The following is a 57,671-nucleotide window of genomic DNA, read 5'->3' on the forward strand; positions in this document are numbered from 1 at the left end:
ATTTGAGTGTCTTTTCTTTATGCGTTAAAAAAGCCACCTATTTCCGTAGGTGGCCCGTATTATGCTTGTACAAACTAAAAACCATTCAAAGCTATTAATAATGATATTTATAACTATAGTTAATTTACCTTCTTTTATATTATCGGGTTGAGGTAGACTATTAGGGGGAAATGAAGATGCACTCTTACCTTGCAATCATTAGAATTACCGCTTTCAATCCCGGGATATCTGAAAACTCAGAGTGGCCCCTCATCCCTAGAATCGTTTCCGTACCCCACAAATATTAAATAAAGTTTCACTTTATTTAATGTTTGTCGAAAAATAGAGGAATTTGTTAAGTGGGTGTATAATCAATACCATATAGACTACGTATAAAGGAGATTATTATGGGAGTGTATTGGGGAACGAAAAGGCATTCTTGGCTTAGTTATGTCTCGTTTTGGTTAAGCGTTTTATTCTTTGTTGTTTTTTTAATTGAAGTGTTTGTATTTAAAACACTTTCAAATAGCTCATTACAAATCGTTAAATATTTTTATTTTGCATTTGTACCATTAAACATCATTCTTAGTTTAAGGCTATTATCTAAGAAGAATGAAAAGAAATTATTGCCAATTTTCAGTTTAATTGTATCGCTATTATTTGCAAGTTTAATTATAGTATTAGCATTAGCAGCCACAGGAAAATTCTTTTGAGGGAGAGTGATATGAATCACTCTTTTTTTTATAGATTCCTAAAGGTTTAGGGGGAATAGAAAAGAAATGAGGTAAGAAATAAGTTGCAAGTAAAGAGACATACTAGTAAGTAGAGAATGAATTGAAAATACTATATGTTTTGTATGTGCTTATGAAGCAAATGAATGCGGTAAGATTCGTGATATATGGTACAATAAACATGGATAGTGATAGAGATAAAGGGTATATAAAATACTCATCGTTTTTTAGTAAGAGAGGGGTTATCTTATGCTATACGAGGATTTGATGACATTATTCCAAGCTGCTCCGATAGAATTGGATAGAGGCGGCTGGAAATATATAATCCAGGAACAAAATGATAAATATGAAATTGTTGATGAAATGTTAAAAAAGCAAATGAATGTTGAATTGTATTTTAATGAGTATGATGAGGTGAAAATCACTTTATATAAAGATGGAAGCCCCATTACTACTATGCAAAGAATTGCTATTTCAAAAGTTGAGTTAGATGAAGAGGAAGACGGCATTCAATTCGTATTAGAACGCATGCCAAGCCGAATGATTCGTTTGCAATTAAAGCCATACCTTGCAGTAGAAATGGGGCCGTACTGGGAAGTATGTGAAGACTGTGAATGAACATGAAAAAACATCCGTATACACGGATGTTTTTTCATGTTTTTTGAAGTTGTTTAAAGGCAATAATCGGTAGTAAAATGATGCTCACCCAACCGATAATAGGATATAGAATATGAAGTAATTCACTATATCCGATGAAACTAAAGCAATAACTAATTAGTAATATGAAGTAAATAATGTTATTACTTTTCCATCCGGTAATGGATTGCATTTGTTTTGTCATTCCGAATATATTCCCAACTAATGTTGTGAATACTTCACCAAAAATGATAAGAACAAAGAAAAAATGGAAAGTTGCATTAAACCTTCTTACAACTTCAGCCATTGGGATGTTATATTGATAAAATTGTTCAACTGATAATATTGCTAAATGGCTACATAATAAAATAAAGCAAAGCCCCGCGCCTCCTAAAATACCACCCCATAAAATAGCTTTTCGATCTTTTACTTCACTGGCCAATGGGACGAGAACACTTTGGGCGAGAGAAAGATTTAATGCGACATATGTAATAGGGCTAGTAATCCATTTCATATTCCAACTTTCTGTAGGAACGGTGTCAATAATAGGAGTTGTATCATGAATAAAGGTTGTAATAGCAAGTCCGATAATAAAAATCATCATAATAGGTACGACAAGTGTATTCACTTCAAAAACACCTTGTAATCCCCGGCTCCCAATAATGAGGCAGGCGATGACTGTGATGAAAATGCCAAGTTGTCTCGGGAGACGGAGTTGTTCTTCAAATACTGCCCCGGCTCCTGATAACATAACGCTCGTTACGCCAAATAATACGAGTAATAATAAAGTATTTACGACATTTCCAAATACATCCCCAAATAAATATTTGTTAAATTCTTGCGCTGAGAATGCCCCGATTTGTGATGAAAGTAACATCATCTTTGTACCGAGCCAAATAAAAAAAAATCCACTTATACATATGCCAATGGTCCCGTACAATCCGTTAACTGTAAAAAATTCAACAATTTCTCGCCCAGTAGCAAATCCAGCTCCAACGACAGTTCCGATATAAGTAGCGGCGACTTTCTTTGCTACTTGCCATTGTTGATTGTCCATGTTATCCCTCTTTCTTCTATGATGAGCTTGACTTACTATTATGCATATGTGTGAGCTTGGACAATTAGACATAGGAAGTAACTGAATGAATACATGAATTATTTGATATTAGGGAAATATTAAGGGTGTTAAAACTTTGTTACATATAAGCTGTTCATTCGAAAGAGTAGGAAATGTATGGTAAAATGTAATTAGGTTATTAAAAGATAATAATTATAAAATGATAAGAGGAGTGGATTGTATGAGTACGAAAACAAATGTTGTTGAAGTATTAAACAAGCAGGTAGCAAACTGGAATGTATTATATGTGAAACTGCATAATTATCACTGGTATGTGACAGGGCCACACTTCTTTACATTACATGAGAAATTTGAAGAGTTTTATAATGAAGCAGGGACTTACATTGATGAGTTAGCAGAGCGTATTTTAGCGTTAGAAGGAAAACCGTTAGCGACAATGAAAGAGTATTTAGCAACTTCAACTGTAATCGAAGGGACAAGCAAAGAGTCTGCAGAAGAAATGGTCCAAACTTTAGTAAACGATTTTTCTGCACTTATTCAAGAATTAAAAGAAGGTATGGAAGTAGCTGGTGAAGCTGGTGATGAAACGTCAGCTGATATGTTATTAGCAATTCATACGACATTAGAACAACATGTATGGATGTTAAGTGCATTCTTAAAATAAACATAAATTGATTAAAGAAAAACTCTATCGAAAAATTCTTTCAATAGAGTTTTTTATAATTTTTCAGTTTTCTTTTATGCTATAATATAGTAAAAAGGAGGCGATACGATGTTTCGCTTTTTCAAAACTGGAAAAGAAGATAGGGAAATTACGAAAGACGAATTAGAACAAGCGATGGCTAAGTTTCTAGAAACGAATGCTAATATCGTTTATACAGTCTTAGTAAATGATGATTACACAGTAAATTATGATTTGTTAAAGCCCTATTTACCTGCATTTCCAACAAATTTTTTTCTGATAACGAAGGAAACGCTTGAGGTATTTGAACATACAGAAGAAAATTTAAACCTAGTTAAAGAAATTGATATCGTACAAAAGGCCGTAGATCAATATGTAACAGAAAAAGAAATGTTCCCAATTGTTGAAGGTAGTGAAGATCGCCTCATATGCGGAGTGAAATTAGGACCATATTTAAATCGTATATTAAAAAGAAACTTATATATTTCAGAAAAGCATTATTTAGTTTCAAGTAAACCAGACAAGAAAAAAAAGAATGGTGGATAAATGGGATGAAAACAACAATAATATATTGTTGTCTTTTTTTGTTATCAAAATATTGATTTTTCAGTCTATTTAACTTTATACTACAATTAGTGAATAGGAAGGAGTGGTGTATTATGCGTATACATACATTAATTATTAAATATCATTCTGAGAATCAGGTATTGTTAAGTTGAATTGTAGAATTCACCTACTTATACCGTGACCCTAGAATGATAGGAATATTGGAGAAACAATTATTATAAAAGGTTACGGGGGAATTTCAATATGAAAAATAGTATGACTTATATTAAGTTATTAAATGAAACGTTAGATTGTTATGCAAATAAAGGTAGTCTCGAAGCGTACTCTTACATAATGAAAAACGCTAAAGATGTAATGGGTAATGAAGCACAAATATATAATTTTAAATATGCATTAGCAAGTGCAGCAGGACTTGAAGAAGAAGCGTTGCATTTAATGAAGAAAGCAATTATAGAAAATGGATTCTGGTACGGAAGTGAGTATTTAATTTCCGATGATGATTTAAAACCACTACATAAATTTGAAGAGTTTCATAGAATGGTTCAATTATGTAAAGAAAGAGAAGATTTAGCAAAGAAATCGGAACAAGCAGATGTGAAATATACATACAGCAAACAAAATGAAAATCTACTAATAACACTGCATGGGGATCAAGAAAATGTACAAATAATAGAACCATATTGGAACTCTGTAATGGAACAAGGTTTTATGCTAGCATTGCCTCAATCTTCCCAAATTCAATTTTCAGATGGATATGTTTGGGATAATATAGAAAGAGGAAGAGAAGAGTTAAAAGGACATTACAATAAGATTATATTGAATAATACATTTGAAAATATTATTATTGGTGGCTTTTCTGCTGGGGCAAGAGTAGCGTTACATTCCATGTTACAAGGTGAAATAGAAGTGAACGGTTTTATTTTTGTGGCACCTTGGCTTCCAGAAATTGAAGAATGGGACAAACTATTAGATAGATTACAGGATAAAAGCATAAAGGGATATATATTATGCGGGGATCAAGATGAAGATTGCTTTGAAGGGACGGAGCAATTTGTAAAGTTATTAAAGGATAAAAATATAGAACATAAGTATAAAGTTGTACCTAACTTAAAACATGATTACCCTAATAATTTTGATGAGTTATTAAAAGAAGCTATTGAATATATAGGGAGAAAAAATAATATATAGTAAGAAAGGGAGATGCATCATATGTGATGTATCTCCCTTTCGCTATTATAAATTAAAAACGTCTGCCAATAGGCGATAAGAGTTTAATTTATCTTCAAATTGATGAGTGATTGTGACAATCATAAACTCTTCAGTATTGTAGGCTTTGCTTAAGTTTAATATTTTTTCTTTCACAGAAGACGGATCACCGACGATCATACGTTGACGATTTTCTTTTATGCGGAATAGATCATAAGCACTATACGAATAATTTTGAGCAGTTTCAATAGAAGGAGTACCAGTAGTCCGTTTTCCTTGTTCTAATAGTAAAATCGATAAATCAAGGCTTGATGCAATCTTCTCCGCTTCTTCATTTGTTTCTCCGCAAATAACAAAAATAGATACGATTGATTGTGGTTTGTCACCTAAAAAGGAAGGGTGGAATTGTTCTTGATAAGCCTTCATAACTTCAGGGCCACCGTATCCGTTAATGAACTGTGCAAATGCAAAAGAAGCGCCTTGCTTTGCGGCAATCATTGCACTTTCTCCGCTAGAACCGAGCATCCACATTTCAGGAGATGTTGTGATAACTGGAGTAGCCTTTAAGTTGGCATAATGATGGTTTTCTGGTACTTGATCATGTAAGTACATAGCAACATCTGCAATTTGTTCTGGATATTGATCAAGTGAGACCATTTTACCTTCTTGAAGTGCGCGAGTTGCTATCGGCATACCACCAGGTGCTCTCCCGACACCAAGGTCGATGCGGTTTGGATAAAGTGCTTCTAAAACGCGGAAATTCTCAGCCACTTTATATGGACTATAATGTGGCAACATAACACCACCGGAACCAACTCTAATACGATCAGTTTTCGCGGTAATATGTGAAATGAGTATTTCTGGACTTGAACCAGCTAAGCTAACTGAATTATGGTGCTCGGATACCCAAAAACGAGTAAATCCTAATTTTTCAACTTCTCGTGCAAGTGTTACTGTATGTGAAAAAGCTTCAACTGCTGTGCTACCATCTGAAATAGGTGATTGGTCTAATACACTTAATTTTATCATAGAATATACCTCTCAATCTTAATGTACATCCTATTATATATTTACTTATGAAAAATGAGTAATGAAATGCTCAAAAGGAAAAGTGGATAATTTTTTCTCCGCTTTTAATGAGAGAACCCTCGTTCATAATGATTCATTTCGACTAAGTTTAATATATAGTCATAGTTATCAATTTCTAAATATATTTGCTTGCGTTCTTCTTCAGTTAGTTTAACGCTAGTGAGTTTTTTACAAAGCTGTTCTTTCTTTAATTCTAAATGTTTTTTTGTAGCATGATAGTCGTAAGTACGTTTCATGTGTATCCATCCTTTCTCTACAGTTACTATATATATTTATTGTATGAAGCATGTAGAAGAGGGAGGGCTACACCATATGTATTTTTAATGAATCTTCAAATTGCTATGGTGTTATGTTTAAGGGGATTTATGAATAAAATGCACTAAACCACTAATTCGTATTTCATGAAGTAAGGGGTGGAATTGTGCAGAAAGATATAATGTTTGATACACAGATGGATGAAATACAAACAATAATAAAAAAAGGGCTGCCGAAGACGACACTCCCTAAACAAATTATTGTAGTTGGAGCTGGTATGGCTGGATTAGTTTCGGCATCTTTACTAAAGGATGCAGGACATCAAGTTAAAATTTTTGAAGCAAATAATCGTGTAGGTGGTCGCATAGAGACGGTTAGAATGGAAGATACGGGATTATACTTAGATGTTGGGGCGATGAGAATTCCGTATTCACATACGTTAACAATGGCATATATAAGAAAGTTTGGGCTACAGGTGAGCCCTTTTATTAATAGGAATGAGACTGATATTATATACGTAAATGGTCGGAAAACAACGTTGAAACAATATGAAAAGGACCCAAGTATTTTAAAGTATCCGGTGGAAATGAACGAAGAGGGGAAAACGTCGGAGGACCTATTATTATTAGCGGTACAGCCAATTATAAATTTTATTAAAAAAAATCCAGAGAAAAATTGGGATATTGTAGTAAAGGATTTTGGGAGATACTCTACAGGCCAATTTTTAAAGTATCATCCTTATCAATATAATACGTATTTTTCACCGGTAACGATCGAGATGATTGGTGTTCTATTAGATTTAGAAGGTTTTTTGGAAAGGTCATTTGTTGAGACGTTACGATTTTTATACATTATGCAAGAGGAAAGTGGATTTTGCGAAATAATAGGTGGGAATGATAGATTACCAAAGTCTTTTTTACCACAATTAGAAGAAAATATTATATATAATCAAAAATTAATGAGGTTACATCAACATGATAATGGTGTGACAGCTTACTATCGGAATGAGGAAACTTTTGAATATAGTAGTATTACAGGGGATTTAGTTATTGTTACGATTCCGTTTTCGACAATGCGTTTTGTGGAAGTAGAGCCATTTGATTCTATATCTCATGCGAAATGGAAGGCAATTCGTGAATTGCATTATATGCCGGCTACAAAAATAGGAATTCAATTTAAAAACCGATTTTGGGAAGAACAAGGGCAATTAGGCGGCAGAATTATAACTGATTTGCCAATTCGTTACGCCTATTATCCAAGTCATGGAATCGGTTCAAAAGGACCAGCTATTATGCTTGGGAGTTATACGTGGTCATCTGATGCGTTACTATGGGATGGTTTATCAAAAGGGGATCGTATCTATTACACACTACAAAATTTAGCAACAATATTAGGTGGTCAAGTATATGATGAATTCATGTCTGGAATATCAAAAAGTTGGACATTAGATCCATATGCACTTGGAGGATTTGCTCTTTTTCAAGCTGGTCAAGAATCTGAATTACAGCCAGTCATTGTAAAACCTGAGGGGAGAATATACTTTGCTGGTGATCATACAACGCTGTATCACGGATGGATTCAAGGTGCGATTGAATCCGGAGTGCGTGTGGCAGTAGAGGTGAATGATTCAAAAGTATAAAATTCAGAAAGTTCTTTACTGTATACCTTGAGATGGATATTATTAAATATAAAAGAATTATGGGGAGTGTTTACTTTGAATCCATTGTTATTCGATTTTCCTTCTGAATTTTATACTGAAAGGCTTTTAATTCGAATGCCAAAACCAGGTGATGGTAAAGTTGTATATGAAGCAATTCAAGCTTCGATGAAAGAATTAAAGCCTTGGATGGTCTTTGCACAAAAAGAGCAAACAAAGGAAGAAGTAGAAGAGAGTATTAGAAAATCGCATATTCAATTTTTGCAGCGTGAGGATTTGAGATTACTAGTTTTTTTGAAAGAAACAGGTGAATTTATTGCATCTGCCGGATTACATCGTATTAATTGGGATATACCTCAATTTGAAATCGGGTATTGGATTGATTCAAGGTTTAGTGGAAAGGGCTATATGGTAGAGGCTGCAAAAGGTATAACGGATTATGCTTTCACTGAACTGAAAGCAAACCGGGTAGAAATTCGTTGTGATTCTCTAAATAAGAAGAGTAGAGCGATACCTGAGAAATTAGGTTTTAAATTAGAGGGGATTTTAGAAAGTGCGAGTGTTGCGGTAGAAGGAAATGGTTTAAGAGATATGTGTATATTTGCAATGACGAGAAATACATATGAAAAAGAAGAGCTGTAAAAAAATAGCTCTTCTTTTTTATATTATGGTACAGGATGACCGTTAGAGCTCTCGAAAATTGTAAACCATTGTTGGCGGTCTAAATTAACGTTTGTTGCCATTGTAGCCGTTTTTACTCGATCTAATTTGCCAGAGCCGACAATTGGCATCATTTTAGCTGGATGAGCAAGTAACCATGCATACATAACAGTATCGATGCTATCAACGCCTAGCTCAGTAGCAATTTTTTGTAAAGTTTCACGTACACGTACGGCACGTTCTGATTGGCCAGTAAAGATTTCTCCACCAGCAAGAGGTGACCAAATCATTGGATTGATTCGTTTTTCTTGGCATAAATCAATCGTACCTTTTTCAAAATGTTCCAGCTGCATCGCAGATACTTCAATTTGATTTGTAATGAGCGGGAAATCTAAATATGAACTTAACATATTAAATTGAGAAGGTAAAAAGTTAGATACACCGAAGTGACGAACTTTTCCTTCGTTCTTTAAGCGTGAGAACGCTTTTGCTACTTCATTTGGATCCATAAATGGATCAGGGCGATGAATGAGCAATACATCAATATAATCTGTATGTAAGTTTTTTAGTGAATCCTCCGCGCTCTTTATGATATGTTCTGCACTCGTATTGTAGTGAGCAACATATCGCTCTGGAAATTTCGGTGATGGGGGAGCGATTCCACATTTTGTGACAATTTGCATGTTTTCGCGTAAGGAAGGCTTGAGTTGTAACGCTTCTCCAAACAATCCTTCACACGTATACCCGCCATAAATATCAGCATGATCGAAAGTAGTAATCCCCATATCCATACAGGATTCAATAAAAGAAAGTAACTCCTGCTTCGACATATTCCATTCTGCTAAACGCCAAAAACCTTGAATAATACGAGAAAATTCTAGTGTTTCGGCCATTTGAACTCGTTCCACTATAAGTACCCCCTTGATGAATGAATAATATTTTTGAAAAGGCTTTCTTGCTACATATTATTATATAGTTACAGGGTCGTACATACAATAAATATGTTTTGCTACAAAAACGATTTTCTCTATATGCTATAATGTAGAAACATAGAGCTATAAGGAGATGTACGAAATGATTCCAGTAACAATATTAACTGGTTTTCTTGGATCAGGGAAAACGACATTATTAAATCGAATTTTATCAGAAGATCACGGTAAGAAATTAGCAGTGATTGTAAATGAAATCGGGCAAATTGGTATTGATAATCAATTAATTATGAACGTTGAAGAAGAAATTATGGAAATGACAAACGGTTGTCTATGTTGTACTGTACGTGAAGATTTACTCGTTGCTTTAAAACAATTACTGGACGTGAAAGCAGAAGGGAAAATGGACTTTGATGGATTAGTAATTGAAACAACAGGTCTTGCAAATCCAGGTCCGATTATTCAAACGTTCTTTTTAGATCCAGTTATTCAATCTGCATACCAAATTAACGGTGTTGTAACAGTTGTAGATAGCTATCATATACATAAGCATTTTGAAAAGGGACTAGAAGCAAAAGAACAAATTGCATTTGCTGATGTCGTTTTAGTAAATAAATTAGATTTAATTGACGAAAGTAAAAAGGAAAATCTCTTACATGAACTGCAAGGAATTAATCCAACTGCAAAATTAATTGAGACGACTAACTGTGAAGTGGATATTCCATCATTACTACAAATACAAACATTTAAAACGAAAGATACGTTACAAATTTACCCTCATAAAGAACATAACCATCTAGAAGGTATAAAATCATTTGTATTACGCGAAGAGCGCCCGTTAGATTTACAAAAACTGAATGAGTGGATGTCAGCTGTCGTTCAAGAGCTAGGGGAGTATTTATATCGTTACAAAGGAATTTTATCTATTGATGGAGTAGATAAACGCATCGTTTTCCAAGGTGTACATACATTATTTGCTGCTTCATACGATAGAGAGTGGCAAGAAGGTGAAAAACGAGTAAGTGAAGTAGTTTTCATCGGAAAAGATATTAATAAAGAATGGTTTCAAGAACATTTTCAAGAGTGTGTGAAATAAGTCTGCGTAAATCGCAGGCTTATTTTTTTATTTACTAATTATTGGGATTTGCATTAAAATAGTTTAAAGATACTAAATTTTTAGTGTTTTAAAAGGGAGTGTGAGGAATCATGCGTCTAATGGTTCTTGGTCTACTTACTAAAAGCGATTCGCTATCTGGTTATGAAATACAACAGGCTCTAAATATGGTCCAAAGTAGTAAATGGGCAGAGGTTTTCCCAGCTTCTATATATCACGCACTGAAAAAAAAGGCAAATGAGGAATTAATACGAGTAAAAGCAATTGAAATGACTGGAAAATGGTCGGAAACGATATATTGTATTACAAGGAAAGGGGAGTCAAGAATTTAAAAGGTTACTAAAGGAGTCGCTTCAAAAAACTTCAGTTGTGTTTCCAAAACATCTATATACAGCGTTAACTTTCCTGTCAGAAGTTGAGAGCATGAGAGAAGAATTTTTAGAGGCTTTAGAAGAGCAGAAAAGTGAAATACAATCCACTTATAAAGAAATGAGAGAAGGAGAAAAATTAAAAGATAATGTGCCAGAGTATGTGAAACTTATTTTCGAAAATATGTATGAACAATGTGCGATGCAACTTCGATTAATCCATAGATTAGAAAAACTATTAAAAAACTAAAAATATGGTGGGAAGAATATGAAAATTGATCACCTTGTTGTAAATGTGAATAAAGAAATACAAGAAAATAAGGAAATGATTAAAAATGTACATTCTATCGGGCTACCATATGTTCCGAAATGGGGAAAGGGAACGAAAGGATTTAAAGTATCTAACATATGGATTGGAAAAGAATATTTAGAATTAGTAAGGGTAAAAACGGAAGATGGAGGTGGCTGGGTACAAGACTGGACTCGGAAATATCATGATGGGCATAGAGGACTAATCGGACTGGCAATTGATGTTGAAAATATAGATAATGTGTATGAAAAAATGATAAAGGATGGAATTAAAATTACAAAACCAAAACCATTACAATTTAGGTGGTTTTTTAATTTATTTAAGAAAACAATGCCATGGGAAAATGCATACATACAGCCAATGAAGGGGATGCCGTTTCAATTCTTTCTACAACAAATGAACGATCAAAAGAGTAGAGAATATATGGAGAAATATATGTACCCAAATAGTGTGGAAGAGGGCGTCGAGGGAATTATTGCGGTGAAATTATATGGAGAAGTAACAATTGAAGATCGGAACATTATTGGTTCTCTATTTTCAGATGTTACAAATGGAGAAAAAGAAATAATTATCCGTTTAAAAAATCAAGCGATTCATCTAATTCAATCGAACGAGCATTTCATTGAGATAATACTAGATTGTCAAAACGAAGCATATAGGGGAAAGAAACTAAAGATAGAAAACGTAACATTAATAAATGTATAATAAAAAGCCTGTTTTCACAGGCTTGTGTTTTCATCTAATAATAACTCCATTACAACACCTACAACTGGACCCTCGTCATCAATATCCCCATTTAAACGAAAACCAAATGATTCATATAGTCCCATTGCGAGTTTGTTGTCAGGATGTAAACTTAAATAAATTATTTTACATTCAAATTTTTCTTGTAAGAATTGAATGAGTAAGCGAAGGAAACGTTTTGCATATCCTTTTCCTTGATATTGTTGATCAATCATAAGGCGATCTAGCCATACGCTTTTATATTTTTTCGAATACCAGCCATACATTGCGTATCCAATAAGTGTTTCTCCATCATATAAACCTACTGACGTTCCGTTTTCTTCATATAATGATTCTGCTAAAGAAAACGCATTGCTTTCAATAAATTGCTGCTGGTCTTTTGCTACGTCTAAAGCAGCAACTGAACGCCAATTTTTTGCTGTTACTTCACAAATGTGAAGATTCATAATTCCAACTCACCTTCTAAATTATTATAGCTTAAAAGCTAATATGGATAATTTTACTTGGTATTTCGGTCAAGTCAAGGGTAATACATAAAAAGGCAGCTGAATGACATACTCAGCTGCCTAGAAAATATAGTTGATTAGTTTGTTGCTTCTTTTAAAGTATTTACGTTTTCTTCCATTAATGTGAAGTAATCTTTATTGTTCTTTGCATCATCCTCAGAAATAGTAGCAAGGTGATTTAAGCGTAAAATTTTTGTGCCTGTTTCTTTTTGAATAACTGATGCTACTTTTGGAGTAGAGAATGTCTCAAATAAAATATATTTTAAACCGTGTTCTTTTACTGTTTTTGTAATGTCAGCAAGCTGTTTTTGAGATGGTTCATCAGACGCTGAAATTCCAGCGATTGGAATTTGTTTTAGACCGTAGCGTTGTTCCCAGTAGCCATAAGCTGCATGTGAAACTAATATTTCTTTCGTTTTTGCATTTGCAACAACAGCTTTAAATTGATCGTCTAAATCAGTAAATTTTGTTTGTAGTGCTGCGAAGTTTTTTTCGAACTCTTTTTTATGTTCAGGCTGTAATTCTACAAGCGCATTTTTAATTTTTTCTGCTTGTTTCATCGCCAGAGTAGGATCTATCCAAACGTGTGGGTCTTTATCATGGTGATGTTCATCTTCTTTATGACCGTCTCCATGATCGTGCTGCTCTTCTTCAGATGAAGTACGAAGTTCGATATCTTTAGATGCATTTACAACTTTTACGTTTTCTTTTTTTAATGATTTTTCCATTTTTTCGGCAAATGGTTCTAATTCTGCGCCGTTATAAACGAATAAATCGGCTTTTGCGATTTTTACAGTCTGTTTTTGACTCGGTTCAAATGTATGAGAATCCGCACCAGGTGGGTAAATTGCTTCTACATTTACATAATCACCACCGATTTTTTTTGCGAAATCAGCAAGTGGGAAAATGGTTGTATAAACAGTTAGTTTTCCATCTTTCTTGGCAGTATCTTCTTTTTTATTTGAGCAGCCAGTAAAAATTAAAGTGAAAATAAGTAAGAATGAAAATATAGTCAATCTTTTAGGCATGAAGTTCTCCTCTTTTCTTTTTTTACGGATATATCTTCCCCAATTATAGAAGAAAAATATCATCTTAATTCAAAACGTAATAATTACGTTTTAGCTTGCGAACCTAGTATAATATATCTTTATGAAAGTTGCAATAAATAATAATCATTACGATTTGATTTTGTTATAAATCTGTCAAAAAGAAAGGTATTAATTTTTATGATTGGTGCATATGTGACAATGTTACTTTCATATATTGGGAGGGAGCAGAAAAAAGGGGATGAGCGCTTGGGTTACATTATGGAGGCTATCTTTTTAATACTTGCGGTTGTTTTGCCGTTATCTTTTGTTTTAATTTTTTTAAGAAAACTAATAAGTAATTTAGGGGATGCTACAACAATTACGAAATTACCAGTTGAAGAAAAAGAAAAGAAAAAAGAGTAAGTAAAGCACTATGCTTACGCATAGTACTTTACTTATGATAAAATGATAAAATGGAAACTCCTATTAGCGACTTTCAGCAAAAGGAGAGAAAAGTAAATAAAGAGGTATGTATATATATGAATGAACGAACAGCGTTAGTACTTGGTGCAAGTGGGTTAGTTGGACAAGAAATAACACGACTATTACTTGACTCAGATTACTACGATTCGGTTACTATTTTTGTAAGGGAACCATTACAATTACAGCATGAGAAATTGCAACAGAAACAGGTGGATTTTTCAGTATTAGAGGAATATAAAGAATTTTTTGCAGTAGATGATGTTTTTAGTTGCTTAGGAACAACGATAAAAAAAGCGAAGTCGAAGGCGAATTTTAAAAAAGTAGATTATGAATATACATTGCGAGCTGCCTGCTTAGCTGAAAAACAAGGCGTGCAAAATTTTCTTGTTATTTCATCAATGGGAGCAAAACCTAAATCATTTTTCTTTTACTCGCAAGTGAAGGGGAAAATGGAAGAGGAGTTGAAAAAGCTAGTCATTGGTGGTATACACATTTTCAGGCCGTCATTATTAGTAGGAAATCGACAAGAATTTCGTTTTGGGGAAAGAATGGCTGAGAAATTATCTCATATTCTTCCGTTTATATTTAAAGGGGCTTTTAAAAAGTACAAACCAATTTCGGCTAAAGATGTGGCGAAAGGAATGTATATAACAGCGCTGCGTGAAGAATCGGGTATCCATATTTATAATTCAAATGAAATTACAACGATAGAATAAATAAAACCGAGAAGAATGACTTCTCGGTTTTATTTATTAGTTTTAATTTTTCCGGGTGCTCGTCGGTACTGATATAGTTCTTGTAATTCAAAGCCGAGTTCATTGGCGGCTATTCTTGGGAAGTACGGATTGCGAAGTAACTCGCGTCCGATAAAAATTAAATCAGCTTCGTTATTATTTAAAATTTGCTCTGCTTGTGATCCGGTTGTAATTAATCCTACCGCACCAGTTGCAATGTTAACATGCTCCTTAATATGTTTAGCATATTGTACTTGGTAACCAGGATAAACATCAATATGTGCCGGAACAACTGCACCAGAACTACAGTCAATTAAATCTACGCCTTGCTCTTTCATCCACTTCGTATATTGGACGTAATCGTGAACAGTCAATCCTTCCGGGTGATAGTCATTTGCAGAAATACGAACAAATAACGGTCCATCCCAAACTTCATTTACAGCACCAATGATTTCACGTAAAAAACGATAGCGATTTTCTTGTGCACCCCCATACTCATCAGTTCGCTTATTGGAAAGTGAAGAAAGAAATTCATTAATAAGATAACCGTGGGCACCGTGTAATTCAATAACGTCAAAGCCAGCTTCTTTAGAGCGTAAAGCAGCTCTTTGAAAAGCTAAAACAGTTTCTTTAATTTGCTGTTTACTCATTTCTACTGGTATTTTCATTCTATCGTTAAACGGAATTGCTGAAGGAGCGAAAGCATCCGTTTCTAATTCAGCCTTTCTTCCGGCATGTGCGAGTTGAATGGCAGCTTGTGCACCGTTATCATGTATAAAAGTTGTCGTTTTATGTAAGCCTTCAATTAGGCTATCATCCCAAATGCCTAAGTCTTTGTTAGAAATTCGTCCTTCAGGTAATACAGCTGTTGCTTCAATCATAACTAAACCTACTTGACCGGCAGCCCTGGTTCCATAGTGGACGAGATGAAAATTAGTTACTTGGCCATCCTCATTCTCTGATGAATACATGCACATAGGCGACATAACGATACGGTTTTTTAGTGTAACGTCCTTAATTGTATAAGGTGAAAAAAGTTGAAACTCCATCAAATCCCCCCCTTGATTGAATTTTCTTACATTGTATCATTCTCTTTTTTGGTTCTCCAATAAAACGCTTATACGAAAAATTTCGTCTATTCGTGTTACAATAAATAATATGTAATGAATTGGAGGATGACATATGTACCAGGCTTATTATGATAGTGAATTAGGTTTGTTAGAAATTACAGCGAACGAAGAAGGAATTACGTCTGTTATATTTGTTGATGAAAGACAAGAAGAAAATACAAATGGAATGATAAATCAATGTATAAATGAGCTGGATGAATATTTTAAAGGAAAAAGAAAAGAGTTTACTGTACCACTGTCTGCTGAAGGAACAACATTTCAAAAGAATGTATGGGATGCACTTTACACTGTACCATATGGCGTAAGTGCTTCATATTTAGATATTGCGGAGAAGGTTGGGAATACGAAAGCTGTACGGGCGATAGGAGGGGCAAATAGCCGGAATCCAATTTCAATTATCGTTCCATGTCATCGTGTAATAGGAAAGAGTGGAAAACTTGTTGGGTATGCGGGTGGTTTATGGAGGAAAGAGTGGTTATTGAAGCATGAAGGCATTTTAAAATGAAGTATGGATGGAAAGAGGGATTGTTTTGAAATGTATAAATTGTGGGCGACCTTGTATTAATGATCAGCTGAATTGTGCGAATTGTCAACGAAACTTGCATAATGAACAAGGTGAAGAAAGCTCGCTAATAGACAAAGAATTAGAAGTATATGTAGGGAGACAATATCCGTATTACAAAAGAAAATGGGATATAGAGAATAAGCGAATTGCTAGGTGGAGCTGGAATGGTTTGGCTGCTATTTTTAATGTAGGTTGGCTTGGATATCGTAAGTATTATTTACCTGCTGCTTTATTTATACTGTTATTAGTAGCATGTGATGCATTTTCTTATTATATGGGGTTCAACGTAGCATTGCCAATCATTAATGTGGTACCTCTCACGTTTTTATTACTCGTTTTCATTCTATTTGGGATGGGGATTTTTGCAAATGGATTATTTTATCAATTTGCAGAAAGGCGTATATATCGAATAAAAGCACGGGGAATTAAAGATGAATCGGTTGAAAATTATCTCATCCGTGATAGTGGTGGAACGAGTAAAATGGGAGCAACAATCGTTACTATTTTAGCAGTTGCTAGTATTTTTTTCAGTCATTTCTTTTTCCCGACTGATCGAGATATTATACAAAAAGTACGTACAAGTTCGCTTTATGAATATCCGTTCTTTTCGATTGGTGAATCGTTTGAAAGCTATTTTCAAAATTCAGGGTGGATATATTATCGTGGTTCGGAAGGTATGGAATTAGTAGAATTTCAAGGATACAGCCCAGGGATGCCAAGACAAAAAGTTACAATTCAATTTATTGTTGATTATAAATTGAGTGAAATTGAGCCATACTCCCTTATGATTAATGGTGAATCTAAAAATGAAGAAGAGTTTTTGAAGATGATGGAAGAAATATTCAAGGTTCAAAATCCGTTTGAAATAGAGGATGGATTGCAAGTAAAAGTGATAGAAAAAGAAGCGGATGGAAAGAACTCTCTGTCTGCTTCTTTTTTTATGTGTAAAAAATAGTATTTGAAATAATCTGAATCTTTTGTATAATAATATGTATTATACTGGATTTCATTTATACATATAGATTGGGGGAAGGAAGAATGAAGAGAAAGATAACAACGATTGCTGCAGTTGCATTATCGACTAGTGTATTGGTTGCAGGTTGCGGAAATGGGGAGAAGGCATCTACAACGAAGAAAGAAGCAGGTAAGGGAGTAGCGGATAAGCAAGTATTAAATTTACTAGAAACAGCAGAAATTCCTTCAATGGATACATCAAAATCAACAGATTCTGTATCTTTCCGTGCCTTTGTAAATGCAATGGAAGGGTTATATCGTTTAGATAAGGATAATAAGCCAACGCCAGGTATGGCAAAAGACGTGAAGATTAGTGAAGATAAAAAGACATATACATTTGAATTACGTGATGCAAAGTGGTCAAATGGCGATCCAGTTCGAGCGCAAGATTTTGTATATGCATGGCAACGTACATTAGATAAAGCGATAGCTGCAGAATATGCATTCATTTTATTTGATGTGAAAAATGCACAGAAAGTAAATAAAGGGGAATTACCGTCAGATCAATTAGGTGTTAAAGCAAAGGATGATAAAACGTTGGTAGTAGAATTAGAGCAACCAGCACCTTATTTCCTTGAGCTTACGTCCTTCCCTACATTTTTCCCTTTAAATGAAAAATATGTGAAAGAACAAGGAGATAAATACGGATTAGAAGCAAATAAATTATTATACAATGGACCATTTACAATGAGTGAATGGAAACACGAACAAAGTTATCAGTTAAAGAAGAACCCAAATTATTGGGATAAAGATACTGTAAAGTTACAAGAAATTAATGTAAGTATAGTGAAAGAAACGGGTACTGGGGTAAATTTATATGACAGTGATCAAGCAGACCGTGTTATTTTAAGTTCTGAGTTTGTTGATAAATATAAAAAGAATAAACCAGATGAATTTAAAACGAAGCTTGATCCGCGTATGTATTTCCTGCGTTTTAATCAGAAAAATGCAACATTTAAGAACCAAAAAGTTCGTGAAGCAATTGACTTAGCATACGATAAAAAAGGAATTGCTGATGTTATTTTAAATGACGGTTCTCTGCCGGCATATTTCTTAGTCCCTGAGAAATTCACGACAGGACCAGATGGAAAAGATTTCCGTTCTGTAAATAAAAATTTCCGTGATAGTAAAGATAATGCAGAGAAAGCAAAAAAATTATGGGAAGAAGCGAAGAAAGAGCTTGGTCAAGATACAATTACAGTAGAATTCCTAAATGATGATAACGGTAGCCGTAAAAAAGTAGGCGACTTTATTAAAGAAGAGTTAGAGAAAAACTTACCAGGTATTAAAGTAAACTTGAAACAACAACCATATAAGCAGAAGCTAGATTTAGAAAAGAAATTTGAATATGAATTTTCATTATCTGCATGGAGCCCAGATTATCCAGATCCAATGACTTATATCGATATGTTTGTTACTGGAAGCTCATTTAACGAAATGGATTATTCTAATCCGAAGTATGATGATTTAGTAGCGAAATCAAAAGGAGAGCTACTAAAAGATGACGCAGCACGCTGGAAAGCACTTGCGGAAGCTGAAAAAATCTTAATTGGTCAAGATGCTGCAATTTCTCCTACGTACCAACAAAGTACAGCTTATTTAGAAAAGCCGTACGTAAAAGGTATTGCTAACCATACGTTTGGTGGGGACTTCAGTTATAAATGGGCGTATATTACAAAAAAATAGTACAATAAAAGATGAGTGAATTTTCGCTCATCTTTTATTGTATAAGGAGGAGCTATAGTTGTTAAGGGGAATCAATCATCTTTGTTTTTCAGTTTCAGATTTAGAAAAGTCTATTATGTTTTACGAAAAAGTACTAGAAGGAGAGTTATTAGTTAAAGGGAGAAAACTAGCGTATTTTAACATATGCAGAGTATGGATAGCGCTTAATGAAGAGGCACATATTCCGAGAAATGAGATTCATCAATCTTATACGCACATTGCATTTTCTGTTGAAAAAGAAGACTTTGAACGCCTACTGCAGCGATTAGAAGAAAATGAAGTTCATATTTTAAAGGGCAGAGAACGGGATGTGAGAGATTGTGAATCTATATATTTTCTAGATCCAGATGGTCATAAATTTGAGTTTCATTCAGGGATATTGCAAGATCGTCTAAATTATTATAGGGAAGAGAAACCTCATATGACATTTTACTAAGGGGGAAGAAGTTGCATGCACTTGTAATTGGTGGAACAGGAATGCTAAAGAAAGTTTCTATGTGGCTTTGTGATCAAGGGTTTCATGTTTCAATAGTCGGGCGAGATAGTGTGAAATTAGAAAAGGTTCAGCAAGTGTGTAGTATACCAGAAAAAATCACGTGCCTTTCTTTGGATTATCATAATGGTGAGAATCTAAAGAACGCTATTAAAGAGTCTATTGAGCATAGTGGCCCAATTACATTAGTTATTGCATGGATACATTCGACTGCTGAACGTGCACTCCCGATAATTTGTGAAGAGATTGAATTGTCATTTAAGAAATACAGGGTATTTCATATATTAGGTAGTAGTGCATCACGTACGAAGTTACAAAAAATAGGCGGGGCATTATGTAGTTATTATAGAGTTATATTAGGGTTTATTTTAGAAGATACATATGCAAGGTGGCTTACTCATGAAGAGATAGCTGACGGAGTTATAAAAGGAATTGAAAGTAAATGTACGGAATGGATTGTAGGGAGAGTAGAGCCGTGGGAATTGCGGCCAAAATGGTAAGGGGGAAATGGGAAATGAAGACAACGGTATATGTAACAAGGCACGGTGAGACGGAATGGAATGTAGCAAAGCGGATGCAAGGACGAAAAAACTCTGCTCTAACTGAAAATGGTATGCAACAAGCAAAACAATTAGGTGACCATATGAAGGATTTACCACTTCATGCTATCTATAGTAGTCCAAGTGAAAGAACGCTTCATACTGCTGAATTGATTAAAGGAGAACGAGATATACCAATTATAGCGGATGAACATTTCTATGAAATTAATATGGGGACATGGGAAGGACAAACAATTGCTGATTTGGAAATGCACTATCCAGAAGAAGTGCAATTATTTTGGTATGAACCACATTTATTTCAATCCACATCTGGTGAGGATTTTACTACTGTAAAGAAAAGAGTTATAGAGGGAATACACCTTTTATTAGAAAAGCATAAAGGAGAAAATATTTTAATTGTCTCCCATGCTGCGGCGGCCAAATTACTTGTAGGGCATTTTGCAGGAATTGAAATTGAAAATATATGGGATGATCCATTTATGCATAGCGCAAGTCTTAGTGTGATTGAATTTGATGAAGGTCAAGGTGAAGTAAAACAATTTGCAGATATAAGTCATTTTCAGTAAACGAAAAAAAGCCGCAAAAGCGGCCTTTTTTGTGGACATAAAAAACTAGCAATTACGTTTTTTATACCAGAAGTGATCGAATTTCTTATTTTTGCACGATGGGAATTTATGCCCACCATCGTGACAGTCCTTACCATGATCACATGAATCATCACATGAGTGACCGTGTCTGTTAGGGAAGAATTCGCATTTTTTACAGAAACTTCGTTTTGTCCAGAAAAATTTCTTTTCAAAGCGTATGCATTTTGTAACGAACGTACAATGTTTTCTGCGAGTACGTTTTGTAACTAAAACGCATTCTTTTCTACGCGTCACTTTCGTAACGAACGTCCATTTTTGAACGCGTACACGAGTACATTTTGTAACAAATGTCCATTTTTTTACATGTGTACATTTTGTAACGAACGTACAATGTTTCACGCGAGTACATCTTGTTCTTGGACATTTACCCCCAGTTGTACATTTACATCCAGTTGTACATTTATTATGAGAGAATTTATCATCATCGCATTCAAAAGTACTTGGATCTTGATGTAAGAAATCTTCCATCCCTGCACTTTTGATTTCCTCAACAGCTTTTCTAATATCACGTTTCATAGAAATCCTCCTTATCATGTATTAAAGTGAAAAGGTATTCTTTTTCCTTAACATGATATGAGAGATGAAGTCTTTCTGAACAGGACAAGAGTGTAATTTTATATAAATAGATGATAGCGGATGTATGGACAAGACAAGGCGCATACATTGAATGAAGAGAACTGAGAAGGGATGAGAAAACATGCTGCCTTCATATGATTTTTTTGTTCATCCAATGTACTTAGTGGAATTGAAAAAGGACATTTGGTCAGATAGTCCAGTGCCTGCAAAATTAACTTATGGAAAAAAGAAGTATGACATTGATATCGTATACCGAGGGGCTCATATTCGCGAATTTGAGAAAAAGTCTTATCATGTTATGTTTTATAAACCGAAAAAATTTCAAGGCGCAAAAGAGTTTCATTTGAATTCTGAGTTTATGGATCCGTCTCTCATCCGAAATAAATTATCTTTAGATTTTTTTCATGATATTGGTGTACTTTCGCCAAAATCACAACATGTATTTATAAAAATTAATGGTCAAATTCAAGGTGTGTATTTACAGTTAGAATCGGTTGATGAAAACTTTTTGAAAAATAGGGGATTACCGAGTGGATCTATTTATTATGCGATAGATGACGATGCGAATTTTTCTTTAATGAGCGAGAGGGATAAAGATGTTAAAACTGAGCTCTTTGCGGGGTATGAATTTAAATATGCGAACAAAAATAGCGAAGAACAATTGAGTGAATTTGTTTTTCAAGCGAATACACTATCGAGAGAAGTGTATGAAAAAGAAATTGGAAAATATCTTCATGTTGATAAATATTTACGATGGTTAGCTGGAGTTATTTTTACGCAAAACTTTGATGGTTTCGTTCATAACTATGCACTATATCATAACGATGAGACAAATTTATTTGAAGTTATACCGTGGGATTATGATGCAACTTGGGGGCGAGATGTACAAGGGAGACCGCTTAATCATGAGTATATTCGTATTCAAGGATACAATACGTTAAGTGCAAGATTGTTAGATATACCTGTTTTTAGAAAGCAATATCGTAATATTTTAGAAGAAATTTTAGAAGTGCAATTTACAGAATCCTTTATAAAACCAAAAGTAGAAGGAATGTGTGAATTAATTCGTCCATATTTACTTCAGGATCCATATATGAAAGAGAAAATAGAAGTTTTTAATCAAGAGGCTGAGATGATTTTTCAATATATAAATAAAAGAAGAAACTATATACAAGAACATCTTCATGAATTGGGATGATTTTGAAGGAGATTGAAACATTATCAATCTCTTTTTTTGTATACTAAAGATGGAGAAAGAAAAAAGCGAAATAATATTTAGTAGAATGAAATTGATTAAGAATGGAGTTGTGTAGATATGACGGTTAAATGGATTGATTGGGTAAAACAAATACAATCTATAGCCCAAGCGGGTTTAACGTATTCTAGGGATGTGTACGATATAGAGCGTTTCCAACAATTACGAGACATTTCAATTGCAATGATGTCAAATTACACAAAAACAGATTGGGAAGTAGTAGAGAATTTATTTGCAAGTGAGACAGGCTATCAAACACCTAAAGTTGATATACGGGCAGTTATTTTTCAAAATGAAAAATTATTATTTGTGAAAGAAAAAAGTGATGGGAAATGGGCGTTGCCAGGTGGATGGGCTGATGTTGGTTATACGCCAACAGAAGTAGCAGCAAAAGAGGTTTTCGAAGAGACAGGATATGAAGTAGATCATTTTAAGTTACTAGCTATATTTGATAAGGAAAAACATCAACCATCGCCTTCAGCAACGCATGTATATAAGATTTTTATTGGTTGTGAGATTGTTGGTGGAGAAAAGAAACTAAGTATTGAAACAGAAGATATAGATTTTTTTAGTGAAAATGAAATACCTGATTTATCAATCGCTAGAAATACAGAATGGCAGATTAAAGAAATGTTTGCGTTTATGAAGGATCGAAATAAGGAAAAGATACTTGATTAATTAAATTAATCAAGTATCTTTTTAGGGTATATTGATGAAGGGTTGTACATATTCTTGTAACAAAAAAGAGTATAGTGTACTCCTCTTCAAAATCTATCATTTAGGTGAAGAGGTTCACATGATTATATTGGCAGATGGCAATCTTTATGTGATAATGGGAGGGTATGTGAAGAAAAAAGGAGATAGAAACGAATATGTTAGCGAATATAATAGATCAGTTATTGCAATTCTTTGCAAGTCTAGGATACTTTGGAGTAGCACTAGGTTTAATGATTGAAATTATCCCGAGTGAAATTGTTCTTTCATATGCAGGATTTTTAGTTGCAGAAGAAAAAATTAGTTTTGTCGGAGCTGTTATCGCTGGAACAATCGGTGGTACTTTAGCACAAATCTTTTTATATTGGCTTGGATACTACGGAGGGCGTCCGGTTGTTGAGAAGTATGGAAAATATCTGCTTATTAATAAACATCATTTAGACATGGCAGAAAATTGGTTTAAGCGTTATGGGGCTGGAGTGATATTTTCTGCACGCTTTATCCCAGTTGTACGTCATGCTATCTCTATTCCTGCAGGACTAGCTAAGATGCCGTTAAAGCTCTTTACACTGTATACAGTAGTAGCGATTATTCCATGGTCAATTCTCTTTATATATTTAGGAGAAAAACTTGGTGGAAATTGGAAACATATTAAAGAGTATGCATCTGATTACACACATTACATAATTATAGGTGCCGTTTTCTTTATTGCTCTTTACTTCGGTTTAAAGCTTTTGAAAAAGAGAAAAACAACGCATTAAAGTCAATGATTCTTCATTGGCTTTTTCTAATTGTTTCGGTTCTAAAAAAAAGGAGTTGTCCATAATGTGTAATAATAAAGCGTAGCGGGGGAATGTGATGAAAGGATCACCGTTTTTACGTGGAACGATATTTTTAACGATGGCAACGATGATATCTAAAATGTTAGGGTTCATATATGTTATACCATTTACAGCAATGGTGGGTACGAGTGGGTACGTATTATATACGTATGCATACCGTCCTTATACAATTATGCTCAGTATTGCAACGATGGGGTTGCCACTTGCCGTGTCGAAAATGGTTTCGAAATATGATCAGCTTAATGATTATCATACTGTTAAAAGGGTGCTAAAGAGTGGTATCGTTTTTATGGTCATTATGGGCGTTATTTCTTGTTTAGCATTATATATGTTAGCGCCACATTTAGCTAAACTTGTAATCGATGGAAATGATCAGTCGGGGAATAGTGTGACAGCTGTCACGCATAATATTCAAATTGTAAGTTTTGCGTTAATACTTGTACCAGTAATGAGTTTATTGAGGGGATTCTTTCAAGGATTCCAATCGATGGGACCGTCGGCATTGAGTGTTGTTGTCGAACAGTTTTTTCGTGTTTTAACGATTTTGATAGGGAGCTTTGTTGTTTTATATGTTTTAAAAGAATCAGTGTCGTTAGCGGTTGGTATTTCGACTTTTGGAGCATTTATGGGTGCAGTAGGTGGATTAATTATTTTGAGTGCTTATTATATGAAAAGGCGAAAATACTTGAAACAAAAGGAGATAGCAAGTATACCGCAAACGACGAAATCTTTCTTCTCGTTGTATAAGGAGCTCTTTACATATTCTATTCCTTTTGTCGTGGTTGGTTTAGCTATCCCGTTGTATCAGACGATTGATACATTTACAATTAATAAGCTACTTATACAAGTAGGGTATATGCAAGGAGAAGCAGAAAAGATTAATGCGATAATTGGTCTCGTTCAGATGGTTGTGTTAATCCCCGTTTCTGTTGCTACTGCTTTTAGTATGTCTCTCGTACCAGAGATGACGAAAGCTTATACAGCGGGAAATGAGAAGCTACTGTATAAACATTTTACGAGGACGAATTTATTAGTGGTGGGGATTACGGTACCGGCGGCAATAGGAATGATGGTATTAGCAAAGCCAGCATATACTCTATTATTTGGTGCTGGAAATGATCCGGAGATGGGGAGTGTTATTTTACAATATTATGCTCCTGCTTGTATACTATTTTCACTATTTACGGTAACTGCTGCGATGTTACAAGGAATTAATCAACAACAGAAAACAGTGCTAGGATTAGTAATCGGAATTATTGTAAAGATAGTATTAAATATTGTATTGCTACCTTATTTTGATTATGTAAGTTTTATCATTTCAACATACGCTGGCTATACAATTTCAGTTGGCCTTAACTTGTGGATGCTCTCTAAATATGTTATAAAGGCAACATAAGCTTTTTAAGGCAGAGAATCCTCTGTCTTTTTCTACGTTTATAATATTTTTTACGTAAAAGCGTTTTCAAAATAATTTTTCTATTGAAATTTAAACGTATGTTTCATATGCTGAGAATGGCGGTTCAAAAACTGTTATTTAAGAGAGGTAGATTCCTACATGTAAAAAGAATCGGGGTGATAGTATGTTAAATATTTATTTAACAGACCGAAACGGAAAACTACAAGAGGTTGAGGAAATGCAAAAGGGTTGCTGGATTAATGTACTTCATCCAACGGAAGAAGAAATTCAGTATTTAGTACAAACTTTAAATGTAGACTTAGATTTCATTAAAGACCCTTTGGATGATGAAGAACGCTCTCGTATTGAAAAGGAAGACAATAATACCTTAATCATCGTGGATATTCCGACAGTTAGGCATGATGAAGAGGGGAATTCGATTTATGACACGATTCCAATAGGTATGATTGTAATGCCAGATTGTTTCGTTACAATTTGCTTAGAAGAGAATCCAATTTTTGAACGTTTTATCAATCAACGTATTAAAGAATTTTATACGTTTAAAAAGACGCGATTCGCACTGCAGCTCTTATACACGATTTCTACTTATTATTTAAGATACTTAAAGCAAATAAATCGAAAAACAATCGATTTAGAGCACCAATTAAATAAATCAATGAAAAACAAAGAAATTTTCACATTGTTAGGCCTTGAAAAAAGTTTAGTTTACTTTACAACATCATTAAAGGCTAATAAAATTGTAATTCAAAAATTAATGCGAAACAGTACATTTTTAAAAATGTATGAAGACGATCAAGATTTATTAGAAGATGTATTAATTGAAAATAAACAGGCTATTGAAATGGCGGAAATATATAGTCACATTTTAAGCGGAATGATGAATACATTTAGTTCGGTTATTTCTAACAATTTAAATAGTGTTATGAAACTGTTGACTTCTATTACAATCATTTTATCATTACCAACGATGGTTTCTAGTTTCTTTGGAATGAATGTAAAGGTTCCATTTGAAGGGGAAGCACATGGTTTTGTAATTGTACTTATAATATGTGTAACATTATCTTTCACTTTAGCATTTGTTTTTTGGAAGAAACGTTACTTTTAATAATAGGAAAGCTGGTCTAGCATAGTTATAAAACTGCGTTAGACCAGCTTTTTTTGCTATGAAATCTCAATTTTGGAACAGAATATAACTTGTGAAATGTAATGTGTATGAAGGTTATGAATTCCATATAACTCTTGTTCAAATAATAAAATAGAGTTAAAATTACATATTGTTAATGAAAAGTTGGAGGAAATACATCATGGAATTGTTTCAATTACCGAAAGCATTCCTGCAAATGAATACAATCTTTATCTCAATATTAATCGAAGCACTTCCGTTTGTGCTAATTGGTGTATTTATTTCAGGATTTATTCAAATGTTTGTGACAGAAGATATGGTGGCAAAGTGGATGCCTAAGAATCGATTTCTGTCTGTTCTATTAGCCACTTTTTTAGGAATGATGTTTCCTGGGTGTGAATGTGGAATTGTTCCGATTGTAAGAAGATTAATTGGAAAAGGCGTTCCACCATATGCTGGAATTGCATTTATGCTAACTGGACCAATTATTAATCCAGTTGTATTATTTGCAACATATGTTGCCTTTGGAAGTAGTATGCACATGGTATGGTATCGTTCTATTGTAGCGATTATCGTAGCCATTATCGTTGGTATTATATTATCATTTATGTTTAAAGAACATCAATTAAGAGATGATCACTTCCCAGAAGTGAATCATAAGCGTCCGTTACGTAAAAAAATGTGGGATGTATGTACACACGCTGTTGAGGAGTTCTTCTCAATGGGGAAATATTTAGTGTTAGGTGCGTTAATTGCTGCTGCAGTTCAAACGTTCGTACAAACTTCAACTCTTCTTGCTATTGGACAAGGACCGTTTTCTTCATCAGCTGTTATGATGGGACTTGCTTTTATTTTATCACTTTGTTCAGAAGCGGATGCATTTATTGCTTCTTCATTCCAAAGTACATTTTCAACAGCGTCACTTGTTGCGTTCCTCGTTTATGGACCGATGGTGGATATTAAAAATATGTTTATGATGCTTGCGACATTTAAAACAAGATTTGTAATTGTCGTGACGGTTACGGTTACACTTGTTGTTTATGCAAGCTCACTACTCATTTATGCGATGGGGTGGTAGGTTATGTTTCGAGCATATATATTACTAGGTTTCACAATTTTAATTGGACAGCTTCATATTTCCGGTAACATTACGAAGTATATAAATATGAAGTATGCCTATTTATCAAAAACGGCAGCTATTATTTTAGGTTTCTTAACGATTGTACAAATTATTATCGTTTTCCAGAAAGAGCATCAAAAGGAAAAAGAGAAACATGATTGTAGTTGTGATCATAGCCATTGCGGGCATGATCATTCGAAAGATGAAAATACATGGTGGAAACGAACGTTTTCTTATACATTGTTCTGTTTTCCAATTATTTCAGGATTATTTTTCCCGATTGCAACATTAGATTCGGACATTGTTAAGGCGAAGGGGTTCCACTTTCCTGTTGCACAAGCGGAAAGTAAAGATCCATTTATGACAAGACAATTTTTAAGACCGGATACGAGTATTTATTACGGGAAAGAAGGATATCGTGGTGTAATGGAAAAAGGGAAGAAAGAGTTTGTTACGAAAGACAATATCGCTTTAAGAGATGAAGATTTCTTAAAGGGTATGGAGACAATTTATAATTATCCTGGTGAATTTACTGGTAAAACCCTGTCTTATAAAGGATTTGTTTTCCGAGATGATTCTTCTAAAAAGGAACAATATTTCTTATTCCGTTTCGGCATTATACATTGTGTTGCGGATTCGGGTGTATATGGTATGTTAGTTAAAAAACCAGAAGGTGTAGAGTGGAAAAATGATGATTGGATTCAGGTAGAGGGAGAAATTTCAACTGAATTTTATCAGCCGTTTCATGCGAATATTCCAGTGTTAGAAGTAACGAAATGGAATAAAATTGAACAGCCGAAAGAACAATATGTATTTAGAGGAGCCGATTGATAAAGTCGGTTCTTTTTTGTGGACTAAAAGTTCTAAAAATTGTTAATATTAAACGTGTAGTTCATGAGGTGTAGTGTATATTGGGATATTAGGGATAAATAATTAAAGGGGTGATAACAATGACTGAAGTAAAGGGTAAAACAGCTAACGAATCAAGAGTGTTTAAAACGAGTCGAGTATTTCCAACAGATTTAAATGATCATAACACGCTATTTGGTGGAAAGATATTGGCGGAGATGGATATGGTTGCTTCAATTTCAGCAACGAGACACTCGAGAATGGAATGTGTCACAGCGTCTATGGATTGGGTAGATTTCTTACACCCAGTACGTTCTTCAGATTGTGTTAGTTATGAATCTTTCGTAATTTGGACGGGAAGAACTTCTATGGAGATATTTGTGAAAGTAGTAGCAGAAGATTTAATTTCAGGTGAAAAACGTGTAGCGGCAACTTCATTTGTTACTTTTGTTGCACTGAGTAAGGAGAATAATCCAGTTCCTGTACCGCGTGTTATCCCAGAAACAGAAGAGGAGAAAGAATTACATCGGATTGCTGTGTTACGTGCAGAACAGCGCCATATTCGTAAGGCAGAGAGTAAGAAAGTAGCTAAACTGCTAACTTTTTGATGATAAATACTTTTTCTTTGCGTTTAATATTTCAGCAATAGACGAAAAAAATTTTGAAATGAAAAGCGGACACCTAAAAATAGGTGTCCGCTTTTATAGTTTTTTCATCCGCATATCGTATTACAATAACTGCTTAGCAGAAGCAAGCAGCACCAACGATAATTAAGAGGATAAATAATACAACTAGTAGCGCAAATCCATTACCATGTGCGAAGCCCATTGTTATTTCCTCCTTTTATTTTAAGATACAACATACAATATGCAAATGAGCTCTTGTTTGATATGGACGTATATCATGTAGTGACATATTTTTTGTATGATAATGTTTTAAAAAAGGAAAGATATAGGAATAACAGTATGTGGAGAAAGGAACTTATCCATGAAGCACTTTTTTATTGTAATACTTTGCTTGATAGGTGTATTCATATGGATGAACATCGATATGGAAATGGGGAAAAAAATGGTTAGCGGTTATGAATTAGAAAAAATTCGATCAGGGGATGTTCAACTATATACGAACGGTGATGAGTTATATAGGAATTTATTTAATGATATAAATCGCGCAGAAAAGTACATATATATTCATTTTTATATTGTAGGTAAGGATGAAGTAAGCCGAGAGTTCTTACGGTTATTAGAGAAAAAAGCATCTAGTGGTGTAGATGTGAAATTGTCAGTAGACCGGATAGGTGGATATAAGCTTAAGAAAAAGATAATTAGTCAATTAAAAGAAAAAGGCGTGAAGTTTACATTCAGTAAAAAACCTAAATTTAAAAATTTATTTTTTTCTTTGCATCAACGCAATCACAGACGCATTGTTACTATAGATGGGAAAGTATCGTACATCGGTGGTTTTAATATCGGCAAGGAGTATCTTGGACAGGATCCTAAATTTGGTCCGTGGCGTGATTATCATGTACGCATCGAAGGGGATGGAGCTGCTGATATGGAACGGAAATTTGCGGAAGATTGGCAGGAAGATACGGGAGAAAAGTTTCCTATACATCATGGTTTACCTGTACAAGGAAATGTAAAATATCAATACGTATTTTCGAATGGAAAAGGTTTATGGCAGGAATATGGGGGACTATTAAAGAAGGCAAAACATTCCTTAATAATCGCTACACCATATTTTGTACCGAGTAAAGAAATGATGCAGGGGCTAAAAGATACATTAAATCGAGGTGTTCGTGTGAAAATTCTCGTCCCGTTTAAGAGTGATGCTGTAATGCTGAAACAAGCAGCTTATCCGCATTTAAAAGAAATGCTTATGGCAGGGGCAGAAATCTATCAATATCGAAATGGATTTTTTCACGGGAAAGTAACAATTATTGATGATGAAATTGTTGACGTTGGTACAGCAAACTTTGATAATAGAAGTTTTTATTTAAATACTGAATCTAACTGCTTTATTTATGATAAGAAAGTAGTAGCAGAAGTATGGAGCCGACTAGGGGAAGACTTTCATAAATCTAAACGATTTTCTGAAGCAGACTTTGAGAAAATTAGTATGTGGGATTGGTTTCTAGCAAGAATAGCGAATGTCATAGCATCATATTTATAGTAGAGAGATGAAAATAGGAAGGGAGGCTTTTTAATGGATTGTATGAAAGAATTGATGACATATAGTTACACTCTTATATATAAAGTTGGAGAGTATACGGGCATGGTTCGAGATGAAGAATTAAAGGATATATTACAGCACCATGTACCATATATGTTGCAGGCATATAATGAACAAGTGAATTTTCAAGAAGGCGAAAATATACAACATATAACTTGTGAACCAATGTGGCCTGATTTTATTGAAATAGATAGGGAAACAGATAATGAATATCCAGGGGATATCGGGATTGCTATTTGCTATATTTCACATTTGAAACGATTGGCATTAAAGTTTGCTCAAGTGGCAGTGGAAGTTGCGAACCCAGAGTTTCGTTCTTTTTTGGAAAATTGTTTTGTGAAAATGAATCGTTATGCTTATAGTGTTTGGCAATATGTTATGAAGAAGGAATATAAGATTAAACATGTATATGAAAATGAGAAATTCGCATGAAAAACTAAGGCGGAATGAAAGGCGCCTTAGTTTTTTTACGTCTAATGAAAGGGTTAGATAGAAGAATTGAGAAAAAACAGTTTTGTTATCGGTAAATTTACAAAGGTTTACCATATCTTTACTGTTTTTAAATCTTTCCTTTAAAAATAAAGAGTAATATAGGGTTGTACATATTCTATCAAAGGGAGGAAACGCAAATGAACAAATGGGTTAAGTCATTAACTGCTATGGCACTTGCAAGTTCTTTATTAATGGTAGGTTGTAGTAAAGGTGAGGATAAAAAGAAAGAGGATGACACAACTTCGCAGCAAGATGAAAAAAAAGATAAAGAAACAAGTGGAACAGAGAAGTCTTCTGATTCAAAAGAAAAGAAATAAATGGATAATAGAGCTTCCTCACATATATGAGGGAGCTTTTTTGTTGTATATTTGTAAGTTTTGCTGAAAAATAGAGAGAAAGAACTGAAAGGAGAAAGTAAATGAAAGTATGTATATTAGGAGCGACAGGTAGAGTAGGGTCACACATTATGAAATTGGCATTACATGATTCATATGAAGTGACGGTATTAGTTCGTGATTTGAGCAAAGTAAAAATAGAGCATGAAAGGTTACATATTATAGAGGGAAATGTGTTAAACGGAAATGATATAAAGGAAGCGTTGGAAGAATGTGATATTGTAATTAGTGCTCTTGGAACGGATCGGAATGGGACTTTAGCTAAGAGTTTGCCGAATATAATAAAGTGTATGGAAGAAGAGGGGATTAAGAAAATAGTTACAATAGGAACGGCTGGTATTTTACAAGCGCGAACAAACCCCAGTATATATCGTTTCCAATCAAAAGAATCGAAAAGAAAAATGACAACAGCTGCGGAAGATCACTTAGCTGCTTATGTAGCGCTGGAAAATAGTAAACTATGTTGGACTGTTGTGTGTCCAACGCATTTAATAGATGGTGATGTAACAGGTGTATATCGAACTGAAAAAGATATGTTGCCTACAGATGGATCGAAAATCACAGTTGGTGATACAGCTCATTTTACATGGAGTTTACGTGATAAAAGCTTATACGAGAAAAGTCGAGTAGGTATTTCATATTAAAAAACCATCCCGAAATAGGGATGGCTAAAAAATGATATAGCATACAAAGAAAATAATCATAATGATTTGGAGAATGGCTTTGGCTACTGTACTACTTAAAAAACCGACTACAGTTGCAATTCCGACTAAAAAGGCGTCTTTTGGCGCCTTTTTATGCATTAGTTCCGTAATAAATACAGATAAGAACGGTATGATAATAAGACCAAATGGCGGGAAGAAGAACGATCCGACAATGATAGAAATCATGCCGACACGTTCACCCGATTTTGTACTTCCGTATTTTTTTAGGAAGTATCCATTTGCTATAAAGTCAGCAACGAAAATAAAGAGTGTAAAAATGACTTGAATAATCCAAAAAGATGTCGTTAACTCTCCGCCATTTATTCCAAAGTGATAAATGAAATAGCCAGCCCATACGGCAAGGATGCCAGGGATAATGGGGTATATAAAGGCAAGAAATGAAACAATGAAACAAGCAATGATACAAATTGTTAGTAAAACAGTCACTTTATAACTCCTTTGTAGTATCTAATTTATGTACAGCAATTTTTTTTATTTGATGCCCATCAAGTTCTAATGCTTTAAATTGAAAACCAGCATATTCAACTGAATAGCCAGCCTCAATATTTAAATCAATTGATTGAGAGAGAAGCCAACCACCAATTGTATCTAAATCACTATCGTCGATATGTAGGCCGAACATATCATTTACTTCAGAAATGAGTACTTTCCCGTCTAAAACAGTAAGCTTAGGAGTACGTTTTTCAATCATTGGTGATTCGTCTGCGTCAAATTCATCTTGAATTTCTCCGATAATTTCTTCAAGAATATCCTCCATCGTTAAAAGGCCAGCAGTTCCACCGTATTCATCCATAACAATCGCCATTTGTACGCGGTTCTTTTGGAGGTGTATTAACGTTTTACGAATGGGAACTGTTTCAAATACAGTTAAAACAGGATGTATGTAGGCATCAAGTGGTTTGTAAATGCCTTTTGTTTGATTGTGAAAAATCTCTTTCGTATTTATCATTCCGATAATATCATCTTTATCCTTTTCAATAATAGGATAACGTGTATACTTTTCAGTTGCAACGATTTCCATATTTTCTTCTAACGTATTTTCAGTAGATAAACAAACTATTTCAGTTCTAGGTACCATAATTTCTTTAGCAACACGATCATCAAATTCAAAAATATTATTTACATATTTATATTCGGTTTGATTAATTTCGCCGCTTTTATAGCTTTCACCTAAAATGAGTCGTAGTTCTTCTTCGGAATGAGCAAGTTCATTTTCTTTCGCAGGTTCTAAACCGAATAATTTTGTGAAAAATACAGCTGAACTATTCAGTGACCAAATGAATGGATACATAATTTTATCAAACAAAATAAGCGGTTTTGCAAATTTTAATGTGATCGCCTCTGCTTTTTGGATTGCGAAAGACTTAGGAACCAATTCTCCTAATACAACATGGAAAAAAGTAATAATACTAAAAGCAATAATAAAGGATAACGTGTTAGCCATCGTTCCAGTAATATTGATTTTTTCAAATAGTGGTCGTAATAAATGCTCCACAGTTGGTTCACCAAGCCAACCAAGTCCTAAAGAGGTGATAGTAATGCCAAGCTGACAAGCGGATAAATAAACGTCTAAGTTAGATAAGACGCTTCTTGCAGCTAATGCCTGCTTATTACCTTCATTTGCAAGCTGGTCAATTCGACTTTTTCTTACTTTTACAACAGCGAATTCTGATGCAACGAAAAAGCCAGAAATAAGGATAAGTATAAAGATGAGAAAAATATTTAATATGTCCAAGTGTATTCTTTACTCCTAAGTTGGAATAAAGATGTCACCTCCTGCAATTATGTTATACTTTTATAATAAATCCAAATGAAAAGATTAGTCAAAGAAAATGGGTAAATATTGGTAGGTTTCTATAGTAGTTTTTTAATTTGCTGTTATTTTGTCCGCTATATAAAAGGAATAACCGTCTACTTTTAATTTAAAGTAGACGGTTATTCTACGTTATGGTTTTGAAATACTTCTTGTTAAAGTGTATGTTTGCTGTTTATTGTAGTTTGTTGTCCATAGTGTTTGGAGAAAAGATAAGACGCTATATGGGATGTAAAGAAGTAATAAACCAATTGCGACAACTATAGGTGCATTTCCACCAAATTGAACGATAAATTGTAAGAGTCCGTTTGCGTGAAAAACACATTCCATAAAAACGAATGAAAGAATAATGGAACTTAGAATAGATTTATGATTGAAAGTAAGCGCCATAAATAACGTATCAACAAGGAAAGCTGAATTTTTTATTTCGTATTCATTTGTATTATTTAAGAAAGGAAGCCATTTTTTTATTGCTTGCATAACGATTATCATGGAAGTACTACACACGATGATAAAAGATGAGAAAAAAGGAACCTTTATGAATTTCGCGATGTAGAGTAGTAGTAATAGTACTGAACATTGTAATATCACAGTACTAAAAGAATATGGTATCCAGCGTAATAAAGAAGTGCACTTTCTAACTGATCTCGGTGTTTTTAAAAATAGATGACCGATCCCTAAACTAATAAAGAAACCGATTACAAGAGTGAATGTGAAACGAACGATTGATAAAAAATATATTTCCCATATGTAGGGGAATAGTGGTGACGAATGGCTAGAAGTATGGATCATATTTTGTGTATGTATAATCTGATTTGCTGAGAAAAGGATAGGTTCATGCATCCAATCAATTCTTGGAATTGAAATGGAAGAAAGTTGTGCGAAGTTATGAAAAATGCTTATAAAACCAGTTAAGTAAGAGTTATTATGTGTAAGAAATAATGCTGGAATAGGGCTTATGACAAAAATAATAAAAACACCAACTATAAATTTACATATATGTGAGCGCAATAAGGACATACAATCACCTACTCTTAGAATATTCAGAAAATTCTTATTCTTATTTTAGCTTTTTTTGGAGGAAGTTACAATATATTTTTCTCGAAGTAAGTTAGAGAGAATATACTATACTGAGATTAAACAAGTGTATGATTAATGAATAAATTATGACGGAAAAATGAATAATTTTCAGAAAAATAAAATAATATATTTATTTTTTTCTGAAAATATAATATAGTTATGGCACAGAAAGTATTTTAGCATAAGGAGGCTTTTTTATGAGGATTAAAGGGAATTATGTGCCAAAGAGGGAAGTTTTGTTCTGCTCAAGTTCAATTACGATAGGGGAAGCGCTGGAGCATTTAAATAAAACGGGGTATCGTTGTGTACCAGTTTTAGATGAAAAAAAAGAGAAGTTTTTAGGGAATGTATACAAAGTAGATATTTTAGAATATAAAGGTTCACTTGAAGATAATGTATTACAATTATTGAACAATAAAAATGGGTACGTGAGAGAAGACTCTTCCTTCTTTAAAGTATTTTTTACAATTAAAAAACTACCGTATTTATCAGTAGTTGATGAAAAAGGGGTCTTCCTTGGTATTTTGACTCATAAAAAAGTTTTTGAACTATTAGAAGATGCATGGGGAGTCCATTCTAGTAAATATTCTGTCATGATTGGAACACAAGATTATAATGGGGCCATTCAAAAATTATCGACAGTGCTAAAGAAATACACTGGTATTCAAAGCTTAATGACTTTTGATAATGATGCTTTATTAGTACGTAGAATTATGTTTACATTGGGAGAAGAGTTTGAAGATAGTGAATTAGAAACATTGCTAAAGGATTTAGAAGATCATGGATTTAGAGTTGTGTATGTTGAAGAGATGAATAATCCACGTGAAGTTGAAACTATAGAGTAACATGTAAAAGCCATCTTATTTTTGGGATGGCTTTTACTTCGTTATATATAAAAATATCCCAATGTAATAAAGTGAACGAATCATAAATCTCTTAAAATATTTGTGTAATAGAATAAATATAGGAGATACATGTGGATAATTTTGATTTTCAAAAAATTCTATTTAAAAATATGTTTTTATTTTTCAATTAAATATGTTACTATATGTGTGATAAAAGCAAAGAGGTCTGACAACTAAACTCCGCGTTATAATACTCTAGTGATTTAAATTTTCTAAAAAATCAAAAATTTATTAATTAGAGTAATAAAAAGGGGAATGGAGAAATTATGGAGAAAGACATTGCTTTGTAAGGGGTATATTTTATCATCATGAGCAGAGAGGAGGATGCATAGCATATTGTGAAAATATAGATAAACAATGAAAAAGTGCTATGCAAATTAAAGAAATGAAGGGACGATTAAGGCCAGGTGATACTGTAGCAATTGGTTTAATGCTATTTGCATTATTTTTAGGAGCAGGAAATTTAATTTTCCCACCAGTTTTAGGTCAACAAGCAGGAGAGAATGTTTGGGTTGCTACAATTGGATTCCTTGTAACGGGAGTCGGATTACCCCTATTAGCTGTAACAGCTGTCGCGTTTGTAGAGGGGGACTTGAAAGCGCTATCTTCTAGAGTTCACCCTATATTCGCGTTTATTTTCCCACTGATTAGTTATTTAGCAATTGGACCATTCTTTGCGATCCCGCGTACTGGAGCTGTTTCATTTGAAATGGGAATGAAGCCGTTTTTATCAGAGGCAATGGTTTCAGAATGGTACATGCTATTTCTTTACACTATAGTCTTCTTCGGAATAACGTGGTATTTATCATTAAATCCATCTAAATTAGTCGATTGGTTTGGAAAGTTTCTAACACCATTGTTAGTATTAATTGTTGCTGTTATTGTCGGAAAGGCAATTATTGATCCGATTGGAGCACCGTCTGCGCCATTAGCTGCATATAAAGAGAATGCTTTCTTTGGTGGGTTTATTCAAGGGTATTTAACGATGGATGCAATTAGTGCTCTTGTATTTGGAATTGTTGTTGTACAAGTTATTCGCGCAAAAGGAATAAAAGAGAGCGGACAAATCGCAAAAATAACAATTGTATCAGGAATTATTGCTGTACTAGGTTTGACGTTAATTTACTTATCACTTGCTTATCTAGGTTCAACAAGTACATCACTTGGTGTTTCAGAGAACGGTGGTCTTATTTTAACGAATGTTGTAAATGAGTTATATGGAACGAGTGGGAAAATTTTATTAGGACTTGTTATTACACTTGCCTGTTTAACAACTTCGGTTGGATTAACATCTGCATGTGCAGGGTTCTTTACAAACTTATTCCCGAAATTTTCGCATAAAACGATTGTAACAATAGTATGTGTATTTAGTTTAATTGTAGCTAACTTAGGATTGACACAATTAATCGCAGTAACTTTACCAGTGTTAATGATCATTTATCCAGTTGCAATTGTATTAATCGTACTTTCGTATTTCCATAAATGGATTGGAAAGCGTAATACAATTTATATTGGTGCAATATTAGGTGCATTGTCGATTAGTTTATTTAATGGCTTAGAAAGTGCGAATATAAAAATTGACGCAATTTCAAATGTACTACAAATGTTACCATTATATAAAGAAGGAATAGGATGGTTAATCCCAGCATGTATTGGCGGGGTTCTCGGTTTCTTCTTCTATAAATCAAATGAATCAAGTGAGTTACAAAAGAAAGGTGCCTAGGCGCCTTTCTTTTTTTGAAGGGGATTTTTATGTTTTGTCTAAGTAGTAATTGGGAGGATTGATAAAATGGCTAGTTTTGAAGATTTTTTAACTTTTGATTTGCGTATTGGGACGGTAAGAAAGGCGGATGAATTTAAAGAAGCAAGGGTTCCTGCAATTAAGTTAGAGATTGATTTTGGAGAGTTAGGGGTTAAGCAATCAAGTGCTCAAATTACGAAAAGATACAATCCAGAAGATTTAATCGGTCAACAAGTGGTTGCTGTTGTGAATTTCCCACCGAAGCGTGTGGCAGGATTTAAATCGGAAGTGCTTGTACTTGGCGGTGTTCCTGAAACCGGGGATGTTGTTTTACTTCAACCGAATATGGAACTGCCAAATGGAACGAAAATTAGTTAGTGTGAAGGTAGGGGTTAATTTGGATATTGGACGAGAATATTTACAATGTACAATTTCGAATTTCAAAGCAACACAAAAACAAGGAGAACGAGTGCTTTCTCAATTATCTTATGAACAAATCATGTGGTCTTCTCATGAAGAGACGAATAGTATTGCGATTATTATTAAGCATTTACATGGTAATATGCGTTCAAGATGGACGGATTTTTTAACGTCTGATGGTGAAAAAGCAAATCGTAATCGAGATGTTGAATTTGAGGGAGGCTACAATTCAAAACAAGAAGCTCTTACTGCGTGGAAAGAAGGGTGGGAGTATGTTTTTAAAGCAATGGATACTTTAACGCCAGAGCAGATTTTACAGAAAGTATACATTCGCGGAGAAGCACACACTGTAATGCAGGCGATCGAAAGGCAAATTTCTCATTATGCTTTACATATTGGTCAAATTATCTACATTGGTAAAATGTTAAAAGAAAATGAATGGGAGTGTTTAAGCATTCCTAGAGGTCAGTCTACTAGTTATTTAGAGAAAAAACGTTCAACGTGATAATAGGAAAGAAACCGATATAAAATAGGAAGCAAAAAAATAAGCCAAACGATAGATGGCTCCGTGAACATTAGAATGCTACCAGCAATAAGCCCATATATAATAAGAAAGAAACCAAAGAGTGTATTTATAGGAATAAAACGTGAGATAAATAATTGCTGATTTTTGAAACAAGTGTTGTGAAATAAATAAAAGCGGAAATACGATGTAGAGGTAATAAGATCTTTCTTTCTCGCTATTCTTTTTTTACATTTATGACAGATGAATGGTGGCTTCATTTCATTACGCTCCATTTTTTATATTCATTAGTTTCATAATAATTTGAGACAAAATTAAGTACAAAGTGTATATACCTATATATGCTCCTGTAAGTAGAAAAAGTGGATTTAGTAAAATTCCATGAATGCTTGTCATGAAAACTAAATTTTGTATTAAAACATCATATATATTAATAGAAATAATTGTCCCGAGTATATACAGTGCTAAGTATGCGAAAATATGTAGCGTAATACGAATTTTAGGATGTAAAGCAAGTAAATAAAAAGTAATTGATAGAGCGATTGGTAATGCTCCTATTAGTAGCTTCAATTCATTTCACCTCATTAACAATATAGCCGAAATTTAAGCGGTCTATTCTCTAGAGCTTGTACATAACTTGAAATAGAGAGGGTGATAGTATGAATCGAGGCTTTTTTTATGTGAAATTAACAAGTGTACGCAAGTTAATTTTATTTGTTATTACTACGGTATTAGCGACTTTTTTTCTTATTAGTGTGATGGTAACTTCTATGAAAGAGACGAAGTCAACGTATTTATATAATTGGTTAAATGAGTTATCAATGAATGGTTACATGTACGTTATTGGGAAAGAGAATCATTATTTTACACAGGAGTACCGGAATTTGAATCAAGACTTTTCTATTTCTTCATTCCTCTTTTCGATGGCTACGAATATTCGTTTTGATGATGTACGTAGTTTTGTCGGGAAAGAACTTCCGGGATTTGGGAAGTATGATACAGAAATCGTTATAGCAGGTGAAGGAACAAATTACTCCAATTTACCGATAGAGTCGAGCGTTCCTCTTGAAGAAGTAGTGAAGGAACGGACTGGAGAAGCTGGACAAGTTCCTAAGCCTGATCCGAATAAAGAGAAGAAACAGCCAGCTCAAACGACGGGGAAAAGACAAGTTGCATTTATTTATCATACACATAGTTGGGAATCTTATTTGCCGTTACTGAACTTAACGAATGACCCAGATCCGAATAAAGCAACGAGTTCTGTAACGAATATTTCAATAGTTGGGGAGCGCTTTCGGGAACAACTGGAAAGTGAAGGGATTGGAGCCAATAACGATAAGACTGATGTTGGTCAAAGGTTAATAAGTAAAGGATTAAACAGTAATAGTTCTTATAAATTGTCCCGAGAAATTGTACAACAAGCTATGACTGGAAATAAAGAACTCCAATACTTTTTTGATTTGCACCGTGATAGTGCACGCAAAAACGTCACGACAAAAACAATTGGAGATAAATCATATGCAAAGCTTGCTTTTGTAATTGGGAAAGGTAACAAAAACTATGAAAAAAACTTACAATTAGCAACAGCTCTTCATGAGGAAATTAATAAGAAATATCCAGGAGTGAGCCGTGGTGTAATTCAAAAAGGATTCCAAACAGGAAATGGAGTCTATAATCAAGACTTATCAGGACAAGCGATTTTAATTGAAGTTGGTGGTGTAGATAATACAGATGAAGAATTAAATAGATCGATTGATGCTCTTGCTAAAGCATTTGGAGAATATTTTTGGCAAGCTGAAAAAGTGAATGGATAAACGTAAGTGAGAAGCTTACGTTTTTTTTTGAGCATAAGTTGTGGTCAATAAGACATGTCACATTATAGACATAATTTCCTATCATTATAGCAATATCGAAATTTGTCTATTTATAGTAAGGAATTTAAAAAGGGATTTTCGGAATAGTGGAGAAAATCTTTTTACAAGGAAAATTTTTAACTAACAAAATGGGTAGGGTGATCAAGGTGATTCGGGAGATTAGAGTAGAAGATGCGGCATCGTTTTTACAATTAAATAAGCAATTAGACGAAGAAACGAAATTTATGTTATACGAACCTGGAGAACGAAAAACTACAGTAGAGCAACAAGAAAAAATGATCCACCGTTTTATAGAAAATAAATATGCAACAATATTTGTAGCGGTTAAGGAAGAGAGAGTAATAGGGTTTATTTTAGTTAACGGTAATAACATTCAAAGAAGGAGACATGTGGCAACAATTGTAATTGGTATTTTGCAAGAGTATAGTGGCCGAGGTATTGGAATGAGTTTGTTTAAAGAAGTAGAGAAGTGGGCAAGATTACATGATGTATGGCGTTTAGAATTAACGGTAATGGCCCACAATACAAGAGCTCAGGCACTATATAGCAAAATTGGATTTGCACAAGAAGGTGTCAAAAAATCTGCTCTTATCATCGATGGAAAAGGTATCGATGAGTATGAAATGGCCAAATTATTAAAATAAGAGGTCGTTATATGAAAAAAAGATGGGCACTACTTGGTACCGTAGCAATGATACTGATTGTTGGAGTAGCAGGAATAAATTATAAGATGTACAAGGAGCAAGAGGCGCGGGAAGTAAATGTAAACAATATATTTCCGAAAGCTAAAGAAACGATTGCTAATATGGATGGGGATATCGCAGTAATTAGTAATCCAAATTCGATGCTTGTACTTGTGAATAAAAATAGGCGTTTACCAGATGGGTATAGACCGCCAGATTTAGTTGTTCCGAAAGTACGTTACTCTAGTGAAGGTGATCAAGAGAAGAAAAAGATGAGGAAAGAGGCAGCGGTGGCACTTGAGGAAATGATTCAGCAAGCCGATAATGAGCGGATTTTCCTTTTTGCAGTCTCTGGATTTAGATCTTTTGATCGACAAAAAGCATTAAATGCAATGTATAAAAAACAAGATGGAGAAGCAAAGACAGCGATGTCTAGTGCAGTCCCTGGTACGAGTGAACATCAAACAGGACTAGCTATGGATATTACATCTCAATCTGCTAAATTTCAGTTAGAAACTGTTTTTGGGGAGACAAAAGAAGGAAAGTGGCTTTCTGAAAATGCTCATAAGTTTGGTTTTGTTATTCGATATACGAAAGAGAAAGAAGGGATTACCGGTTATCGTTATGAACCGTGGCATGTACGGTATGTTGGGAATCCGCAAGCTACATATTTATATGAAAACCAACTGACGCTTGAAGAAGTAACGCAGTAATGAATTGAGGGGAGAGGGCTAAGATGACGATGTTATATAAGAAAAAGGTACATGCATATATTACGAGAGAAAAAGAAGGGGTTATGCAACTACTCGTTTTTAAACATCGTGATATACGAGAGGCTGGTATCCAAGTGCCAGGTGGTACAGTAGATGAAGGGGAAACGTTAGAAACAGCAATTTTACGTGAAGTACAAGAAGAGTCAGGGCTACGCCATTTTTGTATCGAGCGTTTCCTTTCTGATTACATTATTTATATGAAAGAAAAAAAGGAATATCAAAAACGTCATTTTTTCCACATTTCATTATTAACAGATGTGAAAGATACGTGGGAACATATAGTAAGTGCTGGTGAGGAAGACAAAGGTTTAGTATTTTGTTATGAGTGGGTTGATATTAACAAATGCCCTGAATTAGCAGGTAAACAAGGAGAGTTTTTACATTTGCTAGAAGAGGTATATGTAAAATAATAAAAAGAGTCTGAGGCGATATTGAATTCGTTTCAGACTTTTTTTATTTCTCTGGAAATTAAAGGTTTTTAAATAGGTGAGTTGAATTCCTGTATAGGGATAGTAGTTGTTAATGCGAGGAGCGGAGAAAATGAAAAAGTAATAGATATACGTCATATATAATAGGGCTTATAAAAGGAGAATGAAAATGGAAATTCAGTTTAATACATTATTGCAAAAAGAATTAACCATTCATGATATACAAACTGCGATGAAGGATGGGAAGTTAACTTCAAAAGAATTAGTCATGTATTATCTTCATAGAATCGCAAAGTATGACCAAGATGGTCCGAAAATCAATTCTATTTTAGAAATCAATCCAGATGTTATCTTTATTGCAGAAGCGTTAGATCATGAAAGAAAGACAAAAGGTGTAAGAGGCCTATTACACGGTATCCCTGTTTTACTTAAAGACAATATTGAAACGAATGACTCAATGCATACAAGTGCAGGTACGATTGCCCTGGAACAAAATATAAGTAGTGAAGATGCATTTCTTGTTAAAAAGCTCCGAGAAGCAGGTGCGATTATACTAGGGAAAGTAAATATGACAGAATTAGCAAACGGAATGTCTTTTGAAATGTGGGCTGGATATAGCGCTAGAGGCGGTCAAACAATCAATCCATATGGAACGGGCAAGGATGATATGTTTGTTGGAGGATCGAGTACAGGGTCTGCCGTTGCAGTTGCTGCTAACTTTACTGTATTATCCGTTGGAACAGAGACAGATGCTTCTATTTTAAGTCCAGCTGTTCAAAACTCTGTAGTAGGTATTAAACCGACAGTTGGTTTAATTAGCCGTAGAGGAATTATTCCGTTCACATATTCTCAAGATACAGCCGGTCCGTTTGCTAGAACGGTAACAGACGCTGCTATTCTATTAGGGAGCTTAACGGGAGTGGATGAGATGGATGCAGCTACTCTCAAAAGTCAAAGAAGGACAGCGCAGGATTATACAACTTATCTTGATATTAATGGGTTAAAGGGAGCGAAGATTGGTGTGTTTAGCAATGCAACAAAAGAATATTACGAATCTGGTGAGTACGATGAAAAATTGTTTAAGGAAACGATCCAAGTATTACGTAGTGAGGGAGCGACAGTCGTAGAAGATATTGATATTCCTTCTTTTCACAGAGAATGGAGTTGGGGAGTTCCACTTTATGAGCTGAAGCATAGCCTGGATAACTATCTGTCTAAACTACCTTCTACTATTCCAGTACATTCTATTTCGGAGTTAATGGAGTTTAATAAAAACATAGCAGAAAGAGCTTTGAAATATGGACAAACTAAGTTAGAAAGAAAAAAAGATTTTCCTAATACGTTAAGAAATCCTGAATATGTAAAGGCAAGATTAGAAGATTTATACTTTTCTCAAGAACAAGGTATTGATTTTGCATTGGAAAAATATAATCTTGATGCGATACTGTTCCCTTCTTATATAGGATCTACTATATGTGCGAAAGCAGGTTATCCGTCTATAGCAATACCGGATGGATATATGAAAAGCGGGAGGCCTTTTGGAATTACGATTGCAAGTACTGCTTTTAGTGAAGGGACATTAATTAAACTAGCGTATGCTTTTGAACAAGCGACAAAACATAGAATGATACCAAACTTATCATGAATAGAGAATACAAAAGGACAGGTGAACCCTGTCCTTTTTACTTTATAGATTAAAATGAAATATCTTGCTTCTCTGTCTTTTGATATTTTAATAAGCTAAAAGACAAACAAGCAGAACATAAAATAAGAAAAGAAGCGATAATATAAATAGTAAGAACACCGAAAATATCGGTAATTGTAGCTGATTTAATTGTGATATAGATGTGAGTGGTAATAATCATTATATATACAATATCAGCGAGAGTAATGCATATTTTGAAGCCTAAATAGTAAGCTAGTGAACGTTTCGGCAATAAGAATACCACCTTTCAAATCAATACTGCTTTTTAATTATAATTATTAAAAAGCAGTATTGTTGAAAGAATTAAATTTTTTGTCATTTTTTGAAAGGAATTTTCATGTATAATGAAGAATATACTAATATAGTATTTTATTAATGCTTTTTGTAACAGCGAATGTGTATAATAGCTTGTAGCAAAACGCCCCTGTGTGAGAAAGGGCGGATAAACCATTCTTTTCTTCATATACATATAGAAAATGAGAAAGAAAGCGAGGGTTGCATATGGCTGGCTGGGTGATTTGGTTTATAATAGCGGGTATTTTATTTATCGCAGAAATGTTGTCGATTACTTTTTACATGCTTTGGCTTGGAATTGGAGCTGTTGTCGGAGGTCTTATTGCTTTATTCGCTCCTGATGCACTATTTGTACAACTTGTTGCTGGTGCGATTGTAAGTTTAACATTGACTTTCTTTACGAAAAGAATTTCAAAAAACTTTCGAGAAGCAAAAGGTTTTACTGATACAGTAGATAAACTTGTTGGTAAAAAGGGGATTGTTATGCAAGCGATTACAAGCGAAGTGAATGGTATTGTGAAAGTGGATGGAGATACTTGGACAGCTATTTCAGATGCTCCTATTGATACTGGAGAAAAAGTCGTTGTTATAAAGAGGCATAGTACTATATTACAAGTGAAAAAGGAGAGTGAATAAATATGGTAGCATTAACGTTAACGATAATTTTCGCACTAATTGTTATTACATTTGTCGCGTTAACAATTAAAATTATTCCTCAGCAAAAAGTTGGGGTCATTGAAAGGTTTGGTAAATTTCAGCGTATTATGCACCCAGGATTAAATATATTAATCCCAATTGTAGATCGTGTTCGTGTATATCATGATTTGCGTATTCAACAAACGAATGTACCACCGCAAAAAGTAATTACGAAAGATAATGTTCAAGTAGAAATTGATACAATTATTTTCTATCAAATTGTGGAACCAGAACTTGCAACATACGGTATTTCAAATTATGAATATGGTGTTCGTAATATTACTTCTGCAACGATGCGTCAAATTATTGGTAACATGGAACTTGATGAAACATTATCAGGCCGTGAAAAAATTTCAACAGAAATTCGCTTAGCGCTTGATGAGGCAACAGAGAAATGGGGCGTTCGTATTGAACGTGTTGAAATAGTCGATATTAACCCGCCGAAAGATGTGCAAGCATCGATGGAAAAACAAATGAAAGCAGAGCGTAATAAACGTGCGATTATTTTAGAAGCTGAAGCAGCAAAACAAGATAAAGTCCTTCGTGCTGAAGGGGAAAAACAAAGTAAAATTTTAATGGCTGAAGGGGATAAAGAAGCGCGTATTCGCGAGGCTGAAGGTATAAAAGAAGCAAAAGAATTAGAAGCGCAAGGGGAAGCTAGAGCGATTGAGGAAATCGCAAAAGCGGAACAAAATCGAATTGAATTACTTCGTGCAGCAGATTTAGATGAACGCGTACTTGCTTATAAATCATTTGAATCACTGATTGAGGTTGCGAAAGGTCCAGCAAATAAAGTATTTATTCCATCTAATGCAATTGAAACACTGGGTACTCTTGGTGCAATTGGAGAAATCTTTAAAGAAAAACAAGCGAAGAAATTACCTTCAAATGATGCAGGTAAAGAACAATAAGAATGAGAAAGAGAAATGGGATGCCATTTCTCTTTTTTTTGCGTATATTACGAAAGGCTTGTACATATCCATGTATAAAGAAGGTGATACAGTGAAAAAGTATGCAACTCGTATACATGGGAAAAAACTAGTTTCGGTACTCTTTTTATATGCACTAATAGTAATTATTATTGCGTCGATTTTGACGTCACTTTTACATACAATAAAATCGAATTATGCGAATCAATGGTTTGGAAAAGTATCTATGCAAGGTTTTGTTCAAATGATAGAAAGTGAGAATCGCTATTATGGATTTGATTATTTTAAGCAAAATAAACGAGAATCAGTTGGGAATTTAATGTTCTCTATGGCGACAGATTTGAAAATAAAAGATTTAAGAACATTTGTCGGGAAAGAAGTACCTGGTATGTCAAAGTATTACTCGAATATTATCGTAGCTGGTGAAGGGACAAACTTTACGAATATCCCCAACGAATCTAGTGTACCGATTGAAGAAGTAACGAAAGATCGAGAAGTAGCAAAAGATAAAGTTACAGAAGCTGAAAAGAATAATCCGGTTCAGAAAAAGAACGGAGCGAAAAAAGGTGAAAGTGCAGTATATATTTATCATACACATAGCTGGGAATCCTTCTTTCCGTTATTACCAGGGGCTACCGATCCATCAAGTCCAGATGTAAATGTGTCCTTACTAGGGAAACGTATGAAAGAACAGCTTGAAGGACAAGGAATTCCGGTAATTCATGATAAAACGAATATGGGGGATTTATTAGCGAGTAAAAAATGGAAATGGCCGCAATCATATAAAGCGTCTCATGAATATGTAAAAGAAACATTAGCACAAAATAATAAAATTGCGTTTCCGATTGATATACACCGTGATGATCAGCGGAAGAAGGTAACAACAAAAGTAATTAATGGGAAATCGTATGCAAGATTATATTTTATAATTGGGATGGAAAATGAAGGACGTGCCGAAAATGAAAAGATTGCAAGGGCGATCAATAGTTATTTAGATGAAAACTATTACGGATTAAGTAGAGGGATTTTTCCGAAGTATAAAAAAGATGGAAATGGTGTTTATAATCAAGATTTATCTAAAAACGCAATGTTAATTGAAGTTGGTGGTGTTGATAATACATTGGATGAATTATATAACACGATTGATGTATTAACAGAAGCATTGAGTAAGTATTATTGGAACGATGCAGAGAAAGTAAATGGGTGAGGAACGGGAGACCGTTCTTTTTTTGTGTTGCTTAAAAAATTATTAAGATTTCATAATGTGAAATAAGAGAGAAATTGTATTTATTAAAATTGATATAATGATTGAAAATTCAGTCATCTAATGGAGTTTCTAAACTTATTAGTATATTATTATGAGAAATTGGAGGGGAAAGAATGGCAATTAGAACAGGGGAACAGTATATTGAAGGATTAAGAAAAAGAAATCCTGAAATTTGGATTGGCGGGAGAAGAGTAACGGATGTAGTAAATGAAGATGTTTTTCGCGAACCTATTTTACAAATTGCTAACTTATATGATATGCAGTACAATCCAGAATATCAGGATAAGATTACTCATATATGCGAAGAGACAGGGGAAAGGGTCTCAAATGCCTTTTTAGTGCCAAAAAATTATGAGGACTTAAAAGCACGTCGTGAATTATTTGAAGTATGGGCAAAAGCTACCTTTGGTTTAATGGGAAGAACACCAGATTTTTTAAATGTAACAGTTACTTCAATGGCAAGTAATTCGTGGTTTTTTGAGAAGTTCAATTCAGAATGGGGAGCGAATATAAAAAATTATTATAAGCATATACGGGATAATGATTTGTTTTTAACACATGCGATTATTAATCCGCAAAATGATCGGAGTAAGGCTTCTCATCAACAAGAAGATGAAACGATGCATTTAGGTGTAGTAAGTGAAACAGCGGAAGGGATGTATGTTAGTGGTGCTAAAATGTTAGCGACACTTGCTCCGATTACAGACGAAGTAATTATATATTCTTATCCGAGTTTTAAACCAGGTGATGAACGTCATGCAATCTCTTTTGCAGTTCCAATTGATGCACCAGGACTAAGAATTCTTTGTCGTGAGCCAATGCAAGATGGAAAACGTTCTCTATTTGATCATCCACTTGCATCAAGGTTTGAGGAAATGGATGCATTACTAGTATTTCATAATGTGTTTATCCCATGGGATAAAGTATTTATTTATCAAAATATAGAAGCTGGGAATCAATTGTATCCTAAAACGGGAATTGGTCATCAACCAGCGCATCAATCTGCGGTAAGAGGATTAGTTAAGCTTTCTTTCGCTGCTGAAGTAGCTATGAAATTAGCAGATTCGATAGGAGTAGATGGTTTTTTAAATGTTCAAAACCAGTTAGCAGAGCTTATGCAAGATGTAGAAACGATACGTGCGCTCTTACAAGTAGCTGAGTATGAATATGAAACGAATCCATATGGAGAAGTTGTTCCTGCAAGGTTGCCACTTGATACAATACGCAGTTTATTACCTAAAATGTATCCACGTGCAATTGAGATTATTCAAACCATTGGTGCTGGTGGATTATTAATGTCACCGACAGGTGCAGATTTTATGAATCCCGAAATTCAAGACGATATGGAAAAATACTATATTGGGCGTGAAGGAGTATCTTCTGAAGAACGAGTTCGTTTATTTAAATTAGCATGGGATTTATGTGGAGAAGCTTTTGGGCAACGGTTATTACAATATGAGCGTTATTATTCTGGAGATCCGGTGCGTAAAATGGGAATGTTTTATAATGCGTACAAAAAACAACAAACGTTTTCCCTAGTAAACAATGCTTTGCAATCAAGTTCATCTGAAGGTGCTTTAAGCTAAGTAAAGATGTTTGCGCTTACAATTTTATTTAAAAAAGGAAGGAGCAACAGATGATAACAAGAATTTTACTGTTAGGATGTAAATCTTCTTATATTTTTAACAACATCTAAAACTAGAGAACTGTAACTGGAATAGGGGAGGTAAATGATTTGATCGCTTCTATCAGTAAAATTTGCAAGATTCTAAATTGTTTTACTAGTGATGAACCGGTACTAGGAAATTCTGAAATAGCGGAAAAATTAAATATGAATGCAAGTACGGTTCATCACCTTGTTCGTACGTTGTGTGCTGAAGGAATGCTCATACAAGATGAGCAAAGAAAATATAGACTAGGTTGGAAATTGTTAGAGTGGGGAAACCAAGTAATGTTTCAGCAAGAAATATATAGTGGGGCAATACCGCTTGTAGAAGAGCTTGTAAGGAATTTTAATGGAACTGTGCATATTGGTATGTTTGATCGTGGTGATGTTGTATTTATTTTGAAAGTTTCATCAAAGGAGACCGTTCAAATTTCAACACATGTTGGATCAAGAGAGCCTGCATATTGTACAAGTACAGGGAAAGTCCTTCTTTCATTTAATCCTTCGCCCCTAGAATATACTTCAGGAGAAGGGCTTTTACCACGAGCACCCAATACAATTACTTGCGTGGAACAATTCCAGACAGAGTTACAGACGATTCGTAAGCAAGGTTATTCAATTAGTGATAATGAAAATGAGCATGGATTGTATGGGATTGCAGCTCCTATTCGATCTTATACTGGGAGAACCATTGCGGCACTTAATATTGTTGGACCTATATCGTATATGCAGGGAAGTAATCGTGAAATCATAATTCAAAGTGTGATGAATACGGCAAATTTGATTTCGAAGGAATTTGGCTATTTGGAAATTTAACTCTAGAAGAAGAGAGGTGAGAATCATTTATATACATGAGCAACGTATACCTGAATTAACGAAATCTATTGTCTCAATTGGTGCTTTTGATGGCGTACATAAAGGCCATCAAGCCGTTATTAAAAAAGCAGTTGAGAAGGCGAAAAAGTTAAAGATTACAAATGTTGTGTATACATTTGATCCACCACCACGTTCTTATTTTCAAGGGGCACAAGTATTAACATCGATTGATGAAAAGGTGAAACGTCTTCAGAACCTTGGTGTTGAACATATAGTTGTGATTCGTTTTGATGAGTCATATGTAACGAAAAGGGCGAGTCATTTTGTTAAAGAGCTACAAAGGTTATGTCCTGTAGAAATTTATATTGGCCAAGATTTTAGGTTCGGAAAAAATCGAGAGGGTGATATAGAGCTTCTACGAGAGCACTTCAATATTTCTATAGTTGAAGATGTGTGTTGTGAAGAAGGTAAGCGAATATCTTCAACGAGAATTAGAAATCATGTATGTCAAGGAGAGTTGCAAAAGTCTAGCTCTTTACTCGGTTGGTCTTTTAAAACGATATAAATAAAAGGAATAATGAGGAGGAAAAAATATGTCTAAAACATTACAATCTTTTAATTTACTAAAATGGATTGATGAGAATAAGGAGTTATTAAAGCCGCCAGTAAATAACAAGGTTATTTGGCAAGATTCGGAATTTATCGCGATGATATTAGGTGGTCCAAATAGAAGACGTGATTTCCACGTAGATCCTTCAGATGAATTTTTCTATCAAATTAAAGGTGAATGTTATGTGGAATGTATTACAGAGGAAGGTAAGCGGGAAGTCGTCACAGTAAAAGAAGGGGATGTATTTATGCTACCAGCTATGGTACCACATTCACCACATCGCGTTGCTAACACATTTGGGCTAGTAATTGAAAGAAAACGTAGCCAAGGAGAACTTGAGGATTTCGTTTGGTTCTGTGACGAGTGTAATCATGAAATGCATCGTGTACGTGTTCAATTAAATGATATTGAAAAACAAGTAAAAGAAGCAATTCATAGTTTTAATTCAAATAAGGAAATTCGAGCATGTAAAAACTGCGGTCACATTATGCCAGAAGAAGTGGAGGAATGGAAGTGCGAATAGATTTTCATACACATATTATTCCTGAAACTTTTCCGGATTTTGAAGAGAAGTTTGGTGGCGGTCGTTGGCCAATATTAAATCGGACTTGTACATGTGGTGCAAGTATTATGGTTGGAGGTAAAAACTTTCGTGACGTGACAGACCAAGTATGGTGCCCTAAGAAAAGAATTGAAGATATGGACCGTGAAGGTGTAGATATTCAAGTTTTATCGCCAATCCCTGTTACATTTTCGTATTGGGCAAAACCAGAGGAAGCCGAAAGCATGGCACGTATTCAAAATGATTTTATTGCAGAAACAGTTTTAGCACATCCAGATCGTTTTGTAGGGTTAGGAACGGTTCCGATGCAAGATGGAGAAACTGCAATTCGTGAAATGGAGCGTTGTATAACGGAATTAAATTTACATGGTATTGAAATTGGCACAAACGTAAATGGTAAAAATTTAGATGATCCATCGTTTATTGAATTCTTTCGAATGGCTGAAAAGTGGCAAGTTCCGATTTTTATTCATCCATGGGAAACATTAGGGCGCGATAGAATGCCTCACCATAATTTTATGTATACAGTCGGGATGCCAAGTGAAACAGCACTTGCGGCAGCTACCCTAATATGCAGTGGGATAATGGAAAAGTTTCCACGGCTAAAGGTTTGTTTTGCGCATGGCGGCGGATCTTTCCCGTATATTTTGCCAAGATTAGATCAAGGCTGGAAAGTATGGCCTCATTTACGTTTGACTACACATCCTCCTAGTTATTATGCAAAGAAACTTTATTTTGATTCTTTAAATTATGATCCTATTAATTTGAAATATATGATTGAAAGATTTGGACATGAAAAGATTTTCATGGGTTCGGATTATCCATTTTTATTGCGAGAAATTGATCCAGGCAAAGTGATTGATGAAACAGTCGGTTTATCGGAGGAACAAAAGGCAGCAATGCTTGGGGGAAATGCAGCGGGATTTTTAAATATTGATATAAAAAAACGAGGTGTAGCATATGCAGAGAGTACAAACACCTGAGGACAAACTAAGTGAGTTAGGAATCACACTACCAGCTATTCGCCCAGCAGTTGGGAACTATGTTAGTTGTGTAAAAGTAGGTAATTTATTATTTACTGCTGGACAAGGTGTAGATGAGTATCACGGGAAATTAGGCAAGGATATTTCAATTGATGAAGGATATAAAGCAGCAAGACAATCAATGTTGAATTTATTAAGTGTTGTGAGAAACGAATTAGGTGATTTAAATAAGGTGAAACGAGTTGTAAAGCTGCTTGGTTTTGTAAATAGTACGGAAGATTTTATCAATCAGCCAAAAGTAATGAACGGGGCATCTGATTTATTAGTAGATATTTTTGGGGAAAAGGGAAAACACGCTCGCTCAGCAGTCGGTATGGCTCAATTACCTAATAACACAACAATTGAAATTGAGATGGTTTTAGAAATTGAGAAGTAGGAGGTAAGGAAGGTGAACAAAGAATTATTAGCTGACAAAATGAAAGTAAAAGATGCGAAATTGTTTATTGATGGACAATATGTGGATTCCATATCTGGCGAAACGTTTGATACGTTCAATCCAGCGACGAATAGAAAGCTAGCTTCTATTGCAAAGGCAAATGAAGAGGACACAAAAAGAGCAATTGATGTGGCAGAACGTACATTTAAAAGCGGCATTTGGAGTAAAATGCCTGTGGAAGAGCGATCGAATATTTTATGCAAAATGTCGGATTTGATTATGGGAAGAGTGGATGAACTAGCGTATATAGAAACTCTTGATGTTGGAAAACCAATTAAAGAAAGTAAAGGATTCGATATACCACGTTCGGCTCATAATTTTCGCTTCTTTGCTGAAATGGCTAAATATATGGTGCATGAGCATTATGACAAACATAACTTTATGTCATATGCAAAGTATGCTCCCGCGGGAGTGACTAGTTTAATCATTCCTTGGAATTTGCCATTTATGCAAATGACGTGGAAAGCATCAGCTGCACTTGCTTCTGGTAATACTGTTGTTGTCAAACCAGCCTCCTATACTCCTTTAAGTGCAGTTATGCTCGGTGAAATTGCAAATGATGCAGGACTACCTCCAGGTGTACTTAATATTATTACAGGTCCAGGAAATACTGTTGGGACACAAATGACAACACATCCAGCTGTAAGAAGAATTTCATTTGTTGGAGAAAGTAATACAGGAAAAACAATTATGCGTAATGCATCAGAAAACTTAATACCTGTTTCATTAGAATTAGGGGGTAAATCAGCAAATATCGTATTTGAAGATGCAGATTTAGATGAAGCGGTACAAGGATCGATTGAAGCTATTTATCGGAACCAAGGAGAAATTTGTTTAGCTGGTTCAAGATTACTTGTGCAAGAAAGTGTATATGAACAGTTTTTAGAGAAATTTGTAGCGGCTGTAAAAAGAATAAAAGTTGGAAATCCTCTTTCTGAAGATACAGATATGGGAGCGCTTGTATCAAAATCTCATTTAGAAACAGTTGATCGTTACGTAGAAATAGGAATTTCGGAAGGCGCAAAATTAGCCTATGGTGGAAAAAGAATTGAAAGTTTAATAGAAGGGAATTTTTATGAACCTACTATTCTATATGATGTCGATAATAGTATGCGCGTAGCGCAAGAAGAGATATTTGGCCCAGTTCTAGTTGTTATTCCATTTAAAACGGAAGAGGATGCAATTCGCATTGCGAATGATTCCATTTATGGACTAGCTGGAGTTGTTTGGACAAATGATCTTAGACGAGCGCAACGAGTGGTTTCACAAATTGATTCAGGCTTACTATGGATTAATTGTTGGTATGTTCGAGATTTACGTACTCCATTTGGCGGTTCGAAGGCGAGTGGGATTGGTAGAGAAGGTGGACGGCATAGTTTCGAATTTTATACGGAAGCTAAGACGGTTACGATGAAATTATAAAGGTGATGTTTTAACTTAAAGTACAAAGCTCCCATCTGACATTTATGGAAATAAAATAGTTAGGTGGGGGCTAGTTATAATGCCATTGATTGGGGATATATAAATTTGAAAAATGAGGTGAAAGCAATTGTTAATTAAAGAATTAGCTGATGAACTATTACAAGCTGAAAATTCACGAGTAGGGATACCTCCATTTACTGAGAGATATGCTAATTTATCTGTTGAGGATGCTTATAATATTCAGCTTGAAGTAGTAGAAAGAAAGTTGGAGAATGGGCGTTGTGTAATTGGAAAGAAAGTTGGACTTACGAGTATTGCGATGCAGCAGATGCTTGGGGTAAATGAGCCGGATTATGGACATTTACTAGATGATATGAAGATAGAAAATGGTAGTGAAATTTCAATAAGTTCCTTTGTATTTCCCAAAATAGAGGCAGAAATAGGGTTTGTTTTAGCAGAAGACTTAAATGGGCCTAATATTACATATGTTGACGTACTAATGGCGACGAAATATGTAGTGCCTACACTTGAAATTATTGATAGTCGAATTGCTGATTGGAAGATTAGGCTTGCTGATACAGTGGCGGATAATGGATCGTCGGCAAAAGTTGTAATTGGTGATACATTCTCTAGCGTTGATAAAGTAGATTTACGTACAACAGGAATGACACTTTATAAGAATAATTGTTTAATTGCTACGGGAGCTGGTGCGGCTGCATTAGGGCATCCTGCGCAAGCTGTTGCTTGGTTAGCTAATAAGCTTTATGAATTTAATATTGGATTGAAAGCAGGGGAGTTAATTTTACCAGGTGCGTTATCTGGTGCAGTCTCAGTAAATAGTAAAGATAGTATTCAAGCTGATTTTGGTTCACTAGGATCGGTTTCTGTTACCTTCATATAGATTAAAGGATTGAAAAAGGGGGGATAGATGTGGAGAAAGTAAAGGTAGCTATTATTGGATCAGGTAATATTGGCACGGATTTAATGTATAAATTAAGAAAAAGTGAAGTCATAGAGCTGAATGCCATGATTGGAATAGATTCGGAATCGGATGGTTTAAAGCGAGCAAAAGAAGCGGGATACGAGGTTTTTGATAATGGAATACAAGCAATTATTGATAATCCAAGTTTAGCTGATATTGTATTTGATGCAACTTCAGCTAAAGCACATAGTTATCATGCAAAAGTATTAGGAGAGCTTGGAAAAATAGTAATCGACTTAACACCTGCTGCATGTGGGCCGTTCGTTTGCCCTGCTATACAAAATAATAATTTTGTAGATAAGCAAAACGTTAATATGATTACGTGCGGGGGACAAGCAACGATTCCGATTGTTCATGCTATTAATGAAGTGGCAAATGTTACATATGCAGAAATAGTTGCTACAATTTCAAGCTTGAGTGCAGGTCCAGGTACAAGAGCGAATATTGATGAATTTACAATTACGACAAAGCGTGGAATTGAAGAAATTGGAGGGGCAGATCACGGGAAAGCACTCATTATATTAAACCCTGCAGAGCCTCCTATATTAATGAGAGATACAGTATATTGTGAAGTTAAGTATATGGATGAGGCTTCTATCCAAGAAGCGATTCAAAAGATGGTTGAAGTAGTTAGGACGTATGTTCCAGGTTATTCTTTAAAACAAGAGCCGATGTTTGATGGGAATCGTGTAACTGTATTTTTAGAGGTTGAAGGAGCTGGAGATTATTTTCCTCCTTATGCCGGTAATTTAGATATTATGACAGCGGCGGCATTAAAAGTAGGTGAAGAATTTGCAACGCAAATCATTTCGGAGAAGAAAAGAGGTGTAATGAATGAGGCGAAATAGTGAAATGCCAATTAAAATAACGGAAGTTTGTTTACGTGATGGAAGCCATGTAATGAAACATCAATTTACAGAAGAACAAGTTCGTTCTGTAACAAGGGCATTAGATGAAGCTGGTATGCATTATATCGAAGTGAGTCATGGAGATGGTTTAGGTGGTTCTACATTACAATATGGAAAGTCATTAGTTAACGAAATGAAGCTGATTGAAGCAGCGGTAGATGAGTGTAAGCAAGCTAAAGTAGCTGTTTTGTTAATTCCTGGTATTGGAACTATCCATGAATTAAAGCAAGCTGCAAATATTGGTGCGAAACTTGTTCGTGTAGCAACGCATGTAACAGAAGCAGATGTTTCAGCTCAGCATATTCAATTTGCACGTGAGTTAGGTATGGAAGTATGCGGTTTTTTAATGATGGCACATTCTGCACCGGTTGAAAAATTAGTAGAACAAGCAAAGCTTATGGAGGATTATGGTGCAGAAGCAATTTATGTAACTGATTCAGCTGGTGCTTTACTACCTCACGAAGTACGTGAGCGTATTCGTGCATTACGTCAATCTTTAAATATAGAAATTGGCTTCCATGGCCATAATAACCTTTCTGTTGCAGTAGCGAATACAGTGGCGGCAATTGAAGAAGGTGCGACACGTATTGACGGAAGCGTGCGGTGTCTTGGAGCAGGAGCTGGAAATGCCCAAACAGAAGTATTGCTCGCTGTTTTGGATCGTATGGGATATAAGCTAGATATAGATTTATATAAGATGATGGACTTAGCTGAGGATGTTGTTGCACCTTTATTGCCAGCACCGCAAGAAATTCAAAAAGGAAGTCTTGTAATGGGGTATGCTGGTGTATATTCTAGCTTTTTATTACATGCTGAAAGAGCGGCAAAGCGCTTTAATGTAGATGCCCGTTATATTTTAATAGAACTCGGGAAAAGAAAAGTAGTTGGAGGACAAGAGGATATGATTTTAGATGTAGCAGCAGAATTAGCAAAAATAAAAACGGGGGTGTGAAAAGTGAAGTTAGTAAAAGGGGCCGATATAGAAATTGTTGAATATTTACTTCAAGCTGAAAAGAATAGGAAGGAAGTAGTAAAAGTAACGGATAAGCATCCTGATTTAACGGTGGATGATGCTTATAGAGTGCAAAAATGTTTGATTGAACAAAAAATGAAGGAAGGTTCTAAAAGAGTTGGTGTAAAACTTGGATTAACGAGTAAGGCAAAACAACAAATGATGGGTATTGATGAAGCAATTTACGGATATTTGTTGGATGATATGTTAGCGTTCGAATGGGAGCCCTTGCAATACGAAACATTGATTCATCCAAAAGTAGAGCCAGAGATCGCTTTTTTAATAGGAGAGGATTTACAAGGTACGAATGTTACAGCCGATGATGTATTAAAGGCAACAAAATATGTCGCTCCAGCTTTAGAGATTATTGATAGCAGGTATTTAAATTTTAAATTTACATTACCTGATGTAATAGCAGATAATTGTTCCTCTTCAAAGTTTTTATTAGGAAGT

General features: G+C 34.6%; 66 protein-coding genes and 2 pseudogenes (1 of these 68 running past the window's edge). 53 read left to right on the forward strand and 15 right to left on the reverse strand.

The genetic code is table 11. The features are described from left to right. Positions 1-386: 386 nt before the first annotated feature. Both FT637_RS25080 and FT637_RS25085 read left to right on the forward strand, forming a co-directional pair. Positions 387-692: a hypothetical protein gene (locus FT637_RS25080; RefSeq protein WP_193648602.1), complete on the forward strand. Its 306-nt coding sequence runs from the start codon at positions 387-389 to the stop codon at positions 690-692. Between the two features lie 267 nt (positions 693-959). Further along, positions 960-1,328 (forward strand): DUF3979 family protein, encoded by a 369-nt coding sequence (locus tag FT637_RS25085; RefSeq protein ID WP_193648603.1) that lies wholly within the window; start codon positions 960-962, stop codon positions 1,326-1,328. Between the two features lie 34 nt (positions 1,329-1,362). Here the strand turns inward: FT637_RS25085 and FT637_RS25090 are convergent, their stop codons facing one another. Then, complete coding sequence (locus FT637_RS25090) at positions 1,363-2,403, reverse strand: hypothetical protein (RefSeq protein ID WP_193648604.1); 1,041 nt, start codon at positions 2,401-2,403, stop codon at positions 1,363-1,365. Between the two features lie 241 nt (positions 2,404-2,644). Between FT637_RS25090 and FT637_RS25095 the strand changes: the two genes are divergently transcribed. The 3 genes from FT637_RS25095 to FT637_RS25105 all read left to right on the forward strand — a co-directional run bounded on the left by FT637_RS25095 (position 2,645) and on the right by FT637_RS25105 (position 4,861). After that, the gene (locus tag FT637_RS25095) at positions 2,645-3,088 is read left to right on the forward strand and encodes a Dps family protein (protein ID WP_002200786.1); all 444 of its coding nucleotides are present in this window, start codon (positions 2,645-2,647) and stop codon (positions 3,086-3,088) included. A 108-nt stretch (positions 3,089-3,196) separates the two neighbouring features. After that, on the forward strand, positions 3,197-3,652 hold the full coding sequence (locus FT637_RS25100) for a DUF3939 domain-containing protein (RefSeq protein WP_193648605.1): 456 nt from the start codon (positions 3,197-3,199) through the stop codon (positions 3,650-3,652). A 264-nt stretch (positions 3,653-3,916) separates the two neighbouring features. Then, positions 3,917-4,861: an alpha/beta hydrolase gene (locus FT637_RS25105; RefSeq protein ID WP_193648606.1), complete on the forward strand. Its 945-nt coding sequence runs from the start codon at positions 3,917-3,919 to the stop codon at positions 4,859-4,861. A gap of 45 nt (positions 4,862-4,906) precedes the next feature. Here FT637_RS25105 and FT637_RS25110 read toward each other — a convergent pair whose 3' ends face one another. After that, complete coding sequence (locus FT637_RS25110; protein WP_193648607.1) at positions 4,907-5,908, reverse strand: LLM class flavin-dependent oxidoreductase; 1,002 nt, start codon at positions 5,906-5,908, stop codon at positions 4,907-4,909. 104 nt (positions 5,909-6,012) lie between these two features. Next, the gene (locus FT637_RS25115) at positions 6,013-6,204 is read right to left on the reverse strand and encodes a DUF3896 family protein (protein WP_193648608.1); all 192 of its coding nucleotides are present in this window, start codon (positions 6,202-6,204) and stop codon (positions 6,013-6,015) included. A gap of 185 nt (positions 6,205-6,389) precedes the next feature. Here FT637_RS25115 and FT637_RS25120 point away from each other — a divergent pair, with 185 nt between their 5' ends. Next, positions 6,390-7,862: a flavin monoamine oxidase family protein gene (locus tag FT637_RS25120; protein WP_193648609.1), complete on the forward strand. Its 1,473-nt coding sequence runs from the start codon at positions 6,390-6,392 to the stop codon at positions 7,860-7,862. Positions 7,863-7,937: 75 nt separating this feature from the next. Beyond that, on the forward strand, positions 7,938-8,522 hold the full coding sequence (locus FT637_RS25125) for a GNAT family N-acetyltransferase (RefSeq protein WP_193648610.1): 585 nt from the start codon (positions 7,938-7,940) through the stop codon (positions 8,520-8,522). A 23-nt stretch (positions 8,523-8,545) separates the two neighbouring features. Here the strand turns inward: FT637_RS25125 and FT637_RS25130 are convergent, their stop codons facing one another. Further along, the gene (locus tag FT637_RS25130; RefSeq protein WP_193648611.1) at positions 8,546-9,448 is read right to left on the reverse strand and encodes an aldo/keto reductase; all 903 of its coding nucleotides are present in this window, start codon (positions 9,446-9,448) and stop codon (positions 8,546-8,548) included. A gap of 166 nt (positions 9,449-9,614) precedes the next feature. Here FT637_RS25130 and FT637_RS25135 point away from each other — a divergent pair, with 166 nt between their 5' ends. The 3 genes and pseudogenes from FT637_RS25135 (at position 9,615) to FT637_RS25145 (ending at position 11,966) form a co-directional block, all read left to right on the forward strand. Continuing rightward, positions 9,615-10,565 carry a CobW family GTP-binding protein gene (locus FT637_RS25135; RefSeq protein ID WP_193648612.1) on the forward strand — a complete coding sequence of 317 codons (951 nt, stop codon included), beginning with the start codon at positions 9,615-9,617 and terminating at the stop codon, positions 10,563-10,565. Positions 10,566-10,675: 110 nt separating this feature from the next. After that, positions 10,676-11,201 (forward strand): annotated as a pseudogene (locus FT637_RS25140) (PadR family transcriptional regulator). 18 nt (positions 11,202-11,219) lie between these two features. Next, positions 11,220-11,966, forward strand: coding sequence for a VOC family protein (locus FT637_RS25145; protein ID WP_193648613.1), 747 nt, complete (start codon positions 11,220-11,222; stop codon positions 11,964-11,966). 14 nt (positions 11,967-11,980) lie between these two features. Here the strand turns inward: FT637_RS25145 and FT637_RS25150 are convergent, their stop codons facing one another. Next, entirely contained in the window at positions 11,981-12,451 is a 471-nt protein-coding gene (locus FT637_RS25150; RefSeq protein ID WP_193648614.1) for a GNAT family N-acetyltransferase, read from the reverse strand. A 137-nt stretch (positions 12,452-12,588) separates the two neighbouring features. Beyond that, positions 12,589-13,539 (reverse strand): metal ABC transporter substrate-binding protein, encoded by a 951-nt coding sequence (locus FT637_RS25155; protein ID WP_193648615.1) that lies wholly within the window; start codon positions 13,537-13,539, stop codon positions 12,589-12,591. Between the two features lie 198 nt (positions 13,540-13,737). Between FT637_RS25155 and FT637_RS25160 the strand changes: the two genes are divergently transcribed. Both FT637_RS25160 and FT637_RS25165 read left to right on the forward strand, forming a co-directional pair. Next, positions 13,738-13,962 (forward strand): hypothetical protein, encoded by a 225-nt coding sequence (locus FT637_RS25160; protein ID WP_002118555.1) that lies wholly within the window; start codon positions 13,738-13,740, stop codon positions 13,960-13,962. A 116-nt stretch (positions 13,963-14,078) separates the two neighbouring features. Next, positions 14,079-14,738 (forward strand): oxidoreductase, encoded by a 660-nt coding sequence (locus tag FT637_RS25165; RefSeq protein WP_193648616.1) that lies wholly within the window; start codon positions 14,079-14,081, stop codon positions 14,736-14,738. 29 nt (positions 14,739-14,767) lie between these two features. Here FT637_RS25165 and namA read toward each other — a convergent pair whose 3' ends face one another. Further along, positions 14,768-15,805, reverse strand: coding sequence for an NADPH dehydrogenase NamA (gene namA, locus FT637_RS25170; protein ID WP_193648617.1), 1,038 nt, complete (start codon positions 15,803-15,805; stop codon positions 14,768-14,770). 133 nt (positions 15,806-15,938) lie between these two features. Here namA and FT637_RS25175 point away from each other — a divergent pair, with 133 nt between their 5' ends. From FT637_RS25175 to FT637_RS25200, 6 genes are all read left to right on the forward strand, one after another. Next, entirely contained in the window at positions 15,939-16,391 is a 453-nt protein-coding gene (locus FT637_RS25175; RefSeq protein WP_193648618.1) for a methylated-DNA--[protein]-cysteine S-methyltransferase, read from the forward strand. Positions 16,392-16,416: 25 nt separating this feature from the next. Then, positions 16,417-17,406, forward strand: coding sequence for a DUF2628 domain-containing protein (locus tag FT637_RS25180; RefSeq protein WP_193648619.1), 990 nt, complete (start codon positions 16,417-16,419; stop codon positions 17,404-17,406). An 83-nt stretch (positions 17,407-17,489) separates the two neighbouring features. Beyond that, positions 17,490-19,151 (forward strand): peptide ABC transporter substrate-binding protein, encoded by a 1,662-nt coding sequence (locus tag FT637_RS25185; RefSeq protein WP_193648620.1) that lies wholly within the window; start codon positions 17,490-17,492, stop codon positions 19,149-19,151. A gap of 58 nt (positions 19,152-19,209) precedes the next feature. After that, on the forward strand, positions 19,210-19,626 hold the full coding sequence (gene fosB, locus FT637_RS25190) for a FosBx1 family fosfomycin resistance bacillithiol transferase (RefSeq protein WP_193648621.1): 417 nt from the start codon (positions 19,210-19,212) through the stop codon (positions 19,624-19,626). A gap of 11 nt (positions 19,627-19,637) precedes the next feature. Beyond that, positions 19,638-20,183, forward strand: coding sequence for a short-chain dehydrogenase (locus tag FT637_RS25195; protein ID WP_193648622.1), 546 nt, complete (start codon positions 19,638-19,640; stop codon positions 20,181-20,183). Between the two features lie 14 nt (positions 20,184-20,197). Continuing rightward, on the forward strand, positions 20,198-20,809 hold the full coding sequence (locus FT637_RS25200; protein ID WP_193648623.1) for a phosphoserine phosphatase 1: 612 nt from the start codon (positions 20,198-20,200) through the stop codon (positions 20,807-20,809). Positions 20,810-20,854: 45 nt separating this feature from the next. Here FT637_RS25200 and exsB read toward each other — a convergent pair whose 3' ends face one another. After that, positions 20,855-21,406, reverse strand: coding sequence for an exosporium protein ExsB (gene exsB, locus FT637_RS25205; RefSeq protein ID WP_193648624.1), 552 nt, complete (start codon positions 21,404-21,406; stop codon positions 20,855-20,857). A 181-nt stretch (positions 21,407-21,587) separates the two neighbouring features. Here exsB and cotH point away from each other — a divergent pair, with 181 nt between their 5' ends. From cotH to FT637_RS25245, 8 genes are all read left to right on the forward strand, one after another. Continuing rightward, the gene (cotH, locus tag FT637_RS25210) at positions 21,588-22,664 is read left to right on the forward strand and encodes a spore coat protein CotH (RefSeq protein WP_193648625.1); all 1,077 of its coding nucleotides are present in this window, start codon (positions 21,588-21,590) and stop codon (positions 22,662-22,664) included. 117 nt (positions 22,665-22,781) lie between these two features. Further along, positions 22,782-23,399 carry an NUDIX hydrolase N-terminal domain-containing protein gene (locus tag FT637_RS25215; RefSeq protein WP_193648626.1) on the forward strand — a complete coding sequence of 206 codons (618 nt, stop codon included), beginning with the start codon at positions 22,782-22,784 and terminating at the stop codon, positions 23,397-23,399. Between the two features lie 194 nt (positions 23,400-23,593). After that, positions 23,594-24,196 carry a DedA family protein gene (locus FT637_RS25220; RefSeq protein WP_193648627.1) on the forward strand — a complete coding sequence of 201 codons (603 nt, stop codon included), beginning with the start codon at positions 23,594-23,596 and terminating at the stop codon, positions 24,194-24,196. Positions 24,197-24,293: 97 nt separating this feature from the next. Further along, positions 24,294-25,673: an oligosaccharide flippase family protein gene (locus FT637_RS25225; protein WP_193648628.1), complete on the forward strand. Its 1,380-nt coding sequence runs from the start codon at positions 24,294-24,296 to the stop codon at positions 25,671-25,673. A gap of 184 nt (positions 25,674-25,857) precedes the next feature. Then, the gene (locus FT637_RS25230) at positions 25,858-26,799 is read left to right on the forward strand and encodes a magnesium transporter CorA family protein (RefSeq protein WP_000932392.1); all 942 of its coding nucleotides are present in this window, start codon (positions 25,858-25,860) and stop codon (positions 26,797-26,799) included. Between the two features lie 199 nt (positions 26,800-26,998). Continuing rightward, positions 26,999-27,895, forward strand: a complete 897-nt coding sequence (locus tag FT637_RS25235; RefSeq protein ID WP_193648629.1) for a permease — start codon at positions 26,999-27,001, stop codon at positions 27,893-27,895. Between the two features lie 3 nt (positions 27,896-27,898). Continuing rightward, entirely contained in the window at positions 27,899-28,768 is an 870-nt protein-coding gene (locus FT637_RS25240) for a TIGR03943 family putative permease subunit (protein ID WP_193648630.1), read from the forward strand. A gap of 119 nt (positions 28,769-28,887) precedes the next feature. Further along, positions 28,888-29,394 carry an acyl-CoA thioesterase gene (locus FT637_RS25245; protein WP_128854926.1) on the forward strand — a complete coding sequence of 169 codons (507 nt, stop codon included), beginning with the start codon at positions 28,888-28,890 and terminating at the stop codon, positions 29,392-29,394. Between the two features lie 133 nt (positions 29,395-29,527). Here the strand turns inward: FT637_RS25245 and FT637_RS25250 are convergent, their stop codons facing one another. After that, positions 29,528-29,614, reverse strand: coding sequence for a YjcZ family sporulation protein (locus FT637_RS25250; RefSeq protein ID WP_000505094.1), 87 nt, complete (start codon positions 29,612-29,614; stop codon positions 29,528-29,530). Positions 29,615-29,773: 159 nt separating this feature from the next. Between FT637_RS25250 and cls the strand changes: the two genes are divergently transcribed. The 4 genes from cls (at position 29,774) to FT637_RS25270 (ending at position 32,549) form a co-directional block, all read left to right on the forward strand. Further along, positions 29,774-30,958 carry a cardiolipin synthase gene (cls, locus tag FT637_RS25255; protein ID WP_193648631.1) on the forward strand — a complete coding sequence of 395 codons (1,185 nt, stop codon included), beginning with the start codon at positions 29,774-29,776 and terminating at the stop codon, positions 30,956-30,958. A gap of 33 nt (positions 30,959-30,991) precedes the next feature. After that, on the forward strand, positions 30,992-31,450 hold the full coding sequence (locus FT637_RS25260) for a spore coat protein (RefSeq protein WP_193648632.1): 459 nt from the start codon (positions 30,992-30,994) through the stop codon (positions 31,448-31,450). Between the two features lie 197 nt (positions 31,451-31,647). Continuing rightward, complete coding sequence (locus FT637_RS25265; protein ID WP_001045959.1) at positions 31,648-31,827, forward strand: hypothetical protein; 180 nt, start codon at positions 31,648-31,650, stop codon at positions 31,825-31,827. A 101-nt stretch (positions 31,828-31,928) separates the two neighbouring features. Continuing rightward, positions 31,929-32,549: an NAD(P)-dependent oxidoreductase gene (locus tag FT637_RS25270; protein ID WP_193648633.1), complete on the forward strand. Its 621-nt coding sequence runs from the start codon at positions 31,929-31,931 to the stop codon at positions 32,547-32,549. A gap of 24 nt (positions 32,550-32,573) precedes the next feature. On the opposite strand, the gene FT637_RS25275 is transcribed toward FT637_RS25270, so the two are convergent. The 3 genes from FT637_RS25275 to FT637_RS25285 all read right to left on the reverse strand — a co-directional run bounded on the left by FT637_RS25275 (position 32,574) and on the right by FT637_RS25285 (position 35,463). Then, complete coding sequence (locus FT637_RS25275) at positions 32,574-33,056, reverse strand: DUF456 domain-containing protein (protein ID WP_193648634.1); 483 nt, start codon at positions 33,054-33,056, stop codon at positions 32,574-32,576. 1 nt (position 33,057) lies between these two features. Next, positions 33,058-34,365: a hemolysin family protein gene (locus tag FT637_RS25280; RefSeq protein ID WP_193648635.1), complete on the reverse strand. Its 1,308-nt coding sequence runs from the start codon at positions 34,363-34,365 to the stop codon at positions 33,058-33,060. Positions 34,366-34,575: 210 nt separating this feature from the next. Next, complete coding sequence (locus tag FT637_RS25285; RefSeq protein WP_193648636.1) at positions 34,576-35,463, reverse strand: hypothetical protein; 888 nt, start codon at positions 35,461-35,463, stop codon at positions 34,576-34,578. Between the two features lie 257 nt (positions 35,464-35,720). On the opposite strand from FT637_RS25285, the gene cbpA reads away from it, so the two are divergent. From cbpA to FT637_RS25305, 4 genes are all read left to right on the forward strand, one after another. Next, positions 35,721-36,368 (forward strand): cyclic di-AMP binding protein CbpA, encoded by a 648-nt coding sequence (gene cbpA, locus FT637_RS25290; protein ID WP_193648637.1) that lies wholly within the window; start codon positions 35,721-35,723, stop codon positions 36,366-36,368. 445 nt (positions 36,369-36,813) lie between these two features. After that, on the forward strand, positions 36,814-38,151 hold the full coding sequence (brnQ4, locus tag FT637_RS25295; RefSeq protein ID WP_413773247.1) for a branched-chain amino acid transport system II carrier protein BrnQ4: 1,338 nt from the start codon (positions 36,814-36,816) through the stop codon (positions 38,149-38,151). Positions 38,152-38,217: 66 nt separating this feature from the next. Then, positions 38,218-38,547 (forward strand): chaperone CsaA, encoded by a 330-nt coding sequence (gene csaA, locus FT637_RS25300; RefSeq protein ID WP_193648639.1) that lies wholly within the window; start codon positions 38,218-38,220, stop codon positions 38,545-38,547. Further along, positions 38,528-39,094: a DUF1572 domain-containing protein gene (locus FT637_RS25305; RefSeq protein WP_193648640.1), complete on the forward strand. Its 567-nt coding sequence runs from the start codon at positions 38,528-38,530 to the stop codon at positions 39,092-39,094. Before csaA ends, FT637_RS25305 begins: the two co-directional genes overlap by 20 nt. Here the strand turns inward: FT637_RS25305 and FT637_RS30105 are convergent. Both FT637_RS30105 and FT637_RS25310 read right to left on the reverse strand, forming a co-directional pair. Then, complete coding sequence (locus tag FT637_RS30105) at positions 39,067-39,372, reverse strand: permease (protein WP_227493953.1); 306 nt, start codon at positions 39,370-39,372, stop codon at positions 39,067-39,069. The two genes, FT637_RS25305 and FT637_RS30105, sit on opposite strands and share 28 nt — an antisense overlap. A 4-nt stretch (positions 39,373-39,376) precedes the next feature. Then, entirely contained in the window at positions 39,377-39,682 is a 306-nt protein-coding gene (locus FT637_RS25310) for a hypothetical protein (RefSeq protein WP_193648641.1), read from the reverse strand. Positions 39,683-39,771: 89 nt separating this feature from the next. Between FT637_RS25310 and spoIIP (FT637_RS25315) the strand changes: the two genes are divergently transcribed. The 5 genes from spoIIP (FT637_RS25315) (at position 39,772) to FT637_RS25335 (ending at position 44,515) form a co-directional block, all read left to right on the forward strand. Next, on the forward strand, positions 39,772-40,926 hold the full coding sequence (spoIIP, locus tag FT637_RS25315; RefSeq protein ID WP_193648642.1) for a stage II sporulation protein P: 1,155 nt from the start codon (positions 39,772-39,774) through the stop codon (positions 40,924-40,926). A 206-nt stretch (positions 40,927-41,132) separates the two neighbouring features. Next, positions 41,133-41,630 (forward strand): GNAT family N-acetyltransferase, encoded by a 498-nt coding sequence (locus FT637_RS25320; protein ID WP_193648643.1) that lies wholly within the window; start codon positions 41,133-41,135, stop codon positions 41,628-41,630. Between the two features lie 11 nt (positions 41,631-41,641). Beyond that, positions 41,642-42,382 carry a D-alanyl-D-alanine carboxypeptidase family protein gene (locus FT637_RS25325; protein WP_193648644.1) on the forward strand — a complete coding sequence of 247 codons (741 nt, stop codon included), beginning with the start codon at positions 41,642-41,644 and terminating at the stop codon, positions 42,380-42,382. A gap of 23 nt (positions 42,383-42,405) precedes the next feature. Further along, a complete protein-coding gene (locus FT637_RS25330; protein ID WP_098775954.1) occupies positions 42,406-42,852 on the forward strand; it encodes an NUDIX hydrolase in 447 nt (148 codons plus the stop codon). A 187-nt stretch (positions 42,853-43,039) separates the two neighbouring features. Further along, a complete protein-coding gene (locus FT637_RS25335; protein ID WP_193648645.1) occupies positions 43,040-44,515 on the forward strand; it encodes an amidase family protein in 1,476 nt (491 codons plus the stop codon). Positions 44,516-44,660: 145 nt separating this feature from the next. On the opposite strand, the pseudogene FT637_RS25345 reads toward FT637_RS25335, so the two are convergent. After that, positions 44,661-44,807: pseudogene (locus tag FT637_RS25345) on the reverse strand (MFS transporter); the annotation flags it as partial. Between the two features lie 269 nt (positions 44,808-45,076). On the opposite strand from FT637_RS25345, the gene FT637_RS25350 reads away from it, so the two are divergent. The 14 genes from FT637_RS25350 to FT637_RS25415 form a co-directional block, all read left to right on the forward strand. After that, a complete protein-coding gene (locus FT637_RS25350) occupies positions 45,077-45,505 on the forward strand; it encodes an NfeD family protein (protein ID WP_193648646.1) in 429 nt (142 codons plus the stop codon). Between the two features lie 2 nt (positions 45,506-45,507). After that, positions 45,508-46,476, forward strand: a complete 969-nt coding sequence (locus FT637_RS25355) for an SPFH domain-containing protein (RefSeq protein WP_193648647.1) — start codon at positions 45,508-45,510, stop codon at positions 46,474-46,476. Beyond that, positions 46,454-47,701, forward strand: a complete 1,248-nt coding sequence (gene spoIIP, locus FT637_RS25360; protein ID WP_319805967.1) for a stage II sporulation protein P — start codon at positions 46,454-46,456, stop codon at positions 47,699-47,701. The genes FT637_RS25355 and spoIIP (FT637_RS25360) overlap by 23 nt, the downstream gene beginning before the upstream one ends. A gap of 173 nt (positions 47,702-47,874) precedes the next feature. Beyond that, positions 47,875-49,347 (forward strand): 4-hydroxyphenylacetate 3-hydroxylase family protein, encoded by a 1,473-nt coding sequence (locus FT637_RS25365; RefSeq protein WP_193648648.1) that lies wholly within the window; start codon positions 47,875-47,877, stop codon positions 49,345-49,347. A gap of 149 nt (positions 49,348-49,496) precedes the next feature. Then, positions 49,497-50,243, forward strand: a complete 747-nt coding sequence (locus FT637_RS25370; protein ID WP_193648649.1) for an IclR family transcriptional regulator — start codon at positions 49,497-49,499, stop codon at positions 50,241-50,243. Between the two features lie 16 nt (positions 50,244-50,259). Continuing rightward, positions 50,260-50,808 carry an FAD synthetase family protein gene (locus FT637_RS25375; protein WP_193648650.1) on the forward strand — a complete coding sequence of 183 codons (549 nt, stop codon included), beginning with the start codon at positions 50,260-50,262 and terminating at the stop codon, positions 50,806-50,808. Between the two features lie 28 nt (positions 50,809-50,836). After that, positions 50,837-51,376: a 3-hydroxyanthranilate 3,4-dioxygenase gene (gene nbaC / locus FT637_RS25380; RefSeq protein WP_088058417.1), complete on the forward strand. Its 540-nt coding sequence runs from the start codon at positions 50,837-50,839 to the stop codon at positions 51,374-51,376. Further along, positions 51,361-52,398, forward strand: a complete 1,038-nt coding sequence (locus tag FT637_RS25385) for an amidohydrolase family protein (protein ID WP_193648651.1) — start codon at positions 51,361-51,363, stop codon at positions 52,396-52,398. The genes nbaC and FT637_RS25385 overlap by 16 nt, the downstream gene beginning before the upstream one ends. Then, on the forward strand, positions 52,376-52,834 hold the full coding sequence (locus FT637_RS25390) for a RidA family protein (RefSeq protein WP_193648652.1): 459 nt from the start codon (positions 52,376-52,378) through the stop codon (positions 52,832-52,834). The genes FT637_RS25385 and FT637_RS25390 overlap by 23 nt, the downstream gene beginning before the upstream one ends. Before the next feature lie 12 nt (positions 52,835-52,846). Then, positions 52,847-54,316, forward strand: a complete 1,470-nt coding sequence (locus tag FT637_RS25395; protein WP_193648653.1) for an aldehyde dehydrogenase — start codon at positions 52,847-52,849, stop codon at positions 54,314-54,316. A gap of 127 nt (positions 54,317-54,443) precedes the next feature. Beyond that, positions 54,444-55,217: a 2-keto-4-pentenoate hydratase gene (locus tag FT637_RS25400; protein ID WP_193648654.1), complete on the forward strand. Its 774-nt coding sequence runs from the start codon at positions 54,444-54,446 to the stop codon at positions 55,215-55,217. 29 nt (positions 55,218-55,246) lie between these two features. Further along, positions 55,247-56,146: an acetaldehyde dehydrogenase (acetylating) gene (locus FT637_RS25405; RefSeq protein WP_193648655.1), complete on the forward strand. Its 900-nt coding sequence runs from the start codon at positions 55,247-55,249 to the stop codon at positions 56,144-56,146. After that, positions 56,133-57,158, forward strand: a complete 1,026-nt coding sequence (dmpG, locus tag FT637_RS25410; protein ID WP_193648656.1) for a 4-hydroxy-2-oxovalerate aldolase — start codon at positions 56,133-56,135, stop codon at positions 57,156-57,158. The genes FT637_RS25405 and dmpG overlap by 14 nt, the downstream gene beginning before the upstream one ends. Positions 57,159-57,161: 3 nt before the next feature. Then, positions 57,162-57,671, forward strand: the 5' portion of a protein-coding gene (locus FT637_RS25415) for a 2-keto-4-pentenoate hydratase (RefSeq protein WP_193648657.1). Its footprint extends 279 nt past the window's final position; only the first 510 of its 789 coding nucleotides appear in the window; its start codon is at positions 57,162-57,164; the stop codon falls past the right edge of the window.

It is taken from the genome of Bacillus cereus (assembly GCF_015071065.1).
Taxonomy (GTDB): domain Bacteria; phylum Bacillota; class Bacilli; order Bacillales; family Bacillaceae_G; genus Bacillus_A; species Bacillus_A cereus_BA.

Bases quoted from the DNA above. Each gene is read 5' to 3' on its own strand.
- FT637_RS25355 (WP_193648647.1), top strand. From the start codon at position 45,508: ATGGTAGCATTAACGTTAACGATAATTTTCGCACTAATTGTTATTACA.
- FT637_RS25270 (WP_193648633.1), top strand. From the start codon at position 31,929: ATGAAAGTATGTATATTAGGAGCGACAGGTAGAGTAGGGTCACACATT.
- FT637_RS25225 (WP_193648628.1), top strand. From the start codon at position 24,294: ATGAAAGGATCACCGTTTTTACGTGGAACGATATTTTTAACGATGGCA.
- FT637_RS25165 (WP_193648616.1), top strand. From the start codon at position 14,079: ATGAATGAACGAACAGCGTTAGTACTTGGTGCAAGTGGGTTAGTTGGA.
- FT637_RS25285 (WP_193648636.1), bottom strand. From the start codon at position 35,463: ATGTCCTTATTGCGCTCACATATATGTAAATTTATAGTTGGTGTTTTT.
- FT637_RS25240 (WP_193648630.1), top strand. From the start codon at position 27,899: ATGTTTCGAGCATATATATTACTAGGTTTCACAATTTTAATTGGACAG.
- FT637_RS25330 (WP_098775954.1), top strand. From the start codon at position 42,406: ATGACGATGTTATATAAGAAAAAGGTACATGCATATATTACGAGAGAA.
- FT637_RS25220 (WP_193648627.1), top strand. From the start codon at position 23,594: ATGTTAGCGAATATAATAGATCAGTTATTGCAATTCTTTGCAAGTCTA.
- FT637_RS25260 (WP_193648632.1), top strand. From the start codon at position 30,992: ATGGATTGTATGAAAGAATTGATGACATATAGTTACACTCTTATATAT.
- FT637_RS25325 (WP_193648644.1), top strand. From the start codon at position 41,642: ATGAAAAAAAGATGGGCACTACTTGGTACCGTAGCAATGATACTGATT.
- FT637_RS25095 (WP_002200786.1), top strand. From the start codon at position 2,645: ATGAGTACGAAAACAAATGTTGTTGAAGTATTAAACAAGCAGGTAGCA.
- FT637_RS25350 (WP_193648646.1), top strand. From the start codon at position 45,077: ATGGCTGGCTGGGTGATTTGGTTTATAATAGCGGGTATTTTATTTATC.
- FT637_RS25135 (WP_193648612.1), top strand. From the start codon at position 9,615: ATGATTCCAGTAACAATATTAACTGGTTTTCTTGGATCAGGGAAAACG.
- spoIIP (WP_193648642.1), top strand. From the start codon at position 39,772: ATGAATCGAGGCTTTTTTTATGTGAAATTAACAAGTGTACGCAAGTTA.
- FT637_RS25090 (WP_193648604.1), bottom strand. From the start codon at position 2,403: ATGGACAATCAACAATGGCAAGTAGCAAAGAAAGTCGCCGCTACTTAT.
- FT637_RS25235 (WP_193648629.1), top strand. From the start codon at position 26,999: ATGGAATTGTTTCAATTACCGAAAGCATTCCTGCAAATGAATACAATC.
- FT637_RS25105 (WP_193648606.1), top strand. From the start codon at position 3,917: ATGAAAAATAGTATGACTTATATTAAGTTATTAAATGAAACGTTAGAT.
- brnQ4 (WP_413773247.1), top strand. From the start codon at position 36,814: ATGAAGGGACGATTAAGGCCAGGTGATACTGTAGCAATTGGTTTAATG.
- FT637_RS25110 (WP_193648607.1), bottom strand. From the start codon at position 5,908: ATGATAAAATTAAGTGTATTAGACCAATCACCTATTTCAGATGGTAGC.
- FT637_RS25085 (WP_193648603.1), top strand. From the start codon at position 960: ATGCTATACGAGGATTTGATGACATTATTCCAAGCTGCTCCGATAGAA.
- spoIIP (WP_319805967.1), top strand. From the start codon at position 46,454: ATGATGCAGGTAAAGAACAATAAGAATGAGAAAGAGAAATGGGATGCC.
- FT637_RS25160 (WP_002118555.1), top strand. From the start codon at position 13,738: ATGATTGGTGCATATGTGACAATGTTACTTTCATATATTGGGAGGGAG.
- cotH (WP_193648625.1), top strand. From the start codon at position 21,588: ATGCTGCCTTCATATGATTTTTTTGTTCATCCAATGTACTTAGTGGAA.
- FT637_RS25145 (WP_193648613.1), top strand. From the start codon at position 11,220: ATGAAAATTGATCACCTTGTTGTAAATGTGAATAAAGAAATACAAGAA.
- cls (WP_193648631.1), top strand. From the start codon at position 29,774: ATGAAGCACTTTTTTATTGTAATACTTTGCTTGATAGGTGTATTCATA.
- FT637_RS25385 (WP_193648651.1), top strand. From the start codon at position 51,361: ATGGAAGTGCGAATAGATTTTCATACACATATTATTCCTGAAACTTTT.
- FT637_RS25230 (WP_000932392.1), top strand. From the start codon at position 25,858: ATGTTAAATATTTATTTAACAGACCGAAACGGAAAACTACAAGAGGTT.
- FT637_RS25200 (WP_193648623.1), top strand. From the start codon at position 20,198: ATGAAGACAACGGTATATGTAACAAGGCACGGTGAGACGGAATGGAAT.
- FT637_RS25365 (WP_193648648.1), top strand. From the start codon at position 47,875: ATGGCAATTAGAACAGGGGAACAGTATATTGAAGGATTAAGAAAAAGA.
- FT637_RS25150 (WP_193648614.1), bottom strand. From the start codon at position 12,451: ATGAATCTTCACATTTGTGAAGTAACAGCAAAAAATTGGCGTTCAGTT.
- FT637_RS25390 (WP_193648652.1), top strand. From the start codon at position 52,376: ATGCAGAGAGTACAAACACCTGAGGACAAACTAAGTGAGTTAGGAATC.
- FT637_RS25080 (WP_193648602.1), top strand. From the start codon at position 387: ATGGGAGTGTATTGGGGAACGAAAAGGCATTCTTGGCTTAGTTATGTC.
- namA (WP_193648617.1), bottom strand. From the start codon at position 15,805: ATGGAGTTTCAACTTTTTTCACCTTATACAATTAAGGACGTTACACTA.
- FT637_RS25215 (WP_193648626.1), top strand. From the start codon at position 22,782: ATGACGGTTAAATGGATTGATTGGGTAAAACAAATACAATCTATAGCC.
- FT637_RS25115 (WP_193648608.1), bottom strand. From the start codon at position 6,204: ATGAAACGTACTTACGACTATCATGCTACAAAAAAACATTTAGAATTA.
- FT637_RS30105 (WP_227493953.1), bottom strand. From the start codon at position 39,372: ATGAAGCCACCATTCATCTGTCATAAATGTAAAAAAAGAATAGCGAGA.
- FT637_RS25335 (WP_193648645.1), top strand. From the start codon at position 43,040: ATGGAAATTCAGTTTAATACATTATTGCAAAAAGAATTAACCATTCAT.
- dmpG (WP_193648656.1), top strand. From the start codon at position 56,133: ATGAGGCGAAATAGTGAAATGCCAATTAAAATAACGGAAGTTTGTTTA.
- FT637_RS25305 (WP_193648640.1), top strand. From the start codon at position 38,528: ATGGAACGAAAATTAGTTAGTGTGAAGGTAGGGGTTAATTTGGATATT.
- nbaC (WP_088058417.1), top strand. From the start codon at position 50,837: ATGTCTAAAACATTACAATCTTTTAATTTACTAAAATGGATTGATGAG.
- FT637_RS25185 (WP_193648620.1), top strand. From the start codon at position 17,490: ATGAAGAGAAAGATAACAACGATTGCTGCAGTTGCATTATCGACTAGT.
- FT637_RS25265 (WP_001045959.1), top strand. From the start codon at position 31,648: ATGAACAAATGGGTTAAGTCATTAACTGCTATGGCACTTGCAAGTTCT.
- FT637_RS25250 (WP_000505094.1), bottom strand. From the start codon at position 29,614: ATGGGCTTCGCACATGGTAATGGATTTGCGCTACTAGTTGTATTATTT.
- FT637_RS25245 (WP_128854926.1), top strand. From the start codon at position 28,888: ATGACTGAAGTAAAGGGTAAAACAGCTAACGAATCAAGAGTGTTTAAA.
- FT637_RS25155 (WP_193648615.1), bottom strand. From the start codon at position 13,539: ATGCCTAAAAGATTGACTATATTTTCATTCTTACTTATTTTCACTTTA.
- FT637_RS25100 (WP_193648605.1), top strand. From the start codon at position 3,197: ATGTTTCGCTTTTTCAAAACTGGAAAAGAAGATAGGGAAATTACGAAA.
- csaA (WP_193648639.1), top strand. From the start codon at position 38,218: ATGGCTAGTTTTGAAGATTTTTTAACTTTTGATTTGCGTATTGGGACG.
- cbpA (WP_193648637.1), top strand. From the start codon at position 35,721: ATGAGGATTAAAGGGAATTATGTGCCAAAGAGGGAAGTTTTGTTCTGC.
- exsB (WP_193648624.1), bottom strand. From the start codon at position 21,406: ATGAAACGTGATATTAGAAAAGCTGTTGAGGAAATCAAAAGTGCAGGG.
- FT637_RS25175 (WP_193648618.1), top strand. From the start codon at position 15,939: ATGTACCAGGCTTATTATGATAGTGAATTAGGTTTGTTAGAAATTACA.